44 protein-coding genes (2 of these 44 running past the window's edge) are annotated in these 57671 nt (G+C 74.7%); 18 read left to right on the top strand and 26 right to left on the bottom strand.

Features of this window, described 5'->3' with window-relative positions; genetic code table 11:
- The 13 genes from rosag_RS00780 to rosag_RS00720 form a co-directional block, all read right to left on the bottom strand.
- A protein-coding gene (locus rosag_RS00780) for an SDR family oxidoreductase (protein WP_284348086.1) crosses the window boundary here: on the bottom strand, positions 1–445 show its 5' portion. Its footprint begins 374 nt before the window's first position; only the first 445 of its 819 coding nucleotides appear in the window; the start codon lies at positions 443–445; the stop codon falls past the left edge of the window.
- A 5-nt stretch (positions 446–450) separates the two neighbouring features.
- Positions 451–3441 carry a glycoside hydrolase family 2 TIM barrel-domain containing protein gene (locus tag rosag_RS00775; protein ID WP_284348085.1) on the bottom strand — a complete coding sequence of 997 codons (2991 nt, stop codon included), beginning with the start codon at positions 3439–3441 and terminating at the stop codon, positions 451–453.
- A 169-nt stretch (positions 3442–3610) separates the two neighbouring features.
- Positions 3611–6274 carry a glycoside hydrolase family 2 TIM barrel-domain containing protein gene (locus rosag_RS00770; protein ID WP_284348084.1) on the bottom strand — a complete coding sequence of 888 codons (2664 nt, stop codon included), beginning with the start codon at positions 6272–6274 and terminating at the stop codon, positions 3611–3613.
- Positions 6275–6281: 7 nt separating this feature from the next.
- Positions 6282–8198, bottom strand: a complete 1917-nt coding sequence (locus rosag_RS00765) for a DUF4838 domain-containing protein (RefSeq protein ID WP_284348083.1) — start codon at positions 8196–8198, stop codon at positions 6282–6284.
- Positions 8199–8202: 4 nt separating this feature from the next.
- Positions 8203–9810: a RagB/SusD family nutrient uptake outer membrane protein gene (locus rosag_RS00760; RefSeq protein WP_284348082.1), complete on the bottom strand. Its 1608-nt coding sequence runs from the start codon at positions 9808–9810 to the stop codon at positions 8203–8205.
- Between the two features lie 28 nt (positions 9811–9838).
- Positions 9839–12820 (bottom strand): SusC/RagA family TonB-linked outer membrane protein, encoded by a 2982-nt coding sequence (locus tag rosag_RS00755; RefSeq protein WP_284348081.1) that lies wholly within the window; start codon positions 12818–12820, stop codon positions 9839–9841.
- Between the two features lie 82 nt (positions 12821–12902).
- Entirely contained in the window at positions 12903–15713 is a 2811-nt protein-coding gene (locus tag rosag_RS00750) for a hypothetical protein (protein WP_284348079.1), read from the bottom strand.
- Positions 15713–16447 (bottom strand): FadR/GntR family transcriptional regulator, encoded by a 735-nt coding sequence (locus tag rosag_RS00745; RefSeq protein ID WP_284348078.1) that lies wholly within the window; start codon positions 16445–16447, stop codon positions 15713–15715. Before rosag_RS00745 ends, rosag_RS00750 begins: the two co-directional genes overlap by 1 nt.
- Positions 16448–16645: 198 nt before the next feature.
- The gene (locus tag rosag_RS00740) at positions 16646–17005 is read right to left on the bottom strand and encodes a hypothetical protein (RefSeq protein ID WP_284348077.1); all 360 of its coding nucleotides are present in this window, start codon (positions 17003–17005) and stop codon (positions 16646–16648) included.
- A gap of 12 nt (positions 17006–17017) precedes the next feature.
- Positions 17018–17533 (bottom strand): hypothetical protein, encoded by a 516-nt coding sequence (locus rosag_RS00735; RefSeq protein ID WP_284348076.1) that lies wholly within the window; start codon positions 17531–17533, stop codon positions 17018–17020.
- A 34-nt stretch (positions 17534–17567) separates the two neighbouring features.
- Complete coding sequence (locus rosag_RS00730) at positions 17568–17969, bottom strand: hypothetical protein (RefSeq protein ID WP_284348075.1); 402 nt, start codon at positions 17967–17969, stop codon at positions 17568–17570.
- A gap of 31 nt (positions 17970–18000) precedes the next feature.
- The gene (locus rosag_RS00725; protein WP_284348074.1) at positions 18001–18672 is read right to left on the bottom strand and encodes a hypothetical protein; all 672 of its coding nucleotides are present in this window, start codon (positions 18670–18672) and stop codon (positions 18001–18003) included.
- A gap of 257 nt (positions 18673–18929) precedes the next feature.
- Complete coding sequence (locus tag rosag_RS00720; protein ID WP_284348073.1) at positions 18930–19925, bottom strand: threonine dehydratase; 996 nt, start codon at positions 19923–19925, stop codon at positions 18930–18932.
- Positions 19926–20217: 292 nt separating this feature from the next.
- Here rosag_RS00720 and rosag_RS00715 point away from each other — a divergent pair, with 292 nt between their 5' ends.
- Positions 20218–20667: a group III truncated hemoglobin gene (locus rosag_RS00715; protein WP_284348072.1), complete on the top strand. Its 450-nt coding sequence runs from the start codon at positions 20218–20220 to the stop codon at positions 20665–20667.
- 213 nt (positions 20668–20880) lie between these two features.
- Positions 20881–21165, top strand: a complete 285-nt coding sequence (locus rosag_RS00710) for a hypothetical protein (RefSeq protein WP_284348071.1) — start codon at positions 20881–20883, stop codon at positions 21163–21165.
- On the opposite strand, the gene rosag_RS00705 is transcribed toward rosag_RS00710, so the two are convergent.
- Positions 21136–21762, bottom strand: a complete 627-nt coding sequence (locus tag rosag_RS00705) for a prephenate dehydratase domain-containing protein (protein WP_284348070.1) — start codon at positions 21760–21762, stop codon at positions 21136–21138. The two genes, rosag_RS00710 and rosag_RS00705, sit on opposite strands and share 30 nt — an antisense overlap.
- A gap of 153 nt (positions 21763–21915) precedes the next feature.
- Here rosag_RS00705 and rosag_RS00700 point away from each other — a divergent pair, with 153 nt between their 5' ends.
- The 7 genes from rosag_RS00700 (at position 21916) to rosag_RS00670 (ending at position 29704) form a co-directional block, all read left to right on the top strand.
- On the top strand, positions 21916–22656 hold the full coding sequence (locus rosag_RS00700) for a c-type cytochrome (RefSeq protein WP_284348069.1): 741 nt from the start codon (positions 21916–21918) through the stop codon (positions 22654–22656).
- A gap of 282 nt (positions 22657–22938) precedes the next feature.
- Positions 22939–24003, top strand: coding sequence for a 3-deoxy-7-phosphoheptulonate synthase (aroF, locus tag rosag_RS00695; protein WP_284348068.1), 1065 nt, complete (start codon positions 22939–22941; stop codon positions 24001–24003).
- Positions 24000–24290: a chorismate mutase gene (locus tag rosag_RS00690; protein ID WP_284348067.1), complete on the top strand. Its 291-nt coding sequence runs from the start codon at positions 24000–24002 to the stop codon at positions 24288–24290. The genes aroF and rosag_RS00690 overlap by 4 nt, the downstream gene beginning before the upstream one ends.
- A gap of 381 nt (positions 24291–24671) precedes the next feature.
- Positions 24672–24992 carry a PadR family transcriptional regulator gene (locus tag rosag_RS00685; RefSeq protein ID WP_284348066.1) on the top strand — a complete coding sequence of 107 codons (321 nt, stop codon included), beginning with the start codon at positions 24672–24674 and terminating at the stop codon, positions 24990–24992.
- Positions 24992–27664 carry an ABC transporter permease gene (locus tag rosag_RS00680; RefSeq protein ID WP_284348065.1) on the top strand — a complete coding sequence of 891 codons (2673 nt, stop codon included), beginning with the start codon at positions 24992–24994 and terminating at the stop codon, positions 27662–27664. The genes rosag_RS00685 and rosag_RS00680 overlap by 1 nt, the downstream gene beginning before the upstream one ends.
- 459 nt (positions 27665–28123) lie before the next feature.
- Positions 28124–29191 carry a lysylphosphatidylglycerol synthase domain-containing protein gene (locus tag rosag_RS00675; RefSeq protein WP_284348064.1) on the top strand — a complete coding sequence of 356 codons (1068 nt, stop codon included), beginning with the start codon at positions 28124–28126 and terminating at the stop codon, positions 29189–29191.
- Between the two features lie 90 nt (positions 29192–29281).
- On the top strand, positions 29282–29704 hold the full coding sequence (locus rosag_RS00670) for an SCP2 sterol-binding domain-containing protein (RefSeq protein ID WP_284348063.1): 423 nt from the start codon (positions 29282–29284) through the stop codon (positions 29702–29704).
- Positions 29705–30091: 387 nt separating this feature from the next.
- Here rosag_RS00670 and rosag_RS00665 read toward each other — a convergent pair whose 3' ends face one another.
- From rosag_RS00665 to rosag_RS00655, 3 genes are read right to left on the bottom strand one after another with little or no spacing between them, the layout of a single operon-like run.
- Positions 30092–30616, bottom strand: a complete 525-nt coding sequence (locus tag rosag_RS00665) for a DinB family protein (protein WP_284348062.1) — start codon at positions 30614–30616, stop codon at positions 30092–30094.
- 31 nt (positions 30617–30647) lie between these two features.
- On the bottom strand, positions 30648–30872 hold the full coding sequence (locus rosag_RS00660) for a hypothetical protein (protein ID WP_284348061.1): 225 nt from the start codon (positions 30870–30872) through the stop codon (positions 30648–30650).
- A 31-nt stretch (positions 30873–30903) separates the two neighbouring features.
- Positions 30904–31509 carry a DUF1003 domain-containing protein gene (locus tag rosag_RS00655; RefSeq protein ID WP_284348060.1) on the bottom strand — a complete coding sequence of 202 codons (606 nt, stop codon included), beginning with the start codon at positions 31507–31509 and terminating at the stop codon, positions 30904–30906.
- Between the two features lie 114 nt (positions 31510–31623).
- Between rosag_RS00655 and rosag_RS00650 the strand changes: the two genes are divergently transcribed.
- The 3 genes from rosag_RS00650 to rosag_RS00640 are packed head-to-tail and all read left to right on the top strand — an operon-like array spanning position 31624 to position 34933.
- Complete coding sequence (locus rosag_RS00650) at positions 31624–32514, top strand: ferritin family protein (protein ID WP_284348059.1); 891 nt, start codon at positions 31624–31626, stop codon at positions 32512–32514.
- On the top strand, positions 32511–33206 hold the full coding sequence (locus tag rosag_RS00645; RefSeq protein ID WP_284348058.1) for a hypothetical protein: 696 nt from the start codon (positions 32511–32513) through the stop codon (positions 33204–33206). The genes rosag_RS00650 and rosag_RS00645 overlap by 4 nt, the downstream gene beginning before the upstream one ends.
- A 20-nt stretch (positions 33207–33226) precedes the next feature.
- On the top strand, positions 33227–34933 hold the full coding sequence (locus rosag_RS00640; protein WP_284348057.1) for a serine hydrolase domain-containing protein: 1707 nt from the start codon (positions 33227–33229) through the stop codon (positions 34931–34933).
- 109 nt (positions 34934–35042) lie between these two features.
- On the opposite strand, the gene rosag_RS00635 is transcribed toward rosag_RS00640, so the two are convergent.
- Positions 35043–35543 (bottom strand): four helix bundle protein, encoded by a 501-nt coding sequence (locus rosag_RS00635; RefSeq protein ID WP_284348055.1) that lies wholly within the window; start codon positions 35541–35543, stop codon positions 35043–35045.
- A 96-nt stretch (positions 35544–35639) separates the two neighbouring features.
- Between rosag_RS00635 and rosag_RS00630 the strand changes: the two genes are divergently transcribed.
- From rosag_RS00630 to rosag_RS00620, 3 genes are all read left to right on the top strand, one after another.
- On the top strand, positions 35640–35963 hold the full coding sequence (locus rosag_RS00630) for a TfoX/Sxy family protein (RefSeq protein WP_284348054.1): 324 nt from the start codon (positions 35640–35642) through the stop codon (positions 35961–35963).
- 172 nt (positions 35964–36135) lie between these two features.
- On the top strand, positions 36136–37638 hold the full coding sequence (locus rosag_RS00625; protein WP_284348053.1) for a hypothetical protein: 1503 nt from the start codon (positions 36136–36138) through the stop codon (positions 37636–37638).
- Between the two features lie 147 nt (positions 37639–37785).
- Positions 37786–40230, top strand: coding sequence for a carbohydrate binding family 9 domain-containing protein (locus rosag_RS00620; protein WP_284348052.1), 2445 nt, complete (start codon positions 37786–37788; stop codon positions 40228–40230).
- A gap of 339 nt (positions 40231–40569) precedes the next feature.
- On the opposite strand, the gene rosag_RS00615 is transcribed toward rosag_RS00620, so the two are convergent.
- Entirely contained in the window at positions 40570–41856 is a 1287-nt protein-coding gene (locus rosag_RS00615; protein WP_284348050.1) for a dicarboxylate/amino acid:cation symporter, read from the bottom strand.
- Positions 41857–41957: 101 nt separating this feature from the next.
- Between rosag_RS00615 and queD the strand changes: the two genes are divergently transcribed.
- Together queD and rosag_RS00605 are read left to right on the top strand one after the other, a co-directional pair.
- Entirely contained in the window at positions 41958–42317 is a 360-nt protein-coding gene (queD, locus tag rosag_RS00610) for a 6-carboxytetrahydropterin synthase QueD (protein WP_284348049.1), read from the top strand.
- A 72-nt stretch (positions 42318–42389) separates the two neighbouring features.
- Complete coding sequence (locus tag rosag_RS00605; protein ID WP_284348048.1) at positions 42390–43430, top strand: ATP-binding protein; 1041 nt, start codon at positions 42390–42392, stop codon at positions 43428–43430.
- A gap of 249 nt (positions 43431–43679) precedes the next feature.
- Here the strand turns inward: rosag_RS00605 and recD are convergent, their stop codons facing one another.
- From recD to rosag_RS00575, 6 genes are all read right to left on the bottom strand, one after another.
- On the bottom strand, positions 43680–45623 hold the full coding sequence (gene recD, locus rosag_RS00600) for an exodeoxyribonuclease V subunit alpha (protein ID WP_284348047.1): 1944 nt from the start codon (positions 45621–45623) through the stop codon (positions 43680–43682).
- Positions 45620–49543: an exodeoxyribonuclease V subunit beta gene (recB, locus tag rosag_RS00595; protein ID WP_284348046.1), complete on the bottom strand. Its 3924-nt coding sequence runs from the start codon at positions 49541–49543 to the stop codon at positions 45620–45622. Before recB ends, recD begins: the two co-directional genes overlap by 4 nt.
- The gene (locus tag rosag_RS00590; RefSeq protein WP_284348045.1) at positions 49540–52761 is read right to left on the bottom strand and encodes an exodeoxyribonuclease V subunit gamma; all 3222 of its coding nucleotides are present in this window, start codon (positions 52759–52761) and stop codon (positions 49540–49542) included. Before rosag_RS00590 ends, recB begins: the two co-directional genes overlap by 4 nt.
- Before the next feature lie 153 nt (positions 52762–52914).
- Entirely contained in the window at positions 52915–53709 is a 795-nt protein-coding gene (locus rosag_RS00585) for a PEP-CTERM sorting domain-containing protein (protein ID WP_284348044.1), read from the bottom strand.
- A gap of 252 nt (positions 53710–53961) precedes the next feature.
- Positions 53962–55428 (bottom strand): DNA recombination protein RmuC, encoded by a 1467-nt coding sequence (locus tag rosag_RS00580; protein ID WP_284348043.1) that lies wholly within the window; start codon positions 55426–55428, stop codon positions 53962–53964.
- A 39-nt stretch (positions 55429–55467) separates the two neighbouring features.
- Positions 55468–56388, bottom strand: coding sequence for a sensor domain-containing diguanylate cyclase (locus rosag_RS00575; protein WP_284348042.1), 921 nt, complete (start codon positions 56386–56388; stop codon positions 55468–55470).
- A 410-nt stretch (positions 56389–56798) separates the two neighbouring features.
- Between rosag_RS00575 and rosag_RS00570 the strand changes: the two genes are divergently transcribed.
- Positions 56799–57593 carry an MBL fold metallo-hydrolase gene (locus tag rosag_RS00570; RefSeq protein ID WP_284348041.1) on the top strand — a complete coding sequence of 265 codons (795 nt, stop codon included), beginning with the start codon at positions 56799–56801 and terminating at the stop codon, positions 57591–57593.
- A gap of 7 nt (positions 57594–57600) precedes the next feature.
- Here the strand turns inward: rosag_RS00570 and rosag_RS00565 are convergent, their stop codons facing one another.
- Positions 57601–57671 carry the end of a TolB-like translocation protein gene (locus rosag_RS00565; protein WP_284348040.1) on the bottom strand. 1507 nt of this gene lie beyond the right edge of the window, so the window shows 71 of its 1578 coding nt (coding positions 1508–1578); its start codon lies beyond the right edge, outside the window; the stop codon is at positions 57601–57603.

The raw sequence follows: 57671 nt of genomic DNA, 5'->3' as shown, positions 1-57671 counted from the left end.
CGATGCTCCCCTTGCCCTGCTCGGCCATCGCGGCGCCGAACATCAGCGACGGCGCGACGCTCCCGTGCAGGTTGAGCTTCACCACCTCGTCGAACGCGTCCATCGGCATCCCGAACGGCGGCACGCCGTCGGTGCGCGCGCGCGCGACGTTGCCGCCGGCGGCGTTGATCAGGATGTCCACGCGTCCCCACCGGCCCACGACCTCGTCGCGCGCGGCGCGCAGCGCGCCCTCGTCGAGCACGTCGGCGGCGAGCGCCATCGCTTCCGCGCCAGTCTCGCGCAGCGCGGCGGCGCGCTCCTCGCCGGCATCGCGGCGGCGGCCGAGCACCGCCACGCGGGCGCCGGCACGCGCGAGGCCCTCGGCCATCTGGCCCCCGAGGACGCCGGTGCCGCCGGTGACGACGGCGACGCGGCCGGTGAGGTCGAACGGATTCGCAGCGGGCATCGCGGTCATCGGAAGTCGGTCTCCAGCAGCACGAGGCGGCGATCGCCCCGGTAGGTGAGGGCGAGCGCGGTCGCGTTGGCCAGCGGCGTCTCGACGGTGATCGTCTGCCCGGCGGGCACGCTGACCTGCTGCCGCGCGCCGTTCAGCTTGATCTCCAGCGTCTTCGCGTCGGTGGCCTGGTTGTGCACGACCGTCGTCATCGTGCGGCGGCCGGCGGGCACGCGCAGCCACACGCGCCCCTCGCCGGTCGCTGGCGTGCCCTTCTCCAGCCGCACCGCGCCGCCGAGCGTGAACGTGAAGGGGCCGTATGGCCGGCGGCCGCGGCCGACGTACTGGATGGACGGGTTCGTGTTCCAGCCGCCGAACGCGCCCGCGAAGGCGAAACCGGTCGAGTCCACGCGGATCGTGCGTGCGCCCTTCATGCCGTCGGGGATCACGGGCACCGTGTGCAGCAACAGGCCGTTGTAGATGCCGGTGACGAGCCCGCGCTCGGACGCGTAGTCGCCCCACGTGATCTTGCGGTCGACGAGCGGGTGCGCCTCGTGCGCGTCCGCGGACGCCATGTAGCGCACCATGTTGCCGAGCAGGCGGTCGGCGGCCGGGTCGAGGCCGGCGCGATGCACGACGTCGAAGCCCGACACGAGCACCGAGCCGCGCCCGTCGAACAGCTCGGCCAGCGCGACGCCCTCGAGGCCGTGGTCGTAGTTGGCGAGCACCGCGACCCGGCCGAGGCGCGCCGGATCGGCGACGACGAAGCCGCGCGTCACCGGATAGACCTCGGGGAAGCCGGGCCTCGCGTCGTCCCAGCGCGTCCAGTCGGACCAGAGGAAGAGGCGATCGCGGTCGAGCCCCGCGAGCACCGGATGGTCGGGACGCTCGGGGTTGATCGACATCCCGTTCCGGAACGGGCGGCCGCCGGGATAGACGTCCGGATGGTCGAGCTGCTCCGTCTGCAGCGTGATGCGCGCGGGCAGCCACGACGCGTCGAAGCGGTCGGGCCGCTGCGGCAGCACCAGGACGCGTCCGCCCGCGGCCACGAAGGCGCGCAGCCGCGCCGTGTCGCGCGTCGCCGCGGCGCTCCACGCGCCGTCACCGATCACGAGCGCATCGCGCGCCGCGTCGAGCGCGCCGAGCGTGGCGGCCGCGCGGTGCGGCAGCCCGAGGCGCGTGAGGGCGCGGCCCGTGGCGCCGGCCGAGTCGTCGAGCAGCACGATGCGGCGCGCGGGCGCCGCGGCGGCCGGCCGCGCGAACGCGGGCTGCGCGACCCACAGCGACGTCTGGTTGCGCGACAGCGTGTCGGCGCCGCGCGTCAGCACGCCGGCCAGCGTGTAGCTCCCCGTCGCGAGGTCGGCCGGCAGCGCCACGGAGAGCGGCGTGCGCCCGGTGCCGAAGTAGCGCACGTCCGGCATCGCCGTCGTGCCCTGCTGCCGCACGCGGCCCGACGCGTCGGCGAGCGTCCAGCGCAGCGACAGCCCGGCCAGGTCCTCGCCCGACTCGGCGTCGTTCACGACGTGCGCGACCGGCGCGATCGTGCTGCCCGCATACACCTGCGGCGTCCACAGCTCCCAGCTCAGGAGCACCGGCTGGTAGGAGCGCGCGTACTGCGCCGCGACCGGCTTGGGGCGCATGCCGGCGAAGCTCGTGATGCCGTGCCAGTCGTGGAAGACGATGGTGAACGGCAGCAGCCCCGCGAGGTACGGGTTGCGCGCGCGCAGGCGGCGCGTGATCTCGATCCCCTGCCCCGCCACCCACGCCTGGTACGCCAGCGCGCGCGGCCCCTGCTCGGCGTCCGGCGCGTGGCCGGTCCAGTTCAGCTGCGACTCGGGCTGCTTCGTGTTGGACGCGAGGTTGTAGCGGCCGTCGGGGCCCGTGTAGTTGCCGACCGCCTCGGTGAGCGTGATCGGCTGCTTCGCGTCCGAGCGCCAACAGATCTTCGGATCGCGCAGCGTGTAGAAGCTGAGGGCCGAGTTGTAGTACCAGCCCCAGTAGCGGTGGATGTCGCACACCTCGCCGCCGCGGCCGAAGCCGTAGCCCGCGTTGCCGATGTAGAGGCGCGTGTCGTCCCACCTCGACAGCCGCGCGTGCATCTCGCCCAGGAAGGCGGCGACCTCCGCGTGGCCCGTCTTCAGGTAGCTGATCTCGGGCGCGGCCTGCTCGTTCGAGAGCGCGTAGACGACGACGCTCGGGTGGTTGGCCTGCGGCGCGATGACGCGGTCGCGGTACCACCGCTCGCTCTCGTCCAGCGACACCTGCGGCGGCTTCGTGGACGACGCGCCGTTGGGCGTGCCGTAGTGGCCCTGGAAGACGAGCATCCCGACCTCGTCGGCCGCGTCCATCCAGACCTGCGACGGCCGCGTGAAGCGCACGACGTTGACGCCGATGCCCTTCATGTAGCGCAGGTAGTCGCGCGCGAAGCGCGGGCTCTCGCTCAGCGAGTCCGGGAGGTTGCGCTCGGGCGGGTTGATCGCGTTGCCGCGCAGGAAGAGCGGCCGCCCGTTGAGGAAGAGCCGGCCCTCGTTCGCGCCGATGGTGCGGAAGCCGATGCGCGTCGTGTCCGCGAGCCGTCCGGCGCCGACGTCCACGGTCAACGTGTACAGCGTGGGCGACTGCGGGCTCCAGCGCGCGGGCGCCAGGCGCGGCGTGCGCGCGACCAGCTTCGCCACGCCGTCGGGGCCGACGCTCATGCGGCCCAGCTCACCCGACCAGAGCGGCGCGCCGCCGGCGACGGGCGTGATGGTCGCGCGCACCGGCGCGTTCGCCAGCGCCGCCGGCGAGACGCCGTCCTTCGACACGGCGATGGCACCCGTCGTCGCGGGCGACAGCGTCACCTCGATGCGCGCGCCCGCGGTGTCGGTGAAGGCGAGCACGCGGAACGGCGGCACGCGCACGGCGCGCGCGGCGGCGCTCGCGGGCGCCTCGTCGTCGGTCTGCGCGTGGAGCGCCGCCGGCGCGGCGGCCAGCAGGAACGCGAGGAGGGTGGGCCGTCGGAGAGTCATCCCGAGCGCAGCGAGGGATCTGGTGTGCGTCACGTGTGGTGCGTCATCGGTGGGCCGTCCCTGTCCGCCACGGAATCCACGCGTACCGCAGCCTGGATCCCTCCCCCTCGCTGCGCTCGGGGTCGGGATGACGACGGAGGACGCCCCGGTGTGAACTGACGCGGTCATGTCAGCGCCTGCGGACACGGATGCCATTGAGGACGGGCTGCCCCTGCAGCGCGCGGAAGGCGACGACGATCCCGCCGCCGTTCGTCGCGCTCGTGGTGACGGTCAGGGTGGTGGCCGGCGCGACGTTTCCGCGCGTCGTCAGGTCCAGCCGCTCGGCCACGGTCGCGCCGTTCACCGCGACGGAGAACACGCGCGCGCCCGAGCCGCCGCTCGCCGCCTCGGCGCCGCCCGCGGCCGCCGTGCCCGCGACGCCGCCGGTGCCCGCGAAGCGCAGCTCCACCTCGTAGTCGCCGTCGGGCACGTCCACGCGATAGCCCTGGAGGTTCGACTGGTACGTGGCGTACATCGGCGACTGCGCGGTGTTGGTGATGACCACCTCGCGCGCCATCAGCGCCCGCTGCCCACCCACGGAGCCGAAGCTCCCGGCGGCGTACGGCTGGTCGGCCAGCCACACCAGGCCGTCGGCGTCCGCGTACTGCGCGTTCGAGCCGACGTTCACCGCCAGCTCGCGGAACGGCGTCTTGGGGTCGCGCAGGTCGGCGGGCGTGCGGTCCATGCGGATCGTCATGCGGTCGACCGCCGTCTGCCCCTCGCCCGTCGCGCGCGCTTCGACGACGTTGTCGCCGTCCGCGAACGCGACGTCCCAGCTCGCCTTCCGCACGTCGTCCGGCGTCTTCGCACCCAGCGACTTCCCGTTCACGAACAGCTCCACGCTGCCGAGCGTGGTGTAGACGTCGATCGGCTGCGTGACGGTGGTCGCGCCCACGCCGCCGCGGTGCGACCAGTCGCGGCTCGCGACATAGACCATCGGCGCGGTCGTCCAGTTGGCCTGGTACAGGTAGTAGACGTCCTTCGGCTTCCGGTCGAACGTGTACAGCCCCTTCTTGTTCATGTGGGGCGTCGTCTCGCCGATGTGGGGCTGCGAGAAGTCGAACTGGTTCCACACCGCGGTGCCCGCGAGCCACGGCCGCGCGCGCGACTGCCGGATGTAGGACTCGTGGTACATCCGGTGCCACGTGCCCGAGTGGTCGAAGCGCTCGGGCGCGGTGCTGTTCAGCCGCAGCTCGCTCCCCGAGCCGTACTCGCTGAGGAGGATCGCCTGCTTCGGGCTGCGCACGTGCCGGCGGTCGAGCGTCGGGCCGTACTCCGCGAACGTCCCGCCGTACCAGCCGTTGTAGAGGTTGAGCCCCAGCACCATGGGGATCTCGGCCACGCCCGCCGTGTCGTACGACGCCGCGCCGTGGATCGCCATCGCGGTCGCGCGCGCGGGATCCTCGGCCCGCGCGAGGCGCTCCATGCCGCGCGCGAAGTCGCGCACCTGCCGCATGTAGGTCGTGTCGCTCTGCCGCGCGATGCGCGCGCCGGCCTCGCTCCACAGGAACACCTCGTTCATCGTCCCCCAGATGACGACGGACGGGTGGTTGTGGTGCTGGCGGATCATCTCGCGCAGCATGCGCTGGCTGTTGGCCGTGAACGCGTCGGAGACGGTGATCTGGTTGACCACCGGCACCTCCTCCCAGATCAGCAGCCCCAGGCGGTCCGCGGCGTCGAGCACCGCGGGGTCCTGCGGGTAGTGCGCGAGGCGCAGGAAGTTCGCGCCCATCGCCTTGATGATCTCGAGGTCGCGCACGTGCAGCTGGTTGCTCAGCGCGGAGCCCAGCCCCTGGTAGTCCTGGTGGCGGTTCGTGCCGCGGAGGAACGTCTTCCTGCCGTTCAGCGTGAAGCCGCTGTCGGCGTCGAAGCGGAACCAGCGGAAGCCGAGCGGGCTCGTGACGCGATCGATCACCCGATCGCCGTCGTGGACGTCGGTGCGGACCGAGTACAGGTACGGCGTGTCGGGCGACCAGAGGCGCGGCGCGCGCACGGCGGGCAGCGCCTGCGCGAACTCCGCCTGGCCGCGCGCGGGCACGCGCACCGTGGTCGTCGCCTCGCCCACCCGCGCGCCGGCCGAGTCGAGGATGGTCGAGACGACGCGCAGCGTGCGCGCCGCGCCGCCGTCGTTCGAGAGCGTGCCGCGCACGCGCGCCTCGCCCGCCTCACGCGACACGCGCGGCGTCGTGACATACACGCCCGGGCCGCCGTGGTCGCCGAGCGTGACGTGGGCCGAGTCGGTCGCGACGAGCCAGACGTCGCGGTAGATGCCCCCGTACAGCGCGAAGCCCACCGACAGCGGCGCGATCGCCGGCCGGTGGCTGTTGTCCACCTGCACGGCGATCAGCTGCTCGTTGCCGCCGCCCCACTGCAGGTGCCGCGTGACGTCCAGCGTGAAGGCCGTGTAGCCGCCCGCGTGCTCGCCGGCGTACGCGCCGTTGACGTAGACCTCCGCCGTCTGGTTCGCGCCCTCGAAGTGGAGGAAGACGCGCTTCCCCTTCAGCGAGTCGGGGAGCGTGAGGCGCTTGCGGTACCAGCCGATGCCGCGGCGGTAGCTCTCGACGTCGTCGAAGACGTCCTGCGCGTTCCAGGTGTGCGGCAGGTTCACCCGCTCCCACCCGGTGTCGTTCAGCCACCCCTTCTCGGCGAACTCGACGCCGTCGGCGCGGTAGCGCCAGCCGTCGTTGATGGTCATGCGCACGCGCGGGTCCGGCGTCTGGGCGACGGCCGGCAGCGCGGCGAGGGCGAGCAGCGCGAGCGAGCGGCGGGCGATGGCGGCGAGCGGCGTGTTCACGGCGATTCTACGGCGTGTCGGCGGCGGCCGTGGGCGCGGTGGCGTCCAGGCCGTAGTGGCGGAGGTAGCGCGCGCGGTCGGCGCGACCGTACATGAGGAAGGTGCCCGCGTCGGCGTTGGCAGTCAGCATCGCGACCAGCGCCTCGACCTGGGCGCGGCGCGCGTCGGCGGGCGCGTTCGTCAGCCGCAGCTCCTGCAGCGCGAGGTCGCGCCGCGCGAAGTCGAGCATGAGGGCGAGGCGGCGCAGCGCCGCGCCATCGGTGGCGTTCGCCCGGGCCGCGGCGTCGCGCACCGCGGCCAGCCGGCGCTCCACCAGCCGGCGCGCCTCGGTCACGCGCGCCAGCGGCTTCGGGGCCGAGTAGGGCACCGAGCCGTACGTGCGCACCACGTCCTCGAGCGTGCGGAGCGCCGCGGCGGCCGCGGTCGCGCCCGTGCCGAAGCGGGCGCGCGCGTGGTCGTCGATCAGCGCCTCGGCGTCCGCGTCGGGGTTCCAGGCGAGGCGGCCGAGGGCGACGTGATTGAGCTCGTAGGTGAACCAGTCGCCCGGCTCGACGTAGCTGGAGACCGACGTCATGCCGTGCCCCGCGTGCCAGCGCAGGTCGTGCGCGATGTAGCGCGGCAGCAGCACCGGCAGCGAGCGCCAGGCGTAGCGGCGGTAGTAGGCGTAGACGCCCAGGTTCCGCGGGCGCACCGCGCGCCACGCCGCGAGCGTGTCGACGTACTGGCGGTTGTTCGCGCCCGCCGCGTCGTCGATCGCGACGTCGAAGTTCTGGCCGATGGGGCAGAAGTCGACGAGAATCTCGGGGTCGAGCGCGACGGTCGGCGGCGACTTCAGGTTCGCGTAGGCGATGATCTGCACGCGCGTGCGCAGCCCTTCGGCGCGCAGTCGCCGCACCAGCGCGTTGGCCAGCCGCGCCTGCCGGTCGGCGGGCGAGCCCAGCGCCGCGTCGGCCGCGCACTCCGCCCAGCGCACGCCGTCGGGCGGCCAGAAGTCGAAGACGTCGATCTCGGAGCGGTCGCGCAGGTAGCGCACGACGCCGTCGAGGACGTGGCGCACCGCGCCCGAGTCGGACGTGTTGAACGCCAGCCGCTCCTCGCGCGACGGCCGGCACTGCGCGTCGCGCCCGAACCACTCGGGATGCGCCGCGAACAGCGCGCCGTCGCGCCGCGCGCTGAGGAAGTTCTGCCACCCATGGCCGCCGATCTCGACGCGCAGGTCGCGTCGGCGCAGCTCCGGCGTCAGCGCGTCGCGCCACCGGTCCCACGTCACGCGCCCCGAGCCGCCGAAGTCCTGCGGCGCCATGAGCGTGTTGAAGCGGAGCTTCGGCATCCACGCGACGATCGCGCGCAGGCTGGCCGAATCGTGCGACATCCCCTCCGACACGTCGACCTTGCGGATCGCGAAGCGTGGCCGCTCGGCCACCGTCGCGGGGCCCGTGTAGACGAGCGTCGCGCGCCGCGGCACCAGCTCGTGCGCGCCCTGGTGGAACGCCAGCGCCGGCGCCAGCCAGCGGCAGCCGAGGCGCTCCAGCAGGTCGTAGGCGGCGTAGAGCGCCGCGCGCGGGCTCGCGCCCGTGAGCACCAGCGAGTCGCCGCGCACCGCGATCGTGTAGCCGTCGCGCGCGGTGGCGGCCGTGTCCGCGGTCGGGACGACGCGCACGACGATCGGGTGCGCGCCCGCCGGCGCCGACGGCGCGACGCGGAACGTCGCGCCGCTGATGCGCCCCAGGTACGCCGCCAGCTCCGCGGCGGCGAGCGCCTCGGGCGCCGACCCGCCGGGCGGCGACACGACGACGTACGCCGTGGCGCCGCCGCGCGCGAGCGTCAGCGCGGCGGGCGGTCCCCCGCGCTGCGCGCGCGCCGCGGCGGGGACCAGGGCCGCGAGCGCCAGCGCGGCGCCCGCGGTGGTGCGAGTGAGGGTCACCCGCTCAGAAGCCCGGGTTCTGCGCCATCGGCTTCCCGCTGTTCGCGTCGATCACGTCCTGCGGGATCGGGAGCAGCGTGTCGCGCGCGATCATGACCGGCGCGGTGATCGGGTTGTAGCGCTTCACCCGGTCGAGCAGCGTGCCGGTGCGCAGCAGCGTGTAGCGGCGCTGCTCCTCGGTCACCAGCTCGCGCGACCGCTCGTCGAGGATGAAGTCGAGCGTCACCTGCGCCGGCGTGATGACCGACGCGCCCGCGCGGCGCCGCAGCGCGTTGATGGCGTCCGCCGCCGGCGCCAGCTTGCCCTGCTTGAACTGCGCCTCCGCCAGCAGCAGGTACGTCTCCGCGAGCCGGATGTAGGGCTGGTCGCCGTACTGCTCCGCCGACGCCGGGTCGATCGGGCTCGCGCCGTCCCACTTGCGCGTGCTCGGCCAGAGCGGGTCGTTGGCCTTCTCGGCGGCGACGACCGTCTTCACCGTGTCGCCGAGGCGGCGGCCGGCGGGCAGCGTCGCCGCGTTGTTCATCAGGTAGTAGCGGCGCACCGCGAACTCGCCGCCGCGCTGGTCGGCCGGCTCGTACAGGTTGAGCGCGTAGCGCGTCATCGCGAGGCGCCCGATGCCGCGGCCGCCGTTCTCCAGCGACACCGCGAGGCCGCGGTTGCTCTCGTAGCGCGTCACCCAGCTGCGGCGCATGATGTTCGTGCCGCCGCCCACCGTGTTGAACGCGTACTGCAGCACCCACAGCGCCTCGGTGTTGCCCTGCGAGCGGTTGACGTTGCCGTCCACGAACTGGTCCATGAACGGCACGCCCGGCTGCGTCGACCGCACGCCGTAGCGCGCGGTGATCAGCTTGTACTGCGGGTCGTTGATGACCGCCTGCGCCTTCTCCTCCGCCTGCGCGGGCTGGCCCAGCGCGAGGTACATCTCGGCCAGGTAGTGCTGCGCCACCGCCTTCGTCACCTTGCCCGGGTTGCTCGACGTCGTGGGCAGCTTCGACTCGGCGTACAGCAGGTCGGCGACGATGATGCGGCGCACCGAGTCGCGCGGGATGCGCTCCCAGTCCGTGCGGATCGCCTCGCCCGACGACTCCTCGAGCGTCACCGGGACCGCGCCCCACATGTAGCTCAGGTGCCGGTACGCCCAGGCGCGGATCAGGCGCGCCTCGGCCACCACGCGCTCCTTCTCGGCCGTCGTCATCGTCACCGCCGGGCCGTCGGCGCGGTTGATGATGGTGTTGGCGGCGTTGATGGTCTGGTACAGCCAGTTCCAGGTGCGGCGGATGTAGTCGTCCTGCGAGTTGTTGCGGACGCCGTACTCCGTGAACAGGCGCTCGGTGGGCGACAGGTACATGCCGTACCCGTTGTCGACGCCGATCACCATCCCGGTCTGGAAGATGTTGTTCGTCTGCCCGTCGTCCGAGCCCGCGCGCTCGCGCCGCACCTGGTAATAGAGCGCGTTGAGCCCGGCCTCGAAGCCGGCGAGGTCGGTGTAGAGGTTGTCGGCGACGATGATGTCGCGCGGCTTCTCGGTCAGGAACTCGTCGTCGCAGCCGGTGGCGCCGGCGGCGGCCAGCGCGACGAGGGCCAGGGCGACGGCGCGGAGGCGCGGGAGCATGGCGGGACGCTGGGAGAGGGGGGCGCGATCAGAAGCCGACATTGAGCCCCCCGGTGACGATGCGCTCGAGCGGGATGGAGCGCTGGTTCGACAGCTCGGGGTCGAGCCCCGTCCACTTGGTGCTCGTCCACAGGTTGCGGCCGTTCACGTAGACGCGGAGCGTGCGCGCGCCGATGCGGCCGGCGAGCGTCGTCGGCACGTCGTACTGCAGCGAGAGGTCGCGCAGGCGGACGAAGCTCGCGTCCTCGTAGAACGGCACGCTGAGCGGGTTGCTCGTGTTGCTGTTGGCCGGGTACGTGTTGATCGGGTTCGCGGCCGTCCAGTACTGGCGGTACACCGTGTTGCGGCGCACGTCCGAGAACACCTGGTTGGTGCCGAGCAGGATGTTCGAGCGCGTGACGCCCTGCACCGTGTTGAGGTAGGCGTTCAGCGACAGGCGCTTGTAGCGGAACGTGTTGGCGAGGCCCGCGATGTAGTCCGGCTGCAGGCTGCCGATGAAGGTGCGGTCGAGCGGGTCGATCTTCTTGTCGCCGTTCAGGTCCGCGATCTTCACGTCGCCCGGCTTGGCCGTCGGCTGGGCCGAGTTGGCGATGTCGTCGCCCGTCTGCCAGATGCCGGCGAACTGGTAGCCGTAGTTGACGTCGATCGGCCGGCCGATGAACCAGCCATTGACGATGTCGTCCTGCTTGTCGCCGTAGAGGTCGACGATCCTGTTGCGGTTGGCGGAGATGTTGAGCTCCGTCTGCCACTGGAAGCCGCCGCGGTCGATGTTGGTCGTCCCCAGCTGCAGCTCGATGCCCTTGTTGGCCGTGCGCCCGATGTTCTGCGTGATCGTCGTGATGCCGTGCACCGACGAGATCGCGCGGGCGAGCAGCAGGTCGCGCGTGCTGGCCGAGTAGGCGTCGATGGTCGCGCGCACGCGGTCGTTCCACAGGCCGAGATCCACGCCGACGTTGCGCGACGTCGTCGTCTCCCACTTCAGGTCCGGGTTGCCGAGCGTGGTCGGGATGTAGCCGGGCGCGGCGACGTCGCCGTTCAGGTACGAGCGGTCGTCCAGCTGCGACAGCGTGCGGTACGGGCGGATGGCCTGGTTGCCGTTCTGGCCGTACGACAGGCGCACCTTCAGCGTGTTCACCGTCTCCTTCCACGGGAAGAACGCCTCGTTGGCGGCGTTCCAGCCGAGCGCCGTGGAGGTGAAGACGCCGTACTTGTTGTTGCTGCCGAAGCCCGAGTAGCCGTCGCGGCGGACCGTGAAGGTCAGCAGGTAGCGGTCGTCGTAGCCGTAGTTGGCGCGCCCCATCTGCGACACGAGGTCGTAGTCGGTCACCGACACCGTCGGCACCGAGAGGAGCGGCACCGTCGAGCGGTAGCCGAGGACGTCGTTCGGGAAGCCCTGCCCGCGCACGCCGTTGACGTCGAGGTCACTGCCCTGGCGGCTGTAGAGCCCCGTGAAGTCGAGGTTGTGCGCGCCGAAGCCGCGCTGGTAGCGCAGGATGTTCTCCAGCGTCCAGTCGTTGCGCAGCGTGTTGGAGACCGTCGCCAGCCCCTGCACCGCGCGGCCCGTCTGCGTGTTGCGGCCCCAGTACGTGCCGGTCTTGCTGCTCGCCAGGTCGAGGCCCGCGTTGACGCGGAAGCTCAGCCCCTGGACGCGCGGCACCGTCAGCTGCAGGAAGTTGCTGGTGAAGAGCCGGCGCGTGAGGTCGTCGTCGACGGCGAGCAGCGGCTCCAGCGCGTTGTTCGTGACCGGATCCTCGGGCCACGGTACGACGGCGAGCGTGGTGCCGTCCGCCTCGTAGGGGCTGATGAGCGGGTTGGCGAAGAACGCGTTCTCGAAGCTCGCGCCGCGCCCGCTGCGGTCGATCTGCGACACCTGCGTGTTGGTCCCCACCGACAGCCACTTGGAGAGGCGCTGGTCGAGGTTCGCGCGCACCGTGGCGCGGTCCAGCAGGTCGTTGCGCGCCACGCCGTCGATCTTCAGCAGCGAGCCGCCCAGGTAGTACTTCGTGTCGTCGCTGCCGCCGCGCACGTTGAAGTCGTGCTGCTGCTGGCTGCCGCTGTGCGTGGCGAGGTCCACCCACGGCGTGTTCACGCCGGCCGCCAGGTTGCGCTGCTCGGTGGTGGTGAGCGCGGTGTTGCAGTTCTGGCCGTTGTTGATGCGCACGCACTTGAAGTCCGCGAACTCCTGCGCCGTCATCAGCCGCGGGATGTTCGCGTACTCGCTGCGGCCGGTGTAGCCGCTGTACGCGACCTGCGGCTTGCCGCTGGTGCCGCGCTTGGACGTGATGAGGATGACGCCGTTGGAGCCGCGCGCGCCGTAGATGGCCGTCGCCGACGCGTCCTTCAGCACCTCGATCGAGCCGATGTCGCTCGGGTTGATGTCGGTCAGCGACCCGTTGTACGGGATGCCGTCCACCACCACGAGCGGGTTCGTGCTGGCCGAGATCGAGTTGCGGCCGCGGATCTGGACGTTGACGTTCCCCTCCGCGCCGGCGCTGCTGGTCGTCACCTGCACGCCCGGCAGCGCGCCCTGGAGCGCCTGCTCGACGCTGGCGTTCGGCTTGTTCTCCAGCCGCTCGGGCGTGATGCTCGTGACCGAGCCCGTGATGTCGCTGCGGCGCTGCGTGCCGTAGCCGACGACGACGACCTCCGAGAGCGAGAGCGCGTTGCGGCGCAGCCGGAGCTCGACGTCGGTGCGGCCGGCGAGCGCGATGGTGTCCTGCGCGAAGCCGATGCGCGAGACCACCAGCGTGTACTGCGCGCTCGGGAGCCGCAGGCTGAACTCGCCGCGCTCGTTGGTCTGCGTGCCGATCACGGGGTTCGTGCCGCGCGCGACGACGTTCGCGCCGACGACGGGCTCGCCCGTCTCGGCCACGAGCACGCGGCCGCGCACGGCGACCTGGGTGGCCGCCTGCCCCGTGGGCTGCTGCGCGGCGAGTCGGGCGCCGATGGGTGCGGTGACGAGCAGCGGGGCGGCGAGCAGGGCGGCCGTCCGCCAGCGGGAGACACTCATGGGTGATCCCGGTCCTGTGTGTGGGAAGGAGTGGGGTGCTGCGGGGCTACGTGCTGCTGCGTGCTGCGTGCTGCGTGCGGCGTCAGGGCGGATCGGCTTCCGTCACGCCCGCCTTGTGGCCGAGGAGGTTGCCGGGCTCGCGTCCCGTGTGGCGCATCGCGGCGTCCTTCGCCTGCGGCCAGAAGCGGAGCACGAAGTCGGTGGCCGCCGCCTGCACCGCGGCCTTGTCGGCGCCGGTGAGCAGCAGCGTGCGGTCGCGCAGCGCGACGGTGCCGACCTTCGCCGCCGCGTCGGGCATCACGCCGACCTGCACCAGCGTCGCCCGCGCGCGCAGCGAGTCGGGCACGTCGGCCATCGCGGACACGCGCACCGGGCGGCCGGTCGCCGCCTGCAGCGTGCTCGCGACCAGGAACGCCATCTCGACCTCGAGCACCGACGCCTTGTCGACCCACGCGACGGTGACCGGGCGCGCCCAGTCGATGCGGCGCACGACGTCCGCGCCGCCCTCGTACGTCACGCGGTCGCCGAGCAGCGGCGCGGTGAACGTGGGCGCGCCGGGATTGCCGGCGACGCCCCAGCCGAGCGACGTGCGGGTGCCGTACGCGACGCGGACGAAATGGTGGTACGCGCCGGGCTTCGCGCCGGGCGCGAGCCGCAGCGCGAGGCGGCCCTCGTGCGTCGCGCCGGCGGCGAGCGTGACGCGCGCCGCGGACTGCAGCGTCGCCGTGACGCCGTCAAACGACTGCGGCGCGAGCGTCAGCGTGACCGCGCGGCCCGTGCGGTTCTCGACCGTGAACGTCGTCGTCGCGCGCCCGTTCGCGAACGTCGCCTCGCGCACCGTCACCGGCAGCACGCGCACCGGCGCGTCCGACGGGCCGTAGGCGCGGATCAGCCGCACCCACTCCTCGGCCTCGGGCTTGGGGCGGCGGTCCAGCGCCACCGCCTCGTAGTGCCGCCCGCCGTTCAGCGAGATGCTCGGGCTCACCGCCAGCATCTCGTGGAACTGGAACTGGTCCACCTGCGGGAGCGCGCGCGGCTTCAGGATCGCCTCGAAGATCTCCGCCACCTCGCGGTGCCGCCGCTCGGGCGACAGGCGCGTGATGTCCTTCCAGTTGAACTCCCCCAGCGTGGCCGGCAGCCCCAGGTCGCTCGCGTAGCCGCCCGTGCCCAGCGCGTGCGAGAGGAACGACTCCTTCCACGGCGCGCCGTGCTTGTACGCGTGCAGGCCGACCCGGTCGAACGGCGTGCCGAGCTGGCGCAGCCGCTCGAACTGGCCGTGGTTGCCGGCCGTCGTGAGGAACGCGTCCAGGGACGGCGCGCCGCGCTTCACCGCCTGGTAGAGCGACGACCACCGCTCCGCGCTGCCCGGCTTCACGCCGCCGATGAGGATCTCGTTCTCGATCTCGACGCCCACCAGCACGTCGCGGTAGCGCGCCGCGAGCGCGGTCACCCATGCCGCGGGACCTTCGGTGTCGATCAGGATGCGGAGGCCGAGCGCGCGCGCCTGCTGCGCGTACCAGTCGAGGAACGCGAGCGCCTCGGCGCGCGGCAGCTGCTGCAGCAGCTCCAGGTGGTGCAGCCGCACGACCTCGAAGCCCATCGCGCGGATGATGTGCAGGTCCGTGCGCATGCGCGGCACGTACGTGCGCCACCTCGCCCACTGCACCGGCGACACCGGCCACCACGTCTCGCGGTCGGTGCCCGGCGTGCGGTAGAAGTCGAGGTTCTCGACGAACGTCGAGTACGGGAAGTACGCCGTCCCGAACGTCACCGCGCGCACGCCGACGTCCACGGTCGCGGAGTCGCGCACCGGGCCGCGCGACGCGCGGTCGGCGGCGAGGCGATGGCCCGCGAAGCCGCGCAGCTGCGACTCCTCCCACTGCGCATCGGGATTCGCGGAGACCGCCAGCCGCCACGACAGCGTGAGCGCGTCGCCCGCGCGCATCGGCGCGTACGGCGTCACCGGCATGTAGCGCGACTTCGCCTGCTCGGCGTTGGGCCCGGCGATCTCGGAGACGAGGAACGCCGCGTCCTGCACGCGCCGCGTCCGCTCCCAGACGTAGAAGTGCGAGCCCTCGACCCACTCGCCCTTCGCGTTCTGGATCGTCGGCGTCGGCGTGAACCCGTTCACCGAGAGGAACGAGAGCGGACCCGCCGGCCAGCGCGCCCAATCCACGCCGCGCACGTACCAGAAGTCGCGGTCCCACGTGTCCGGCGAGTCGCTGCCGTCGAGGACGCGCCCGTTGAAGCGGAGGCGCGCCGCCGGCGCGGCCGTGAGCACGCCCGGCGTCGTCACGCGGCGCACGAGCGCGACGTACGCGGGACCCGCCGGCGCCTCGCGCTCGACGCGGGCGCGCGCGTCGACCCACCCGCCGCCGTACGGCGCGAGCGTCACCGTCACGCGATAGCCGTCCTGCCGCGTCTCCGCCGCGAAGCTCCCGTCCACCTGCGGCTTCCACGTGAGCGCCGTGGGGCGGAACGCGGCGACCGCGCTGTCCACGGTCGCGCTGCTTCCCGGCAGCACGACCAGCCCGAGGTCGAGCGTGCCCGCCGGCCGGCCGTCCCACGCCAGCGCGAGCGCGCCGCCCGCGGGCGTCACGCGCAGCGGTCCGAGGAGGAACGGATGCGGTCCGTCGGCGGGGAGCGCCGCGCGCGTGAGCCGCGCCGCGCCGCCGGCCGGCAGCGCCACGACCGCGCGCACCGCGCCACCGCGCACCTCGGCCGTCGCGCCGGCCCCGACGTAGTGGCCGTCGGGGAGCGCCACCGCCGCGTTCACCGGGCCGGCGTAGGGGAGCTCGTGGTTGTTGCGGACCGTCAGCGTCTGGGCGGCCGCGGCTGCGGGGAGCAGCGACGCGGCGGCGAGGAGGGGCGCGGTGCGGAGGTGGGCGCGCATCAGGCGACCGGGTGGGCGGCGGGGTCCCAGCGGCGCAGCACGTCGCGCACGCCGTCCAGGTGGGCGCGCATGCGCTCCGCGGCGAGCGCGGCGTCGCGGCGCTCCAGCGCCTCCAGGATCCCGAGGTGCTCGGCGTGGTCCTGCCCGCGCGAGCCGTGGATGTCGAGGATCACGCGCTGCTCCTCCTTGAACAGGCTCCCGAGGACCTCGAGGAGCTGGAACAGCACGCCGTTCCCCGAGGCCTGCGCGATCGCGCGGTGGAAGGCGAGGTTGGTCTGGTTGAGCAGGACCGCGTCGTCGAGCATGGCGCCCGCGCGCAGGAGCAGCGTCCGCAGCTGCACCAGGTCCTCCTCCGTCGCGTGCTCGGCCGCCAGCGACACCGACTGGACCTCGATCGGGATGCGGGCCTCGATCAGGTCGACGAGGAGCTTCTGCGAGAACGCGCCCCCGAAGCCGGGGTTCGAGATCAGCAGGGCGTCGGGGATCCGGCCGACGTAGACGCCGGAGCCGTGGCGGATGTCGACGACGCCGAGCGTCTCGAGCTTGCGGAGCCCCTCGCGGACCGAGGCGCCGGCGACGCCGAAGTGGCGGGCCATCTCCGCGATCGCCGGGAGGCGGTCGCCCGGCTGGTAGTCGCGGCGCTGGATCAGCTGCCGGATGCGCTGGGCGACGTCGTCGGCCAGGCTCTGGCGCAGGACCGGCTGGAGGGCGACGTCCATGGTCGGGACCGGCATGCGATCGAGTGAGCAAGTCATCAGATGACTTGGCGAGCGGCCAAGCTGATCCGGGGACCGGAGGCCGTCAAGGGGTTCGTACGGCGCGCGTACGAAAGCCACATGCGAGGCGCCCGCCCCGCCCACCGCGGCGCGAGGCCGGACGGTGCACGGGACGGGCGCGGCCGGCCGCCATCGGCGGCCGTGTCTACGAGCTTCTCAGCGTGCGGGCGGGCGCACGTCGGCCGGACGCGGCATCGCCGACGGATATGCCTCAGGCGGTGCGGTCGAGCCGGCCTTGAACTCCAGGAACAGGTCGCCGACGACGACCTCCGGCACCCGCACCTGGTCCGCCGGCACCTGCTGCCGGACCCATTCGGCCGCCCGGCGCGTGGTCTCCTCCGCCCCCTGGCGATCGTGGCAGACGCTGACCGTGATCAGCTGGTCGCCCGAGCGGATCGCCTGGTAGCTGACGAACCCGGCGACCGACCCGATGAGCTGGCGCACCTCGTCCTGCCGGCGCGCGAGCGTCGCGATCAGCCCCTCGGCTCCGGTGTAGCGGCGCACGATGGCGTACATGGCGCCTCCGGCTCAGGGACGCCGCGTGCCCTCCGTGCGCAGCTGCAGCACGGAGTCGGGCCCCGACGTCTTGTAGTGCGCGACCGTCCGGCCGACGATCCGGTCGCCCTGCATGCGCATCACGCTGTGCGTGGTCACCTGCACCCCGCGCCGCCGCACGCTCGCGTACGGCCCCGCCTCCGCGACGATGCTGTCGCCCGCGACCGAGACGATGCGCACCTTCACGGGCGCCCGGTCGGGGAAGGCCATCATCCAGCCGGTCGAGTCGGCGGTCGCGGTCATCACGTACGTCGTCGCCGTCGTGTCGCCGGACTCCGGCACGGCGCGCATGTCCCACCGGCCCGCGACGGCGCCGAGCGAGATGGGGGCCGCCGCGGCCGGGGTCGCCGGAGCCGGCGTCGCCATCGTCCCGGCGGCGGACTCCGGGGTCGCCGACACCGCCGCGGCGGTGTCGCTCGTGCTGCGGTCCTTCGAGCTGCAGCCGGCGAGCGCGGCCAGCGCCAGCAGGCTCGGGATGCGTCCTCGCATGGTCCCTCCGTGAGTGGCCCGTGTGTGGCCGACGTCAGGTCGGCAGGTACGCCGGCACGGTGCCGGCGTCCGCCAGCGTCGAGGTCAGCGCCTGCGCCTGCGCGCCCCAGTTCGCGTAGAGGCGCTGCAGGTCGTCGCCCAGGTAGGCGCCGTGCACGCCGAAGTGGTCGACGACGTGCAGGCTGCGGTTGCTGAGCCGCAGGAACTCGTCGCTCAGCCGGATGCGCTGCAGCTGCGCGGGATCGCCGCGCGCCAGCAGGAAGCCCGCGAGCGTGCCGCCGCTCGGCTCCAGCGCGACGGGCTCGAAGCTGTCGATCTCGCCGGCGCGCTGCAGCCGGCCGAAGTAGCCCAGCACCTCGTTGAACACCACGAGCGCGTGCTGCTCGCGCCCGCGCACCGCCTGCCCCCACACCACCACGAGTGCCCCGTTGGTCATCGCGCCTCCCGCGCTGACATGTCGGTCGCTCTCACTTCGGGGTCGGACGCATCACGCGCGCGGCGCCCGGCGCCGCGGGCAGCGGCACCATGAGGTGCGCGTAGGGCGTCCCCTTCCACATCACGAAGGGCCCGCCACCGCGTGGATCGGACGGCAGCGAGTCGAGCAGCGACCGGTCCGGCAACGCGAGCATCACGTGCGGGCCCGACACGACCCAGTCGTTGTCCGCGGTCTTCTGCGTCGCGAACGGATCGGTGTTGCTGACGCCCGCGTCGCCCTGGAGCATGTAGGCGACGCCGAGCTTGCGCACCGTGGGCGTCGAGCGGCTCGCCCACGCCTTCACGAGCTGCTGCCACTCCGGGTCCAGGCACATCGGGTCGCGGCCGGATGCCCCCGCGAACGTCTGCGGCGTCGTCGGGTGGCAGACCCACCCGTTGGTGCCGGCGCGCAGCTCGCGCATGCTGCCGCCCTCGGCCATCGGCCAGTCGATGATGGTCGCCTGCTCGGCGATGGACGCCGGGGCCGCGCTCATCGCGTCCTGGATCTTCTGCGTGGCGGTCCGCGCCGGCGCCGTGCGCGAGGCGGCGGGACGGGCCACGGGCTGCTGCGCGGGTTGCGGCGCGGGCTGCTGCGCGTCGAGCGCGCGCGGAAGCGCCAGGCAGACCGACAGCCCGGCGAGGTAGAGCCAAGCACGGCGCGTCATGCGCACCTCCTGTCTTCGGGGAGGCACGGCGGCGGCGCATGCGTCCGACGTCACCGCCGGCCGCTCAATCGCACGTGGTTCCTTACGAACGCCGACCGCGATGACGCGGCGGCGGGTGCGCCAGCAGATCGGGACTCGCGAAGCGCATCGCACTCGACTCCCTGGAGGAGAATGCGTACGCCCCCAGTATGCATCGCGGCGGCCACAGAGCAACGTGAGCCGTTCGCCGCGCGACGTCGGTCGCGCTCAGCGCATCTTCAGCTCGCCAGCACGCGCGCGTAGACCTCGGCGTCCACGTTGCCGCCGGTCAGCACGAGCGCGACGCGACGCCCGACGTCGCGCGCCGCCGCGCGCTCCTGCAGCAGCGCCGCGAGCGCCGCCGCGCCCGCGCCCTCGGCCACGTTGTGCGTGTCGGTGAACAGCGCGCGCATCGCGTGCGCCACCTCGTCGTCGGTCACCTCCAGCACGCGCGCGAGCCCGCGCCGCGCGCCGTCGCCGCGCAGCAGCGCGAGCGCCGCCGGCACGGGCGTGCGGCACGCCATCCCGTCCGCCAGCTGCGTGTGCACCGCGTGCGACTCCGCCACGCCGCTCGCCAGCGAGCGCGCGTACGCGGGCGCGTGCGCGCTCACGATGCCCACGACCTCCGTGCGCAGGCCGAGCGCGTCGCGCGCCGCGAGCACGCCGCAGGCGCCGGAGCCGAGGCCGATCGGGACGTAGACGGTGTCGAGGTCGGGGACGGCGCGGAACAGCTCCAGCGCGTACGTCCCGACGCCCGCGACCAGCACCGGATGGAAGCTCGGCAGCCGGTGCCAGCCGCGCTCGCGCGCCAGCGCATCCGCCGCCTCCGCGGACGCCTGGAAGTCGTCGCCCGCCTCGACCAGCTCGACGCCCTGCGCGCGCATGGCGGCGTTCTTCTCGCGGCTGTTGCCGTGCGGCACGACGACGAGCGCCGGGATCCCGTGCCGCGCCGCCGCGAGCCCGACGCTCTGCCCGTGGTTGCCGCGCGTCGCGGTGACGACGCCCGCCACGCGCGGCACCTGCCGCGCGAGCCAGTCGAAGTACGTGATGCCGCCGCGCACCTTGAACGCGCCCGCGGGCGTGTGGTTCTCGTGCTTGACCCACGTCGCGACGCCCGTGCGCGCCTCCAGCAGCGGCCAGCGGTACTGCGGCGTCGCGGGCATCGCCGCGTGCACGAGCGCGGACGCGGCTTCGAGCTCCGCGAGCGAGGGGAGCGTGTCGAGGCGGGCGGTCATGCGGGGAAGCTAGCTTCGCGCTGCGTGCTGCGTGTACGGCCGCTCGGGACGCTTCGGCGCGCCGGGGCCGTTCGGCCTTTGGAGGGATGCGGATGCTGCGGATGACTCGGATGCTGCGGATCGCTCCGCGTGGCGCACGGCGCGTCGCCGCCGCGCGGAGCGATCCGAATGATCCGTTCCGATCCGGAGCATCCGCATCCCTCCAGAAGGCACAGGGGCCAGCGCGTCGAGGCACGCCACGCAGCACGCAGCGCGCAGCACGCAGCATCGGTGTCCCGCTAGCTTCCACCTCGTGTCACAGTCCCTCCCGATCACCGTCGCCGACGCGCATGAAGCGAGCGTCGCCCGCGAGGACGCCGCGCGCCCCGACGTCGACGACGCCGCGCTGATCCCGCTCCTCACCGCGTTCTACGCGACCATCGAGGAGGACGCGCTGCTGCAGCCCTACTTCGCGCCGCTCGACATGGCCGCGCACCTCCCGCGCATCGCGGACTTCTGGTCGACGCTGCTCTTCCACTCGGGGCGCTACCAGGGCAACGCCTTCCGGCCGCACGCCGACATGCCCGGCCTCACGGCCGAGCACTTCGGGCGCTGGCTGGCGACGCTCGAGCGCGTCGTCGATGCGCGCCACAGCGGGCCCGCCGCCGAGCGGATGAAGGCCCTCGGCCACCGCGTCGCGTACAGCATGCAGCTACGGCTGGGGATCCCACCGGTGCTGCCGTTCCGGTCCAGCGGCGACTGACGCTCCGCCGTCTGTGTGCCCACGCAGGTGGTGTCACACCACGCAGACGGCCCCGACCGCAGGTGCGCTGAGCCCATCCGTGCAAGTGCGCTCATGACAAGCGCTTGGCAAGCCGACACTGAAGGGGACCCACGGTCGCCATCGTGCCATTCCCGTGGGTGCGCCGCGAACAGATTCCGAAGCGGCGTGATGGTCCCCCGCAGGAGGATGCCCGTGCCCGTACGACTCGTCGACGCCAGTGGAGTGGAGTGGGAGGTCTGGGAGCTCGCGCCCCGGCCGGTCCTCGCCGACGCCCCGCCGACGCCGCGCTTCGAGGCCGCCATGCACGACGGCGGCTCGTGGCTCTGCTTCGAGTCGGCCACGCAGCGCCGGCTGCTGTCGCGCTACCCCGCGCGCTGGCACGCCATGCTGCCGCACGAGCTGGAGGCGCTGTGCCAGGCGGCCCGCCCGGAGCGGCCGCCGATGGCGTCAGCCGCCCGCGCCGGGCGCGCCTGGTAGGATCTCACCCGAAGCTGCATCCGACGCGTCCGCGCGCTCCGCGCGGCGCGTCACCACCACGAACCGCGTCCAGTTGTCGGCCAGGTCCTGGACCTCGGCCGCCAGCACGACCAGCCCCCAGCGCTCCGCCGCCAGCCGCGACGCGAGCGCCCCCACCGCCGGATCGCCCGCGCGCGCGACGTCGCGCGCGGCGCCCGCGGTGTCCCACCACGGCTCGGCCACCAGATCGGGGTGCGCGCGCAGGAAGGCGCCGCACTGCGCGAGCGCGACGGGATGGCTGCGCACCACGCGCACCGTCGCCGTCGTCGCCCCCGGCAGCGCCAGCAGGCAGAGGGCGATCGGCTGCGTGACCTCGCCGACGACGCGCAGCAGCGTCGCCCGCTCGCCCAGCGCCGCGCGCGCCTCGGCCACCAGCCCGGCGATCCGGTTCTCGACCGGGAGCACGGCCGCATCCGCCTCGCCGTGCACCACGGCGTCCAGCACGGCCGCGAACGTCCCGCGCGGCTCGGGCTGCGCGTCGGCGCGCCAGCGCAGCACGGCCTCCTCGCCGAAGGCGCCGGGAGCACCCTGGAAGGCGACGCGGGGAGAGGAGGTCATGCGGGGATGATACTGCGAGCGGCTGCGTGCTGCGTGCTGCGTGAACGGCCCCGGGATGCCCCTCACGCAGCACGCAGCACGCAGCACGCAGCCCTTGCGATCCGCTGCGCCGTGACGCATTGCGTAGGACCCCACTCCCTCCATCGAAAACGCATGCGTCGACTCGTCGTCACCGCCCTCGCCATCTGCGGGCTCGCCACCGCCGCCATGGCCCAGCCGCCGCAGGCACCGGAGCAGAAGCCGAAGAACCTCAAGGTGCTCCCGGCGGACATGCCGATGCGCGCGGTGCGCGACACCATGGCGTCGTTCACGCGCGCGCTCGGGGTGCGGTGCACGTACTGCCACGTCGGCCGGGAGGGGGATCCACCGAACACGTACGACTTCGCGAGCGACGAGAAGGTCGAGAAGCTCAAGGCGCGCGAGATGCTGCGCATGGTCGCCGCCATCAACGGCGAGCACCTGTCGAAGGTCCCGCAGCGCAAGTCGATCGCGGTGTCGTGCATGACCTGCCACCGTGGGCTGGCCGAGCCGCGGCCGCTGCAGCAGGTGCTCCTCTCGGCGTACGAGGCGGGCGGCATCGACTCGGCGGAGGCGCGCTACCGCACGCTGCGCACGCAGTACCTCGGGCGCGCGGCGTACGACTTCGGCGAGACGACGCTGGCCGACGTGGCGGCGGCGCTGCGCGCGCAGAACAGGCTGCCCGATGCCGTGCGGCTCCACATGCTCAACACGCAGATGCTGCCGACGTCGGCGTTCGCGTTCCGGCAGGCGGCCGGCGCGCAGCTCGCCGCGGGCGACACCGCCGGCGCGCGCGCGAGCCTCGAGAAGGCGCTCGGCCTCAACGCCAACGACCAGCAGGCGCGGCGCATGCTCGACGCGCTGAAGCCCAAGTGAGCGTACGCGACCGCGCCGTCGTGCTTGACGCGACGCGCCTCCGGCCGTAGCCTGCCTTCCATGACGCCGCGCCTCGACGCCCGCCTCGCTCGATTTAGCTATCCGCGCCCCTCCAGGGTCCGCGGCCGAGCCGGCGTGCGCGCGTAGACGCGACGCGACCGTTCACTGCGCCGGGGCCCGTGGAGCTGCATCCACGGGCCCCGGCGCTTTTTCGCGCCCCGCGCCCGCCCCGCCGGCGCCGCGCGCTCCGGCACGGTCGCCCACCATCAGCCGGAGCCCGCCATGCTCGTCGTCACCACGCCCGACATCACTCCCGCGCAGCTCGACGCCATCCGCGAGCACGTCGAGGCCGCGGGGCTGCGCACCCACGTCATCCGCGGCGAGCAGCGCATCGTCGTCGGCTGCATCGGCGACGACGCCGCGCTCGTCGAGGACGGCCTGGCCGCGATGCCCGGCGTCGAGTCGGTGACGCCGGTGCTCAAGCCGTACAAGCTCGCCGCGCGCGAGTTCTCCGCCGGCCCCACGCACGTGCGACTGGGCAGCGCCGCGCGACCGGTGATCGTCGGCGGCGACGCGCTCACCGTCATCGCGGGCCCGTGCTCGGTGGAAGGCGAGGCGATGCTGCTCGAGACGGCGCATGCCGTGCGCGCCGCGGGTGCGGTCGCGCTGCGCGGCGGCGCCTTCAAGCCGCGCACGTCGCCGTACGCGTTCCAGGGGCTCGGCCGCGAGGCGCTGGTGATGCTGGCCGAGGCGCGCGCGCGCACGGGGCTGCCCGTCGTCACGGAGGTGATGGACCCGCGCCTCGTGGAGCTGGTCGCGGAGCACGCCGACGTGCTGCAGATCGGCGCGCGCAACATGCAGAACTTCGCGCTGCTCTCGGAGGTGGGGCGCGTGCAGCGTCCCGTGCTCCTCAAGCGCGGCCCCAGCGCGACGATCGCCGAGCTGCTGATGGCGGCGGAGTACGTGATGGCGCAGGGGAACCGCGACGTGATCCTGTGCGAGCGCGGCATCAAGGGCTGGGACCCGGCGACGCGCAACACCTTCGACGTCGCGGCGGTGCCGGTGCTGAAGGCGGAGACGCACCTGCCCGTGCTCGTCGATCCGAGCCACGCGGCGGGGCGCGCGGACCTCGTGCCCGCGCTCTCGTGCGCGGCGCTCGCCGCGGGCGCGGACGGCCTGATCATCGAGGTGCATCCCTCCCCTGCGGAGGCACGGAGCGACGGCCCGCAGTCGCTCGACCTGCCGGCGTTCGACGCGCTGATGGCGCGCCTGCGCCCGTTCGCCGCGGCGGCGGGGCGCACGCTGCCCGCCGCGGAGCTCGCGCAGGTCGCGGAGGTGGCCGCATGAGCACCGACGCGGGCGAGGCCCCGGCGGCCGCGCTCGCGCGGCTGCGGCAGGAGATCGAGGCGGTGGACGCACAGCTGGTGGCGCTGGTGGCCGCGCGCACGCGCCTCGCCGCCGACATCGGCGCGGCGAAGCGCGCGCTCGGCCGTCCCACGCTGGACCCGGTGCGCGAGGCGGCGGTCGTGCGCCGCGCGGCCGAGCTGGCGCGCGACGCCGGCCTCGCGGACGAGGAGGCCGTGCGGGCGATCTTCTGGCAGCTGATGGCGCTCGCGCGGCGCGCGCAGGAGTGACGAAGCCTGCGAACTGCTCCAGACAGGATGACAGGATGACCAGGAGGCTCCGTGTGGCGCGATGTCCATGCGCCGGTGCGGAGCCTCTTCGTCATCCTGTCATCCTGTCGGATGCCGCTCGCTGTTCAGGGGCCGGCGCGCCGGACCTGTCGGCCTCTCGGAGGGATGCGGATGCTCCGGATCACGACGGATGCTGCGGGTCGCTCCGCACCGGCGCATGGAGCGTCGCCTCCAAGGGGAGAGATCCGCCTGATCCGCTCCGATCCGGAGCATCCGCATCCCCCAAGAGATGAACGGGGTCGGGCGTGCTCGGCGCAGGCCACGCAGCCCGCTTCACGCGGCCTCGAAACCCTATCTGCGCGGCGCACGTAGTCCCCACCCATGCGCCCCATCGAGTTCGAGATCCTGCTGTCCCTCGCCGCGGGGACCCGGCACGGCTACGCGATCATCCAGGACATCGAGGCCCGCGGCGACGGGGCCGTCCAGGTCGAGACCGGGACGCTCTACCGGGCGCTCCAGCGGCTCGTCGAGCAGGGGCTGGTCTCGCCCACCGCGCCGCGCGCCGACGCGGACGACGACGAGCGGCGCCGCTACTACGCCATCACGGCCGACGGGCGTCGCGCCGCGTCGGCCGAGGCGGCCCGGATGGCCGCGCTGGTGGACCGCGCGCGCGCGACGCGGCTGATCCCCGGGAGCACCTGATGCCGTCCAACACGCCGCGCGCGCCCTGGTGGACGCGCGCCTACGACCTCGCCCTGCGCGCCTTTCCCGCCGACTTCCGCGCGCACTGGGGCGACGACATGCGCGTGACGTTCGCCGATCGCGTCGCGCATGCGCGCGCCGCCACCGGCCGCACGCCATGGCCCCTCCTCGCCCGCGAGCTCGCCGACGTCTGCATGACCGGCTGCCGCGAGCGCCTCCGTCCCTCCGCTCCGAGAGCGCGCATGCTGCACGCGCAGGACGTCCGCTACGCCTTCCGCCTGCTCGCGCGGGCGCCGGGCTTCACGCTCCTCACGCTGCTGGTCCTCGCGGGCGGGCTGGGGTTGAGCACCTTCACCTTCTCCTTCCTGCACACGGCGATGCTGCGACCGCTCCCGCTGAGCGAGGGCGAGCGCGTCGTGCGCATCGATCCGCAGGTCGCCGGCCGGCAGCAGGCGATCGACGCGGTGGACGTGGCGGCACTGCGCGACGCGTCGAGCGGTACACTGCGCACCATTCGGGAGACCGGCGCGTACGCGGGCCGCGAGGTCGTGCTGGGCCGCGACGAGGGACGGCGCATCGTCGGCGCGACGGTGGCCGAGCCGGCGCTGTTCACGGTGGCGCGCACGCCGGCGCTGTACGGCCGCGCGATGGTGGCCGCGGACGCCGACGCGGGCGCGGAGCCGGTGATCGTGCTCTCGCACCGCCTGTGGACGGCGGCGTTCGGCGCCGACCGCGCGATCGTCGGCCAGCACGTGCCGGTCGACGGCGTGAGCACGCGCGTGATCGGCGTGATGCCCGAGCGCTTCGGCTTCCCGGTCGCGTCCGAGGCGTGGGTGCCGATGCCCGCGAGCACGCTGGCGACGACGCAGCCCGGCCTGCAGTCGGTGCGCCTCGTCGGCCGTCTGGCGCCGGGCGCCACGCACGATGCGGCGGCCGCCGAGGTGGGGCTGCGCCTGCGGCGCGCGATCGCGGCGCGCGACACGTCGGTGCGCGGCGAGACGGTCGCCGCGCTGGTGGAGTCGTTCCCCGCCGCGCAGTTCGGCGAGGACCGCGCGCTGATCTTCACGGCGCTCAACGGCGTCGCGGCGATGATCCTGCTGCTCGCGCTCGTGAACGTCACCAACCTGCTGATCGCGCGCGCCAACGAGCGCATTCGCGAGACGGCCGTGCGCCTCGCCCTCGGCGCCTCCACCGGGCGGCTGGCGATGCAGGGGATGTGGGAGACGGTGATCCTCTGCGTCGGCGGCGGCATCCTCGGCACCGCGGGCGCGGCGTGGGGCCTAGCGGCGATCACGCGCTGGACGCGCGCCAACATGGAGGAGAACCTCGCCTTCTGGTGGGTGTGGCGGATGGACCACGTCACGCTGCTCTGCGCCGGCGCGTTCGTCACGCTCGCGATCGCGGTGCTCGGCGGCGTCGTGTCGCTGCGCACCACGCGCACCAACGTCCGCGAGGTGATGCAGGACGGCAGCGCGCGCTCCGGCTCGCGGCGCGACGGGCGGCTGTCGCGCATCCTCGTGGGCCTGCAGGTGACGACGGTGACGGTGCTGATGTTCGCCGGCGTGATGGCGGGCGTGATGGCGCAGCGCGTCGTGACGCTGGACGCGGGCTTCGACACCGCGCGCCTGCTGCAGGGCGGCATCGCGCCGCCGGTGGCGCGCTACGGCACGCCCGCGCAGCGTGCGGCGGTCTACCGCGACGTGCACGCGCGCCTCACGGAGCAGCCGGCGCTCGACGGCGTGCTGCTGCGGCGCACGCTGGCCGAGCAGCCCTCCGAGGCGGGACGCTTCACCTTCCGGGACGCGCGCGCGAACGGTGTGGCGCCGAGCGCGTTCGTGGTCGCGGCGCTGGGCGACTTCGCCACCATCGGCGTGAAGGTCGTGGAGGGGCGCGCGCTCGTCGCGAGCGACGATGCGGAGCATGCGCCGGTCGCGGTCATCAGCCGCGCGCTCGCCGCGAAGCACTGGCGCGGGCGCTCGCCGGTCGGCGACCAGCTGCGGCTCCTGGGCACGGGCGACACGACGCGCTTCCTGACGATCGTCGGCGTCGCGAGCGACGTCCCGTACGGCAACCCGCTGTCGCGCGACCGCAGCGCCGAGGCGGTGTACGTGCCGCTGCAGCAGACGGACGCGGAGTACGCGCCGTTCCTCGCGCGCTACCGCGAGAGCGAGGTGGCGGGCCGCCAGGCGCTGCTGCAGGCCTTCGCGCAGGTGGATCCGCTGCTGGTGCCGGACACGGTGCAGCCGTTCGCCGAGGTGCTGGCGCGGCTCGGCATGATCGCGACGGCGACGTCGAAGCTGTTCGCCGCCTGCTTCGCGTTCGCGCTGCTGCTCGCGCTGGCGGGGACGTACGGGCTGATGTCGCGCGCGATCGGGCTCCGCACGCGCGAGATCGGCGTGCGGCGCGCGCTCGGCGCATCGGAGGGGAGCGTCGCGCGGCTGCTGCTGCGGCAGGGCGGCCGGCAGCTGGGCGTGGGGACGCTGGCCGCGGCGCCGATCCTGGCGGCGATCGGAGCGGGCTTCATGTACGCCTTCCCGATCAGCGGCTGGCTGACGCTGACGGCGGGCGCGGTGGTCTCGGCGTCGGTGCTGTCGCTGGTGCTGGCGGCGACCTCGGTGCCGATCCGGGCGGTGCTGCGGGTGACGCCGCGGATGGCGCTGTGGCGGGAGTGAAGGCGGCGGGCCGCGCGCGGCGTGCCGCGTGCTGCGTGCTGCGTGCCCTTCGAACCACCGACGGGATGACACGATGACCAGGAGGCCCCCTGTGGCGCATCGTTCCATGCGCCAGCGCGGAAGCTCTTCGTCATCCTGTCATCCTGTCCGATGTCGTTCAGGGCCCGGTGCGCCAGCGCCTGTGGCCTGTTGGAGGGATGCGGATGCTCCGGACGGAGACGGATGCTGCGGATCGCTCCGCGCGGCGGCGAGGTCCCGTGCGCTCCGAGGAGCGATCCGGACGATCCGTTCCGATCCGGAGCATCCGTATCCTCCCCAAATGCCAACGGTCCGGCGCACCGAGGCGCCCCGAGGCCGGCCACGCAGCTCGCCGCACGCGGCCGGGGCTCTCCCGCCCCACCGGCCGCCCCTTCGCTAGTTTCCCTGGCCCACCCCCAGCCGCCCCCGCCCCGCCGTTCGTTGTCGCCGCTCCGCTGGCTCGTCACCGCCCTCTCGTTCGCCGCCACCATCGGCGCCTCCGTCTACGTCGTCTGGAGCAGCTGGCCCAGCGACGGCGCGAGCGTCGCGCTGCCGTGGCTCGCGCACCTGCTGGGCGGCGGGGCGTTCGTGCTGGAGACGCTGTCGCGCGCCTGGAAGATCCAGCTCAGCGCGCGCGCGCTGCACCTGCCGCTGCGCTTCGGGACCGCGCTGCGCGTCGTCCTGGGCGGCGACTTCGGGGCGGCGATCACGCCGGCGCGCTCGGGCGCGGAGCCGGCGCGCTACCTGGTGCTGACCGAGGCGCGCGTGCCGGCCGCCGGCCGGCTCCTGATCCTGTTCGCGGAGCTGTTCCTCGAGATCCTCTCGCTGGCCGTCGTCGCGATCGCGCTCGCGCTGCTGTTCCGCGGCGGCGGCCGCGCGCTGACGGGGATCCAGGGGCTCGTGGGCGGCTACGCGGCGTTCGTGATCGGGATCGGCGTGGCGGGGATGGCGCTGGCGCGCCGCAACGCCAACGGCCCGCCGCCGCGCTGGGCCGCCGCGGTGGGCCTGCACGCGGGCCGCTGGCGCACGATCCAGCGCTCGCTGCGGCAGCTGCGCACGAGCGTGGCCGGCGTGCGCGAGGCGCGCCTGGGGATGATGACGCTCGCGCTCGTGGCGTCGATCGCGCACGTGGTCGCCCGCGTGCTCGTGCTGCCGGGCCTCGTCTTCGGCGCCGTGCTGGCCGGCCAGGCGACGATGCAGGTGACGCGCGCCACCGCCGCGCCGCTCGTGCTCTGGCCGCTCGCGCTGCAGTACGGCGGCGTGGTCGCGCCCGCGCCGGGCGGCGGCGGCTTCATCGAGGCGGCGTTCGGCGCGACGCTCAGGAACGCGATCCCGCCGGTGCTGTTCGGCGCGTCGCTGATCTGGTGGCGCGTCTACACGTTCTACGCCTACGTGCTGCTCGGCGGCCTCGCCGCGGGACGCACGGTGCTCCACGCGCTGCGCCGCCGCCGCGATCCGTCGCACGCGGCGTCGCGCGAGTCGGAGGAAGCCGCCGCGCACGTCGCCTGAGCACCGGTGCTCCGCCGTTCCGTTCCACGCACCATCGTCTCCCGCGGTTCCGTTGTCCGCGGTTTCGTTCTCCGCACCATCGATCCCGACATGCACCGCCCCTTCTCCCAGCCCTGGGCCGACGCGTTCCGCGACGCGATCAACGCCGACGCCGACTACCGTGCCGCCGCCAGCGGCTGGACGTGGCCCGTCGCGCTGCTGCTCGATCCCGCGGACCCCGCGCTCGGCTATCCCGAGCCGGTCGCCGTGCAGGTCGCGCTCGACCGCGGCACGGCGAGCGACGCCCGCGCCCTCGCCGGCGACCAGGCCGACGCCGCCATCGTCCTCGGCGCCGACTACGCGACGTGGAAGCAGGTCGTGCGCGGCGCGCTGGAGCCCGTGAACGCCGTCGTGTCGGGGCGCATCCGCCTCGTGCGCGGCTCGCTCATGACGCTGATGATGCACGTCAACGCCGCGAAGGCGCTGGTGGCGTGCGCGGCGCGCGTGCCGACGGCGTTTCCGGACGAGGCCTGAACCACGGGTGCGGGCTGCGGATCCTCTGGCTCCATGCCGTCGGCCGCCGCCATCGCGCCCGGGCTGTTGGCCTTTGGAGAGGATGCGGATGCTGCGGATCACGACGGATGCTGCGGATCGCCCCGCGCGGCGGTGACGCTCCATGCGCGACACGGGGCGATCCGAATGATCCGTTCAGATCCGAAGCATCCGCATCCTTCCCAAGCGGCACATGGGGTCCGGCGCGCTCGCCCCGGAACGACATCGGACAGGATGACCGGATGACGAGGAGGCTCCGCACCGGCGCTCGGAGCAGCGCGCCACGCGGAGCCTCCTCGTCATCCTGTAATCCTGTCCACTCGTGCCGTTGGTCGTTCGGACCCGCGGCCCGCAGTCCGCAGCGCTCGACTACTGCTCGTCCGCCGACGGCCCGTAGATGCTCGGCACCGGCACGTCGAGCAGGCGCAGGTAGACGGCCAGCTGCCCGCGGTGATGCGCGATGTGGCTGAGGCCCAGCGAGCGCAGGAGCGTGCCCTTCGGGCCCTGCAGCAGCACGTGGTCGCCCGAGCGCAGCGTCCACGACTTCGCCAGCGCGTCCCAGTCGGCGCCGTCGACGACCGCCTGCATCTGCGCGGCGCGCTCGTCGAACACGCCGAGCACCTGCTCCGTGGTCTCGAACGGGACCGGCACGTACTCGCCCTTCGCGAAGTCCAGCTGGTCGGTCTTGAGGATCGCCATCGCGAACGCCGGCAGCTCCGCGAGGTGCGCCGCGAGGCGGCCGAGCGACATCGACTTGGCGTGCGGCTTCCAGTCGGCCTTGTCGGCCGGGACGCGCTCGAGCAGGCGGCGCGTCGTGCGCAGCTCGTTCGCGAGGTCGGCGAACATCAGCTGCGAGGGCGTGGTCGCGGGCGTCGGCGCGGCGGTCGTGGTCATCGGAGAGGTCGAGGCGGGAGGTTCGGACGCGTCAGCGCGGCGCCTCGGGCGTCTGCCCGGCGCGACACGCCACGCACAGGATCGGGCGCTTGAACTCGTGCACCATGCGGCGCCACCACGAGCCGTGCAGGTGGCGCGCGCAGAGGATGCGGCGGCAGCGCTCGCAGGTGCCGCCCGTCATGAGGTCGAGGCGGGCGCCGCAGGCGTCGCACTCCGTCCCCAGGTCGGTGCGGCGGAGGAATCCATGCTTGAACACGCGCGCAATCTACACGCGCCCGGCGCGCCGGTCAGTCGTCGCGGCCGGCGGCCCGCTCCTCCGAGTCCTCCATCCGCGTCAGCACGACCTCGGGGCGGATGTCGCGCGCCAGCTCGTCGAGGGCGGGATCCTGCGCCTGCGCGACGCCCATGCGCCGCGCCATCTCGCGCACGAGGGTAATGAGCTGCGTCACCTCGTGCTCGGCCAGCAGCGAGATCTGGAGATCGAGGTCCGCCCGCTTGTCCGCCTGCGCCTGCATCCGGTTCTGCGAGATCAGCACGAAGGTCGAGAGGAAGATCGCCTCGACCGAGGCCGCCATCGCCAGCACGGTGAAGCTGCGGTCGAACGCCGGGATCGCGGGGATCCAGCCGACGTTGACGACGATCCACGCGCCGAACAGGACCAGGTGGATGTAGACGAACGTCAGGCTGCCGGTGAAGCGCGTGATCGCGTCCGCGGCGCGCACCTGGCTCCCGCGCCGGGCGTCGTCGGCGCGGCGGCGCTCGAGCAGCGCGGTGATGTTGCGCTCGACGACCGCGGCGACGTTGGGCGGCTCGACGCGGTCGTGCGCGCGGCGCTCGGGAGGCGGCGCGCCGTCGGGGCGGCCGGGCTCCCGCGGAGGCGTGGGGGGCGGCACGCCGGTCGGGCGGCGCAAAGGACACGCCCCGGACGCCCGGAGCCCCGGAAACCCGCACGGCCCGGATTCGTGAGGTGGCTGGCGCCCGCGCGCGCCGGCGCGGATGTTCGGGCCATGCCGCTCACCGCCCCACAGGCCCGCTCCCGCTACTTCGCGCTCTACCGCGGCGCGGCGCGCCTGGCGTGGGACCCGGCCGCGATCGACCTGTCGCGCGACCGCGCCGACTGGCGGCGCATCCGCGGCGAGCATGCGGCCGAGCGCTACCCGGAGCAGATCGCCCGGCTGTGCGCGCTGTTCCACGAGGGCGAGGAGAGCGTCACGCGCACGCTCGCGCCGTACGCGTCCGCGGTGGCGCGCGCGGGGCTGGGCGTGGACCTCGAGCTGCATCTCGCCGCGCAGCTGTACGAGGAGGCCCGCCACTTCGAGTTCTTCACGCGCTACTTCGCCGAGGTGCTCGACGGCGAGGGCCCGACGGGCGAGGACGCGATGGCGGGCGCGCCGCGGGCCGTGCTGGTGGACGACCTGCAGGCGATCAGCGAGCGGCTGCGGCGCGAGGACGATCCCGCACGCCTCGGCGACCTGCTCACCGAGGGCGTGACGCACTACATGGGAGTCGTCGAGGCGATGCTGGCACGCACGGGATACGAGGGCGCGCACGCGGCGCTGACGGCGCGCGGGTGGCTGCCCGGCCTGCAGGAGGGGTTCCGCCTCATCCGCCGCGACGAGGGACGGCACGTCGCGTTCGGCATGCTCTGCGTGCGCGACCTCGTGGCCGCCGATCCGCGGCGCGCGGCGATCGTGCACGCGACGTTCGCGCGCCACCTCCCGAACGTGCTCGCGACCGTGCAGGGCTTCGCGGAGTACGAGCACCTGCTGGTGGACCTCGGCGCGCTGACGGCGTTCGCGATGCGCGCGTGCCGCCAGTTCCTCGCCGCCGCGGGGCTCGGCGATCCGTCGGACGCGGCCGCGTTCGAGCGGGAGCTGGACGCGGCGGTGCAGGCGTGAGGCGCGTGCGGGCGGCCGCACGACTGGCCGGAATCGCCGCACTGCTCGCCCTCACCGACACCGCGCATGCGCAGCCCGCGCGTGCCGACGCGTCGACCGACGGCTTCTGCTGGCGCGGGCGCCCGCTGCCGCGCTGCCGCGCGTTCGCGCTGTTCGAGCTCGGCTACTTCGAGGCGCTGGCGACCACGCGGCTGCGCGAGCCGTCGCCCTTTCCCGGCGCCGCCGACCGCGACGAGCCCTCCTTCGGCCGGCAGCTGAGCTGGAGCGTCGGCGCGATGCGCAACCTCGGCGCGGGGACGGCCGTCGGCGGCGCGGTGATCGGCGGCGCGGCGCTGAACCAGGGCCCGTTCGTCGCGGGCACGGTGCGCTGGCGGCGCTGGACGGGTGCGTCCACGAGCCTCGAGCTGGCCGGCGGTCCGGGCGCCGCGCAGGTGGCGATGCCGTTCGTCGCGTCGTCGACCGGCTACCAGGGCGACGTCTGGCGCCCCGCGGCGGTCGCGGAGGCGCGCGCCAACCTCGCGGACCTGGCGGCCGTCTCGGTCCGTGGAGTCGTCGTGCCGCGCGCCGGCGGCCGCACGCACGGCGCCGTGTTCGTCGGCGCATCCACCGGCTCCACCGCCGCCGTCATCGGCACCGCGGGACTCGGCATCCTCTTCGGCCTCGCGATCGCCGCGCTCGGGAACGCCTACTGACTCTCTCCCGCGTCATCACCATGCGTGCACTCACCTCCCGCCCGTCCCGCGCCGCGACGGCGCTCGTCCTCACGACGCTGGCGACCGCCGCGCCGGCGGCCGCGCAGTCGGCGATCCCCGACTCGCTCGTGCGCCGCGTGGACGCGGTGTTCGCGGCGTACGGTCCCACGACGCCCGGCTGCGCGGTCGCGGTGCGCCGCGACGGCGCGGTGGTGCTGGAGCGCGCGTACGGCTCCGCGGACCTCGAGCACGACGTGCCCTTCACGCCCGCGACGGTCAGCGAGGCGGGCTCCGTCACGAAGCAGGTCGTCGCGCTCGCGACGCGGCTGCTGGAGCAGGACGGCAGGCTGTCGCTCGACGACGACGTGCGCCGCTGGGTGCCGGAGCTGCCCGACCTCGGCGCGCGCATCACGCTGCGCCACCTCATCCAGCACACGAGCGGGCTGCGCGACCAGTGGGCGCTGATCGACCTGATGCACCCGCGCGCGCAGCAGGTGGTGCAGACGGGGAGCGAGGTCGTGGACATCCTGACGCGGCAGCGCGCGCTCAACTTCGCGCCGGGCACGCAGTGGCTGTACAGCAACAGCGGCTACGCGCTGCTCGCGCTGGTGATCGAGCGCGCGAGCGGCCAGCCGCTGCCGCGCTTCGCCACCGATCGCATCTTCAGGCCGCTCGGCATGTCGCGCACGCAGTTCCGCGACGACCACACGCGGCTGGTGAAGGGGCGCGCGATCGCGTACGCGGGCACCCCGCAGCGCGGCTTCCGGCTGGAGATGCCGGAGTACGGCGTGGTGGGCAGCGGCGGGATGCTGACGACGGTCGGGGACCTGATGCGCCTGGAGGCGAACTACGAGAGCGGCACGGTGGGCGGCCGCGCGCTCGTGCAGGCGATGAGCGACAGCGCGCGCCTCGTGGACGGCCGGCGCATCCCGTACGCGTACGGCCTCACGAACGGCACGCATCGCGGCGTGCGCACGATCGCGCACGGCGGCGCGACGGCGGGCTACCGCGCGTACCTGCTGCGCGCGCCCGAGCACCGCGCGGCGGTGACGCTGCTCTGCAACGTCGCGACCGCGGACGCCGAGGGGCTGGCGCTGCGCACGGCCGACGCGGCGCTGCCGGCGGTGTTCCGCGCCGACGCGCCCGCGCGCCCCACGACGGCGCGCGGCGTCGCGCGCGCGGCCTCGACCCGCGGCCTCTCGCCCGCGCGCGCCGCGGCGCTGGCGGGGCTGTGGCGCGACTCGACGACGGGCGAGGTGCTCGCGCTCGCGGCCACGCCGGACGGTCAGCTCGTGCTCGGCGGGCCGCTCGCCACGGCGGGCGACACGCTCGCGCCGGTCGGCGACGGCCGCTTCACCGCGCGCCGCGGCGAGGTGCGGCTGACGCCGGACGGCGCGCCGCGCCTCACGCTCGACGCGCGCGACGGCAACCGCCTCACCTTCACGCCGTCGGTGGCGTGGCGCCCCGACGCCGCCGCGCTGGGCGCGCTGGCCGGCCGCTACGCGAGCCCGGAGGTGGGCGTGACGTACGCGCTCGCGCTGCGCGGCGACACGCTCGTCCTGCGGCGTCCGCGCTTCGCCGACGCGGCGCTGCGGCCGCTGGTGGCGGATGCGTTCGCGGCGGGCGCGCTGCGGATCGAGATCGTGCGCGACGGCGCGGGCCAGCCGTCGGCGCTGCTCGTCACCAACGGACGCGCGCGGCGGGTGCGGTTCGAGAAAGTCGAGTAGCGGAGGACGGTGAGGCGGAGGACGATGAAGCGGAGGACGGAAAGGCGTGAAACGAACAAGCGGACCCGTTAGCTCGAAGCTGCAAGCCTGACGGGTCCGCCTTTCCGTTTCACGCTTCATCGTTACTCGCCGTTCCGTCCTCCGCCGTTCCGTCCTCCGCTTCGGCACTCTCGGTCTTTTCTCGTGTCGCGCGACGGAACGCGCTCAGCAGGCGCGTCGTGTTGTGCACGCGTCGGATGCACGGCTGCAGCAGCTCGGCCGGCGTGCAATCGTCCGTGCTCGCCTCGATCAGGAGCGTCTCGACCTCCTGCAGCGACGACCACGATTCGGTGTAGAACTTCGCGCGGTCACGCACCGTGCGCCGGCCCCACCCTTCGGCGAGGTTGGCGTGTACCGAGCGCGCGGCACGCCGCAGCTGGTCGGCGAGGTCCCAGTGACGCGACTGGCGGAGGTTCGCGCAGAGTGGACGCACGTCTACGACCAGCTTGATCGCCTCCTGCCAGACCCGCAGGTCGCGGAAGCTGACCGCGGGTTGCGAAGGACGTCGAGCGGGCTGCATGCTCCGCAAGCTGACGCCGTTCGCATGCAACGCGTGACCGTACGAACGCATCGCGTACCCGCGGACCGCGCCGCTCCATCGTCTCACGCTCCATCGTCCTCCGCCCTATCGTTCTCCGCCGTTCCGTCCTCCGCTCCTCCGACGATCGTGTCCTACGACCAAGGCCTGGTAGTTCGCGTCGCCTCCGCCCTCGACTCCCTCGGCGCCCGCGGCGTCCGCCAGAAGAACGTCTTCGGCGGCCGCGGCTTTCTCGTCGGCAAGACGACGTTCGTCATCGTCTGGGGCGAGGGCGTGCTCGTGAAGGTCCCGGCCGCGGAGTACGAGGCCGCGCGCGCGGCGCCCGGCGTCACCCCCTTCCAGCCCGACGGCACGCGGCCGATGGGCACCTGGCTCGTCGTGTCGGCCGAATCGGTGGCGGACGACCCGGAGCTGCAGGAGTGGGTGGCGCGCGGACTGCGCACGGTACGCTGACGCACCACGACTCCACGCCACCGTATCGCGCCTCACCGTCTTCCGCCGTTCCGTCTTCCGCCTCACCGGCCTCCGCAACATCGCGCCCTCCCGCGCGTCTATGTTGTGACCGACGGCGTCGTGCACGGCGCCCGCGACTCCCGTCCCACGTTCCCGCACTGCCCCGCCCGCGATGTCCAGCGTTCCCCGCCCCTCCGCGCTCCGTGTCGGCGCCACGTCGCACGCGACGCCGGCGTCGTCCCCGTCCGCGCAGGCGCGCGGGCGCGACGACGGGCGCGGGTCGCCGGGCGAGCCGTCGCGCGCGCCCGACGTGCGCTGGACCCCGGCCGGTGAGGGAGACGAGCGCGCCGCGCTCGCGCGTGGCGGCTACGGCGCGCGCGCGGGCAATCCGGGCGGCGTGGGCGGTGCTGGCGGCGCCGGCAGCGCGGGCGGCGTGAGCGACGCCTGGAGCGACCACATCGAGGCGCTCGGCCGCTGGTGCCGCAGCGACTGGCCGCTGTCGTCCACCGGGCGCTCGGCTGCGGCGTCGCTGGCGCTGGCGATGGGCGTGCGACTCGGCGCCCCCGGGAGCGGCAACGGACGCGGCGCGCTCGGCGAGGTCGTGCGGCTGCTGCTCGCCGCCGCCCAGGCCGACGTCGCGGCGCTGCGGGCGGCCCTCGCCGACCACCGCACGCCGGCGGCGCGCGCGCTGCTCGCCAACGTCGTCGGCGCGCCGTGGCTCCTCGCGACCGCGCGGCTGCGCGGTGACACCGTCCTCGGCACCGAGCTGCGCGCGTGCGCCTCGCGCGAGGAGGCCGCCGCGCTGCTGACGACGCTCGCCGGCGACGCCGCGGCCGGCGGGCCGCTGCCGGCGCTGCGCGCGCTCGTGACCGGCTGGGTGCGCGGCCCGCGGCGCGACGCGCCGCTGCTGGGCGACGACGCGCGCGAGGTGCCCGTCGCCACGAGCGACGAGACGCAGCTGCTCGTCCTGCCGCTGCTGGCGCTCGACGGCGCCGTCCCCACCGAGCCGCCCGCCGCGGTCCTCACCGCCATGCTCGGCGCCGCCACCCCGCGCGTCGCGTCGCCCTTCCTCGACGACGCCAATCCGCTCGCGATCGGAACGCCGGTCAGGCACGAGGAGGCGGAGGACGAGACGGCGGAGGACGAGGAAGCGGAAGACGAAGGAGCGGAGAACGCCGACGCGGAGGACGCCGAGGCGTACGACGACGCGCCGGACGAGGACGGGGCCGAGGAGCGCGACGCGCGCACGGTGGTGGTCACTCCGCCCGAGCCCGCGGAGCCCGAGCCCGTGGAGGCCGAGGTGATGGCGGCCGCGCTGGCGCGCCTGAAGGCGCGGGCGCACGCCGTCGAGCGCGTGGACGCCAGCGTCGCGAGCGACGACGGCGTGGTCGAGCACATCGCGGACGTCGTCCCCTGGCTCTCCGAGGCGACCGTGGCCGAGGTGCGCGCGCTGGCCCGCGACGGCTGGGCGGGCGAGGAGGCGATCGAGGTCGCGCGCGTGCTCTCGGCCGACGATCCCGAGATCAACGAGGTGGTGCGTCACGCGCGCCGCACCGAGAGCGAGCTGGTGGTCGAGATCGACGGACGCGCGGCGAGCGCCTGGCTGCGCGCGAACCGCCCGGACATCGCCGACCGCCTCGACGAGCTGCTCGAGGACGACGAGGAGGACGAGTAGGCGCCAGCAGGACGCGAAGGGCGCGAAGGGCGCGAAGGGCGCGAAGGACGCGCACACGGTTCTGACGGAGTTCGAACCCTGCCGGCGGCGCGACCGCGTCAGATTGCTCCGCGGTCCGCCGCCGTCCCCGTCCTCGCCTCCCTCCGCATGTCGCTCGTCCCCGCGCTGCTCGCGGCCGCCCTGCTGGGCGCCGCGCCCGATTCCGCCGTCCGCCGCGCCGCGAGCGCGCAGCCCGCGCCCCCGAAGGTCGAGGGCGTGCACCACGGCCGCCGCGGGGAGCTGGACGTCGCACCGCCACGCATCGAGGCGGACGTCGCGATCGACGGCGTGCTGAACGAGGCCGCGTGGTCGCGCGCGGCGCGGCTCACGGGCTTCTCGCGCTTCCAGCCCACCGACGGCGAGCCGGCGACCGACTCGACCGAGGTGCTGGTGTGGTACTCGCCGACGGCGATCCACTTCGGCGTGCGCGCGTTCGCGCCGGCGGGCACGGTGAACGCGACGCTCGCGGACCGCGACCGCATCACCGGCGACGACCACGTCACGATCCTGCTCTCGACCTTCGACGACGCGCGCCAGGCGGTCGCGTTCGCGGTGAACCCCCTCGGCGTGCAGATGGACGGGACGCTGGTCGAGACCGGGAACATCAGCACGGGCGGCATGGGCAACAGCGGCGGCGCGCAGGCGCGCGAAGGGATCGACCTGTCCGCCGACTTCGTCTTCCAGTCGAAGGGGCGCGTGACGCCCGAGGGCTACGAGGTCGAGGTGCGCATCCCCTTCAAGTCGCTGCGCTACCAGCCGCGCGACGTGCAGCGCTGGGGGATCAACGTGCTGCGGCGCGTGACGCGCCTGGGCGCGGAGGACTCGTGGGCGCCGGCGCGGCGCGGGCGCGCGTCGTTCCTCGCGCAGGGCGGGCGGCTCACGGGGCTCACGGACCTGCGGCGCGGCCTCGTGCTCGACCTCACGCCGGTGGTGACGCAGCGCAGCGAGGGGCGCCCGGTGAGCGGCGCGCCGGGCGGCGCGTGGGACTACCGCGTGCGCCGGCCCGACGTCGGCGGCAACGTGCGCTGGGGCGTGACGAACAACCTCACGCTCAACGGCACGGTGCACCCCGACTTCTCGCAGGTCGAGGCGGACGCCGCGCAGGTGCAGTTCGATCCGCGCTCCGCGCTCTTCTTCGCCGAGCGGCGCCCGTTCTTCCTCGACGGCATCGAGCAGTTCAGCGTGCCGAACGGGATCATCTACACGCGGCGCATCGTGCAGCCCGCGGCGGCGGTGAAGCTCACGGGCAAGGTCGCGGGCACCGACGTCGCGGTGCTGTCGGCGGTCGACGATCCGGGCGTTCCGCACGGCCAGCCTGGGCGCCACCCGCTCTACAACATCGTGCGCGTGCAGCGCGACCTGGGCGCGCAGTCGCGCGTGGGCGCGGTGATCACGGACCGCGAGGCGGACGGCGGCGGCTTCAACCGCGTCGCGGGCCTCGACACGCGCGTCGTGTTCGGCAAGGTGTACGCGGTGCAGGGGCAGCTGGTCGCCAGCACGACGCGCCCCGACGCTCCGGACGTCGAGGGCGTGCAGGAGGTGCGCACCGGCCCGCTCTGGCAGGCGACCTTCCAGCGCAACGGCCGGCGCTTCGGCTTCCGCTACTCGACGTCGGGGATCCACCCGGACTTCGTCGCGGGCTCGGGCTTCATCTCGCGCGGCAACATCGCGCGCGCCGCGGCGTCGCACCGCGTGACGTTCTTCAACGCGCCCACGAGCCCGATCGTCAGCTACGGCGGCGACGTGGTGCTCGACGGGACGTGGAAGTACGACGACTTCACGGCCGGCCGCGAGGCGCTGGAGAAGAAGCTGCACCTCAACGGCAACGCGCAGCTGCGCGGCGGCTGGTCGGCCGGCGGCTCGGTGCTGATCGAGGAGTTCCGCTACGACCCGGACCTGTACGCGCGCTACTACATCCCGCAGCCGCGCGCCGGAAACCCGGCGGTGATGGACACGGTGCCGTACGTCGGCACGCCGTCGCTGCCGAACCTGGACTACGTGCTCACGCTCAACACGCCGCAGTTCCGGAAGTTCTCGGGCAACGCGTTCGTGATCTGGGGCCAGGACGAGAACTTCTACGAGTGGGCGTCGAGCGACATCCTGTTCGTGACGCTGAACGGCACGATCCGCCCGACGGAGCGGATGCGCATCGACGCGGCCTACCAGATCCAGCGCTTCGCGCGCGTGCGCGACGGCAGCGTGGTCGGCCAGGCGCAGATCCCGCGGCTGAAGCTCGAGTACCAGATCGCGCGCCCGGTGTTCGTGCGCTTCGTCGGCCAGTACGTCGCGTTCGAGCGCGACAGCCTGCGCGACGAGGGGCGCACGCAGGCGCCGGTGTTCTTCCGCACGGCGAACGGCTACGTGCGCGCGGGCGCGCAGCGCAGCAACACCTTCCGCGGCGACGTGCTGTTCAGCTACCAGCCGAACCCGGGCACGGTGTTCTTCGCCGGCTACGGCTCGTCGGCGAGCGAGCCGGATCCGCTGCGCTTCGGGCAGCTGCGGCGGACGACGGACGGGTTCTTCCTCAAGTGGAGCTATCTCTTCAGGGTCTGACGCGCGGGTGAGCTCCGACGCGCGGGGAGCTGCGGGCCGCGGGCTGCGGATTCCTCGAGCTGCGTGCTGCGCGCTGCGTGAACGATCTCGGGATGCATCGGCGCGCTGCGGAGACGGTGCCTATTGGGGAGGACGCGGATGCTCCGGATCAGAACGGATCATGCGGATCGCTCCGTGTGGCGCATGGGACGTCGCCGCCGTGCGGGGCGATCCGAAGCATCCGCCATCATCCGGAGCATCCGCATCCCTCCAATGGCCGATAGGGAGCCGGCACGCCGACGCGTCCCGAGCGGCAGTGCACGCAGCAAGGAGCCGTAGTTCGGATCCGCAGTCCGCAGCTCACGCCACGCGGACGTCCGCCGGCTCGACGATCTCGACATCATCCGCGAGCACCGTCGCCACGGTCATGTCCCCCGTCACGTTGACGACGGTGTTGAACACGTCCGGGATCGCGTCGGCGGCGATCAGCAGCCCGATCCCGTCCAGCGGCAGCCCCGCGCTCAGCATCACCGGCGCGGTGACGACGAACAGCCCGCCGCTCGGGATGCCCGGGTTGCTGAAGCTCATCGCGATGCAGACGATCGTCATCGTCGCGATCTGCGCCGCCGATAGCTCCACGCCGTAGAGGTGCGCGAGGAAGAGCGGGCCCACGAGGTCCGCGATCGGCGTGTTGAGCTTGAACGTCGACACCGCGAGCGGCAGCACGAAGCCCGTGATCGCCGGGCGGTCGCCGAGGTGCCGCCGCGCGCCGTCGACCAGCGCGGGGAGCGACGCCAGCGAGGAGCGCGTGCTCACCGCCACCATCTGCGCCGGCGCGGCCGCGCGTGCGAACCGCGCGATCGGGATGCGCCCGAAGAGCGCCGCGACCGGGTAGCACGCGAGCGCGGTCACCGTCACGAGCCCGCACAGCACGAGCACGTACCAGCCCACCGCCCCGGCCGCGCCGACGCCGAGCTGCGCGCCCATGTCGGCCGCGAGCGCGAACACGCCGATCGGCGTCACGCGCAGCACCCAGCCCACGAGCACCAGCATCGCCTCGCGCACGGCGGTGAAGAAGCGCACGACCGGATCGCGCCCTGCAGCGGGCAGGCGCGTCACCGCCGCCGCGAACAGCACGACGAAGACGATCAGCGGCAGCATCGCGGCGTCGGCCGCGGCGGCGACGGGGTTGGTCGGCACGAGCCCGACGACGAAGCCGCGCAGCGTCGGGAGCTGCGGCGCGGCGCCCGTGCTGCCGGCCGCGGCGTCGGCGGCGGACGCGCGCAGCGACGCGGCGGCCGCGGGGTCGATCGCGTAGAGCTCCATCAGCGGCGGCGCCGCGAGCGCGGCCAGCAGCGCGGCGCCCACCAGCAGCGCGAGGAACCAGCCGACCGCCTTCGCGCCCAGCCGTCCCACCGCGCGCACGTCCGCGACGCCGGCGACGCTCGTCACCAGCAGCGCCACGACCAGCGGCACGAGCGTCATCCGGATCGCGCTCACCCACAGCGCGCCCAGCGGCTCGACGACGCGCACGAGCGTGCGGAGGAGCGGCGCGTCGGTCGCGGCCGCCGCGGCGCCGAGCGCGAGGCCCGCGGCGAGGGCCACCAGCGCGAGCACGGTCGGGGAGCGGCGGGACGGGGTCGGCATCGGCATGGCGCGGGAGGATCGGCGGGCGCACGCGGTTCTGCAAGGCGCCGCGTCACGTCGGCGGTTGCGTGCGGCGCCCGGTCCGGCCACCATCCGGCATGATGGAGATCTGGCGAGAGTTCACCTTCGAGGCGGCGCACCGGCTGCCCCACGTCCCCGACGGCCACAAGTGCGCGCGGCTGCACGGGCACTCGTTCCGCGTCGAGCTCCACGTGCGCGGGCCGCTCGACCCGACGCTCGGCTGGGTGATGGACTTCGCGGACCTCAAGGCGGCGTGGAAGCCGCTCGACGACGCGCTCGACCACCGCTACCTGAACGAGATCCCGGGCCTCGAGAACCCGACCAGCGAGGTGCTCGCGCGCTGGCTGTGGGCGCGGCTCGCGCCGGTGGTGCCGGGGCTGTCGGAGATCGTGGTGCGCGAGACCTGCACGTCGGGCTGCCGCTACCGCGGCGAGGGCTGAGGCGGACGCGAGCGCGCCGACGGATCGGGCCGTCGCGCCCCCCGAGGTCCGCGACGTGCACGCCCAGGCGGCATGCCGTCGTCCCCGCTCCTCCGCTTCTTCACCGGCCGGCGCGGCCGTCAGGCGGTCGACACCATCACGCCGGAGCGCACCTTCGCCGACGTGATCCTGCCGCCGGCGACGCAGCGCACGCTGGAGCAGGCGCTGGCGCAGGTGCGCAACCACGCCCTGATCTTCGAGCGCTGGGGCCTCGGCGAGCGGCACGCGACGGGCCTCGGCCTCGCGTTCAACTTCGCCGGCCCACCGGGCACCGGGAAGACGATCTGCGCCGAGGCGATCGCGCACGCGCTCGGGAAGCAGCTGCTGGTGGTGAACTACTCGGTCGTCGAGTCGATGTGGGCCGGCGAGACGGCGAAGAACGTCGCCGCGGTCTTCCGCACGGCGATCGAGGACGACGCGGTGCTCTTCTTCGACGAGGCGGACGCGATCGCGGCGCGGCGCACGGCCGGCGCGCGGCAGGCGATGGAGCGCGAGGCGAACACGGTCGTCAACGTGCTGCTGCGTGAGCTGGAGGCGTTCAACGGCGTGGTGGTGTTCGCGACCAACCTCGCCGCGAACTTCGACCCGGCGTTCGAGCGCCGCATCCGCACGCACGTGCTGTTCGAGATGCCGGGCGTCGCGGAGCGCGAGCGCATCTGGCAGGTGCAGCTGCACCCGCTGCACACGCCGCTGTCGGCGGACGTGGACTTCGCGGCGCTGGCGGAGCGCTATCCGGCGAGCGGCGGCGACATCAAGAACGCGGTCCTGAAGGCGGCGGCCGCGGCGGCCGCGGAGCCGGGCGTCGACGTCGGCAAGCGGATCCACCAGCGCCACTTCGTGCAGGGGATCGAGGACGTGATGGCCGCGAAGTCGGTGATGCGGCAGTCGATCTTCGCCGACGAGGATGCGGCGGTCGCGGCCGGGCCGAACGTCGCCGTCCCCGACGCGCGCACCGCGCTCGCGCTGCAGGCGGTGGAGGCGCGCTCGCAGCATGCCGCGCTCCTCGGCATCGCGCTCGGCGCCGCGGGGCTGCTGGCGGGGCTCGCGGGGCTGGTGGTGGCGGCGCTCAGATAGAGCCGCTGCGTGCCGCGTGCCGCGCATCCGGCTGCCCGGGACGCGTCGGTCCGCCGGACCCCTCCGCCTGTTGGGGAGGACGCGGATGCTCCGGATCGGAACGGATCATTCGGATCGCTCCTCCAAGTGCGTGAAGCGTCGCCGCCATGTGGAGCGATCCGCAGCATCCGTCTCCATCCGGAGCATCCGCATCCCTCCATCAGGCAACAGGGCCGGCGCGACGGTGCCAGCGACGCAGCACGCAGCACCTCACCCCCAGAGCGCCTCCCGCAGCCCGCTCGCCCGCTGCACGCGCTCCGCGATGCCGGCACGCAGCACCTCGGCGCTCCCGACGACCGTCACCTTCGACTTCGCGCGCGTGACGCCCGTGTAGAGCAGCTCGCGCGTCAGCACCGGCGACGGGCGCGGCGGCAGCACGAGCACCACCTCGTCGAACTCCGAGCCCTGCGACTTGTGCACGGTCATCGCGAAGACCGTCTCGTGCGCCGGGAGCCGTGCGGGCGCCAGCGCGCGCACGCCGCCGTCCGACGCGCGGAACCACGCGCGCAGGCCTGAGGCGCCGTCGCGCAGCACGACGCCGACGTCGCCGTTGTACAGCTCCAGCGCGTGGTCGTTCTCGGTCACCATCACCGGCTGGCCGTGCCACCACCGCGCGCCGGCCGCGTCGCGCGGCAGCGTGCCCTCGCGCGCCAGCGCCTCCACGATCGCGCCGTTGAGCCCCGCCACGCCGACCGTGCCCGCCCGATGCGCCGCGAGCACGCGGAACCGGTCGAGCGCGGCCAGCGCGGCCGCCGGACCGTCGAGCATCACGCTCTGGCGGTAGGCCGGCAGCGCCAGCCGGCGCACGGGCGCGAGCGCCGCGCGGTCCACGCCGCCGTCCGACGGCTCCCACACGACCTGGCCCGTGGCGTCGTGCTCCAGCACCGCGAGCGCGCGCGCCGCGTCGCCGTCGTTGATCGCGCGCGCCAGCGCGCCGATCCCGCCGTCGTCGTGGAAGCGGCGGCTCACGCGCAGCCGCACGACCGCGTCCGCCACCGCTGGGAGCTTGCCGGCCGCCGGCGTGCCCGCCGCCGCGCCCACACGCGCCAGCTGTGCGCCGAACGTCGCGCTGCACGGCACGTCACCGTCGCCGCACACGTCGGCGAGGATCGTCCCCGCCTCCACGCTCGCCAGCTGGTCGCGGTCGCCGAGCAGCACCAGCCGCGCGTGCGACGGCACCGCGTCGAGCAGCTTCGCCATCAGCGCCAGGTCCACCATCGAGCTCTCGTCCACCACCACCACGTCGTACGGCAGCGGGTGCGTGGCGTCGTGACGGAAGCGCGTGGGCGTGCGCGGCTGCCAGCCCAGCAGGCGGTGCAGCGTCGTCGCCTCCGCGGGGACGTGCGTCGACACGTCCGGAGGCAGCGCGAGGCGCGCGCGGCCCGACACCACCGACTCGGCCAGGCGCGCGGCGGCCTTGCCCGTGGGCGCGGCGAGCGCGATGCGCGGCGGCGTCTCGCCGCGCGCGAGCGCCTGCTCCACCAGCAGCGCGAGCACCGCGAGCACCGTCGTCGTCTTGCCCGTGCCCGGCCCGCCGGTGATCACCGCCAGCGCCCGCAGCACCGCCACCGCGGCGGCCGTGCGCTGCAGGTCGGGCGCCGATCCTTCGGTCGCCGGGAAGAGCCGCGCGAGCCCGTCGCGCAGCAGCCGCTCGTCGACGTCGGCGCGCAGCACGCCGGCGCGCGCGCGCAGCGCCGCCTGCAGCCGCCGCTGGTAGGCCCAGTAGCGCGCGAGGTACAGGCGATGGCCGTCGAGCACGAGCGGGCACGTCGTCCCCGCCTCCGCGTTGGCTGCCGCCACGACCACCGCGCTGTTCGCGAGCGCGTCGCGCCACGCGGCCGCGTCGGGCCACGGCGTCGCGGCCTCCGCCCGCTCCATGCGCACCAGCCGCTCGGGCGCGTCCAGCTCCGCGCACACGTGCCCCGCGCCCGGCGCGCGGCTGGCGACCGCGAGGCCCAGCAGCACGAGCGGATCGTGCACGCCGGCGAGGCGCGCGACGGTGCGCGCGAAGTGCACGTCCACGTCGCGCAGCACGCCGTGCGCGCGCAGCTCGTCCAGCCCCGGCACGGCGTCGCGGTCGCCCGTGCGGCGGTCCAGCGCGCCGACGTCCAGCGGCTGCGCCACCGACGAGAAGAGGTCGGCCTCGACGCTCATGCGCCCTCCCGCAGCACGCGGTCCAGTGCCTCGATGCGCGCGCGCGGCGGCCGGTCGACGAACACGCCCGTGCCGTCGCCCATGCCGCGCAGGAAGACGTAGCACGCGCCGCCCACGTCGCGGTCCCAGTCGTAGTCGCGCACGCGCAGCGTCAGCCAGCGGTGCAGCGCGACGGCGTACAGGTGGTACTGGAGCACGTAGTGCGCGTCCGCCATCTCCTGCGCCATCCGCTCCGCGGCGTAGTCCGCGCGCCGCGCGCCCAGCCGGTTCGACTTGTAGTCGAGCAGCCACCACTTCCCCGCGTGGCGCGCCACGAGGTCGATCGCGCCGGTGAGGAACCCACGGAGCGGGCGGAAGCCGAGCGCGGCGACACGGTCGGCGTAGCGCGCCATCGCGTCGCCGGTGAGCGCGCCGCCCGGATGGTCGCGGAACGCGCGCGCGAGCGCCGCCGGCGAGATGGCGGCGTCGTTCGCATCGCACGCCGGGAGCTCGAAGCGCAGCTCGGTCAGGCGCTGCGCCATCGGCACGTCGCGCAGGCGCAGCGTCGCGCCGCCGTCCACCGCCAGCGGCGCGTCCAGCACGCCGCGCAGCGCGCCGGTCACCGGCGCCGTCCAGCGCGCCGCGTCGAAGCCGTACGCGTGCAGCCGGTCGTCGATCATCGGCGGCAGCGTCTCGGGCGCGGCGGGATCGTGGCGCTCCAGCACCTCGTGGAAGAAGAGACCGGCCTGCGCGCTCGCCGGGAAGCCGGCCAGCGGCACGTCGCCCTCGTCGTCGGGCGCGGAGCGGCGCGCGTCGTCCAGCGCCTCGGGCACCTCCGCGTCGTCCTCGGCGTCGCGGTGCGCGTGCGCGCCGCGCGTGAGCGCCGTGAAGCTGCCCATGCGCCAGCCGTCGTCCAGCGGCGCGGTGCGCGTCCACGCGCGCGCGGCCAGCGCCGGGCGCGCCGCATCGGGCGCGCGCCAGCGCACGGGCGTCGCGCGCACGTCCTCCTCGTCCACCGCGATCAGCGCCGGCGTCGCGGCGGCGAGCGCCTCCAGCCGGTCGCGCAGCGCGTCGTCGTCCCGCGTCTTCAGCTGCAGGTCGAGCAGCGCCGCGCGCGGCGAGCGCGCGCCGTCCGCCAGCGCGGCGTCGTCGCCGTGCAGCAGCCACGCCAGCGGCGAGGTGTCGAAGCTCGTCGCCGCGCCCCACCAGAGCGTGACCTGGTGCCGCGCGCGCGTCATCGCGACGTAGGCGAGGCGGAGCGACTCCGCGAAGCGCGCGTCGTCCACCTGCGCCGCCGCGGGCGACTGCGGCCCGCCGCGCAGGTCGATCGCGCGCGGCGTCGCGGCGCCGGGCACGCGCACGTGCGGGAACGCGAGGTCGTTGCGGTGCGAGAGCGTGCCGTCCCACAGGTACGGGCACCACACCGCGCCGTACTCCAGCCCCTTGCTGGAGTGCACCGTCACCACCTGCGCGGCCTCGTCGTCGCTCTCCAGTCGCAGCTGGCGCGCGGCGTCGTCGCGCCCGGAGTCCGCGTTCGCGACCTGCTCGCGCAGCCACGCCAGCGTCGCGCCGGGCGCCAGCGCGCGCTCGGTGGCCGCGGCGTGCAGCAGCTCGCCGAGGTGCAGCAGGTTGGTGAGCCGCCGCTCGCCGTCCACCAGCGCCAGCAGGCGCGCGGGCAGCGCCAGCTCGTCGCACAGCGCGCGCACGAGGCGCATCACGCCGGGCGCGCCGGCACCGGACGCGCCGCTCGCGCGCATCGCGCCGTCGCCGCGCCACGCCGCGCGCCACGCGCGCAGCCGCTCGGCCCACGTGTCCCAGCGTGCATCGTCGGCATCGAGCGCGGCCAGCAGGTCGCCCGGACCCAACGGCGCGCCGCCGTTCGCCAGCTCGGCCGCCGCCGCGAGTCCCAGGAGATCCGTCGCCAGCGCCGCGCGCGCGAGCGACGGCGACGCGGGCTCCAGCACCGCGGCCAGCACGGCGATCAGCTCGATCGCCTCGCGCGACGCGAACACGCTCTCCGCGCCGTGGATCACCGCTGGCACGCCTGCGCGCCGCAGCGCGGCCTGGACGTCGCGCGCCTGCTGGTGCGAGCGCACGAGCACCGCGACGTCGGCCGGCCGCACGGCGCGCGGTCGGTCGTGGCCGCCCACACGCTCGAGGATCGTCGCGCCGCTGCCGAGGAAGCGCGCGACGTCGCTCGCGACCAGCGTCGGGAGACGCGGCGTGAGGCGCTCCTTCGTGATCAGCGTGCTCGTGCCCGTGGGCGCGAGGTCGCCCTCGCGCGCCAGGAAGCGCACGCGCAGCGGCGCGCCCGCGCCCTGCAGCCGCGGCGCGCCGTGTCGCGCGCGCACGCCGCGCCACGCGATGGCCGGCTCCGCGAACGGCGCGGGGTGCGCGCCCCACAGCGCGTGCAGCGCGTCCACCAGCGCGCCCTCCGTGCGCCAGTTCGCGTCGAGCGCCCAGCGCGTGCCCGCCGCGCCGCGCGCCGCCAGGTACGCCTCCACGTCCGCGCCGCGGAAGGCGTAGATCGACTGCTTCGGATCACCGATGAGCACCAGCCGATGTCCCGACGTCGCGAACGCGCGGCGGAAGATCTCCCACTGCACGTCGTCGGTGTCCTGGAACTCGTCGATCAGCGCGGCGCGGAAGCTCTCGCGCAGCGCGGTGGCCAGCGGCTCGCCCGCGGCGTCCGCGTCGCGGCGCAGCGCGTCGCGCACCAGCCGCAGCAGGTCGTCGAAGCCGTGCTGCCGCGCCGCGCGCTTGCGCCGCGCCAGCTCCGCGCGCGCGAAGTCCACGCAGTCGTGCTGCAGCCGCAGCGCCTCGATCAGCGCGGCGCCCTGCAGGCGCGCGTCCGCATCCAGCAGCGCGTCGATGCGCGCGCACAGCGGATGGACGGGCGCCTGCGCCTCCTTCCCCTTGTTGCACGCCTCGCGCAGCCCCGACGCGCCGAAGTAGCGCAGCTCCTTCTCCGGCAGCGGATCGGTCGCCGGGCTGGCGGACGCCCACGTCGCGATGGTGCGCGCGCGCGTGTCCAGCGAGTCCGCCTTCCACTTCACGCCACTGAGGATCTTCGCCGTGCGCGCCTCGTCGATGAGGCGGAACACGTCGCCGGTGTCCTCCTCGCTCCAGCGGCCGGCGATGTCGGTGGCGAGCCGCGTGCGCTCCTCCAGCAGCGTCTCGAACGCGCCGCCGTCCATGTCGTCGAGCGCGGGCACGCAGCACGACTCCGGGTGCCGCACCGCGCGGCGCGCCAGCGCCTGCAGCATCGGCAGCCCGACCTTCGCGCGCCCCACCAGCGCCTCCACCAGCGCGACCGGGCGTCGCGCGGTCTCGCGCGCCCAGAAGTCGCGCACCACCGCCTCCAGCAGCTCCGCCTCGTCGGTCAGCAGCTCGGCGTCCAGCTCCCCGCCGCACTCGAACGCGCGCTCGCGCAGCACGCGGTGGCAGAAGCCGTGGATGGTCGTGATCGGCGCGTCGTCGAAGCGGCCGAGCGCCGTGCGCAGCGCCGTCACCGCGTCGCCGAGCGCGGAGCCGGCGATGGCGCGCGTCACCAGCGTGCGCGCGACCTCGTCGTGCGCGGCGATCGCGTCGCCCGGCGGGATCGCGCCCGCCGCCAGCGCCCGCTCGGCCAGCGTCAGCGCGTCGCGCAGCCGGCGGCGCACGCGGTCGCGCAGCTCCGCGGTCGCGGCCTCGGTGAACGTCACCACCAGGATCTCGTCGATGCCGAGCCGCTCCTCGACGACCAGGCGCAGCACGAGCGACGCGATGCTGTACGTCTTCCCGGTGCCGGCGCTCGCCTCCAGCATCGTCACGCCCGCCGGCAGCGGCTCCGCGCGCGTCGGATCGAAGCGCGGGACGTCGTCGGCCGCGGGCGCGGGCGGCGCGTACGCCGTGGCTTCCGCCGCCGCGGCCGCGAACAGGTCCAGCGGCTCGGCGCTCACGACGCGGCCTCCGGCGCGCGCGCGCCGAGGCACGCGAGCACGGGCTCCCACACCGCGCGCGACAGCTCGCCGAAGCGCGCGCCGTCGCCGAACGGCTGCTCGCCGAGCAGGCGCTCGGTCCACGCGTCGCGCCGGTCGTTCCACGCGGCGATGGCCTTCGCGAGCCCCTCGCGGTGCGCGTCCTCTGGCGTGCGCTTCGGCGTGAACGCCTCGACGTAGGCGAGCGACGCATCGGGGAGCAGCGGCAGCGGACGGCGCATCGCCTCGTCGTACAGCGCGAGCAGCGCGCCGAGCCGCGCCTCGGCATCGGACACGGGCGCGAACGCGAGGCGTCCGTCGGTCGGCGTGCGCTTCGGCAGGCCCACCAGCGTGCTCGCGGGCGCGCCCGGCCCTTCGGCGAGGTGCAGCGCGAGGTGCCGCACCCAGAACGACAGCAGCTGCTTCGCGCGCAGCGCGCCCGCGTGCACCTCGAACAGCCCGCCGTCGAACAGCGGGCCCACGCGTCCCACCAGCCGCCAGCCGCCGATCGTGCGGTCGACGTCCACGCCGTCCGTGCGCACCGCGCGCTTTCGCGCATCGGCCAGCCGCGTCACCGTGCGCGCCTCCGCCACCGCCGCGCCGAACGCGACGTGGCCCAGCGGTCCGTGCGGCAGCCGGCCCGCCGCGCGCTGCAGCGCGAGCGACGGCGCGGGATCCTCGTCGTCCAGCAGCCGCGCGAGCACGTCGCTGCGCAGCGTCCAGCGATCGAGCCCGTCGAGGTCGAGCGGGTCGTCGATCTCCAGCGCCTCCGGCGCGCCGAGCCAGACGCCGAGCCGGCCCGACACCACCGCGCGCGCGGGCGCGGCGAGGAATGCGGCCAGTGCGTCGACCGTCACCACGCGCTCCGCGGGCGCCGGCAGCGCGCGCGTGAGGAACGCGGGCGCGTCGCCGCGCGGCGCGCGCAGCGCGAGCGCGCCGGCCAGGTGCGTCGCGTCGTGGCTGCGCGGCGCCTCGCCATCGCCGCCGAACGCGCCCGGCCCGAACGGCTGCATCGGGTGCGCGCGCTCGACGACGGTGCGCGCGTGCAGCGGCGTGCCGTCCGCGTCGCGCGCGTCGCAGGTGCAGCGCGCGTCCAGCGCATCCAGCAGCTCGCCGACCGGCACGGCGGGCGGCACGGGCTCGTTCGTGTCGAGCGTGCGGCCCGTGTACGTGACGATCAGCCGCTCGCCCGCGGCGAGGATCGCCTCCAGCAGGCGCTGGCGGTCCTCGGCGTTCGCGTCGGCGGCGCCGGGCACGCGCTCGCGCGCCAGCAGGTCGAAGCCCGCGCCGCCGCGCGCGCGCGGCCACGCGCCGTCGTCCAGCCCCACCAGCGCGATCACGCGCGCGGGCACCACGCGCCCCGGCGCGAGCCGCGCGAGCGTGACGCTGCCCGCGCTCCCCTCGCCGCCCGCGGGCTCGTCGAAGCGCGCGGCGAGCAGCAGGCGCACCGCCGCCGGCTCCACCGGCCGGTCGCAGCCCGTGCCCTCCTCCACCAGCGCGTCGAGCGCATCGCGCCACGCGCGGCGCGCGAGCACGTGATCGGGACCGTCGTCCACGAGCGCGTCCACCACCTGTGCGCGCAGCACGTCGCGCCACTCGCGCAGCGTGCGCGCGCCGCGCACCGCGCGCACCGCGTCGAAGGTCCGCGCGCACGCCTCGGCGAAGCGGCCGAGCCGCTCGGCCTCGCTCCCCTCGACGGCGTCGACCGGGAGCGCGCCCTCCCACAGCGTGCGCCCGTCGCCCGGAAGGCCCCAGCCGAGCAGCAGCCGCTCGAGGCCGAAGCGCCAGGTGTGCTCCTCGTCGTTGGGCTGGTCGTGCGATGCCGCGCGGTCGTCACCGTCCATCCCCCAGCGCACGCCGCTCTCGCGCACCCAGCGGCGCAGCACGTCCTCGGCCCCCGCGTCCAGGCCGAAGCGCGCCGCGACGGCCGGCAGCGTCACCAGGTCGAGCACCTCCACGACGTTCACGCGCGACGCCGCGAGGGCGAGCACGCGCAGCGCGACGTCGGCCGCCGCGTTGCCGCGGCGCGCGGGACGATCGAGCACGCGCAGCGGTAGCGGCGCCGCGCCGCCCGTCGCCGCGAACGCCGCCTCGATCAGCGGCGCGACGAGCGCGACGTCCGGCGTCAGCACGAGCACGTCGCGCGGCCGCAGCGTCGGGTCGGCGTCGAGCAGCGCGAGCAGCTCGTCGCGCAGCACCTCCGCCTGCCGCATGGGACCATGGCACGCGTGCACGCGCCACGACGCGTCGTCGCTCGCGAGCGGCACCGGCGCGTCGGACGCGGCGCCCAGCAGCTCGGCGCGCAGCACGTCGAGCGCGGAGCGCGGCGCGATCGCCAGCGCAGCGTGCGCGACGTGCGCGACGTGCGTGGGCGTGATGTCCAGCTCCGCGCACGCGCGCTCGATCAGCGCGTCGAGATCGTCGCCCAGCCGGCCGAGCGAGGTGCGCAGCGACGGCGACGTGGACGCGGTGCGCGGCGGCAGCGCCACCAGCGCGTGCACGTCCACGCCCGCGGCCGCGAGCGCGACCATCGTGCGCACGTGCAGCATCGGCGTGCCGGGCTGCGCGACCCAGACGATGCGTTCGGGCAACGCAGCCCGCCCGCCGGATCGCAGGCGCGCCTCCGCCGCGGCGGCGAGCGCCGCCGGGTGCGTGGGCGCGTCGCCCGCGTGCAGCGCGCGCCAGAGCGTGGACTGCCACCCGTCGTCCGCGCCCGCGTCCCAGCGCCGCACGCGCGCGGGGTCGCAGCTGGCGTAGCGATGGAAGCACTCGCCCAGCCGGCGCGCGAAGGTGAGGGCGCGCGCATCCACGACGCGCGGGTCGGCGGCTCCGCCGTCGCGGTGCAGGTAGCGCCGCACGTCCACGAAGACCTTCGCGAACGCCGGGTCGTCCAGCAGCGCGGGCAGCGTCGCGAGCAGGCGCCAGGTGAGCCGCTCCGCGCGCCAGCCGCGGACCGTGGCGCGCGTGACGCCCAGCGTCGACTCCAGCACCTCCTCGAGGACCGTGGAGGGCGACGGGAAGCGGACGTGCGCGCAGACGCCCAGCCGCTCGGCCAGCCGCGCGGCGAGCCAGCGCTCCAGCGGGCGCGAGCCCACCACCACCCACTCGGGCGCCAGCGGGTCCGCGACCGGGGCGCGGAGGACGTCGGCCAGCACGTCGGCCAACGGCTCGAGGCGGGCGCTGCGGTGGACTACGAGCATCGAGCCCATTCTAACGCCCGGGGCCGACGGTCGCTGCCCGGGCCGGCGCCGGGGTCGCTGGCGGACGCGCGAAGCCCCCCGGACGATGGGCTGTCCGGGGGGCTTCCGACGCCAGCGCCGCTCGGACGGCGTGGCGGTCCTGCCTTCGGCCGATCAGGCCTGCGTGCGACGACGGCGGGCGAACCCGACGAGGCCCACGAGACCGGTCGCCATGAGCGCGTACGTCGACGGCTCCGGCACCACCGACCCGGTGCCGCCGCCGTTGATGCCGCCCGGCGTGGAGACGCCGCAGTTCGCGTCGCCCGACGAGAAGCACTTGTCCGACGTCTCGGTGGCGCCGTTGATGAGCGCGAGGTTCTGCGCCCGGACGCCCACCTGGATCGCCGAGAGGAGGTTGTTGAGCCCCGTCCCGGTGATGTTGAACTGGAACTGACCGTACTCGTTCGGGCACGTCTCGTAGCGCGTGTTGCCCGTCAGGTTGTCGCCGAACCCGCACGGCCGGAACCCGTTGTTCCCGAAGTCGACCCCGACCGGCAGCGTCGTCGTGCCCGCGCCGCTCTGGAGGTCGCCGGGCGCGCCGTTCGTCGCGAAGTTCGTGAGCGGGAGCGTCTGCCCGGCCCCCGGCCCCACGAGCGTCGGCGAGCTGGCGATGAGCGTGCCGCCCGTGAGCGTCACGTTCGCGCCGGTCTCGAAGATCCCGAACCCGCTGAGGAACGAGTCCGCGCTCGGCGTCGAGCCGACGTTGCGGATCCCGACCGTCAGCACGCCCGACGTGTTGTCCGCGCTCAGCCCCGACAGTGCGAAGCCGAAGTTCGCGCAGAACTGCTGCGGCGTGTTGCAGACCTGCAGGAAGTTCGTGAACTGCGCCTGCGACGTCGCCGGCGCCGCGATCGCGACCGCGGCCGCCAGCGCCGCGCTGGCGCGCGCGATCCTACCGATGCCCCTCATGCTCCTCCCTCCCCAACGCATGTCCATGACTCCGGGCGATCCGATCCGTCGGATGCGACCGCGAGCCGATGATCCACGCCCCGCTCCTCATCGGCCGGGCTCGACCAGCGCCGCGTAGCGTTGGGGGAGAGCGCGACTCCGGGCGAACGGACGACGCCGAGGGGCGGCGTGGTCGTGGTGCGGTGCGCAAGTCGCAGGCCTCGGACGTCGAATCCGGCGTGACGGCCGTCACACCATCGTCATGGTTCGACGCTACGGTCGGGCCGTGCCGACGTCCTCGGGCTGCAGCACGCGGATCGCGATGCCGGCCTCGTCCGCGTGCGCCGTGGCGTGCGCGACCGTATCGCGCACGTCCTCGGCCGACAGCGTGCGCAGCACGCGCGCGACCGGCGCCGGCTCGGGCAGCTCGGCCGCCGACGTCGCGCCGAGGTCGCGGAAGCGCCGCGCCTGCGGCAGCACCATGCGCTCCAGCGAGCCGACCGCGCCGTTGTACGCGTCGTTCGCCCGCTCCAGCCCGCGGCGCAGATCATTGAAGTGTCCCGCGAAGACGCGCACGCGCTCGTACAGCTCGCGGCCGAGCGCGCTGATCGCCTCCGCGTTGCGCGCCACGCGCTCCTGCTGCCAGCCGTACGCCACCGCACGCAGCAGCGCGATCAGCGTCGTCGGGCTGGCGGCGAGCACGCGCTGCTCCACGCCGTGCTCGATCAGCGCGGGATCGTGCTGCAGCGCCGCGCCGAACACGCTCTCGCCGGGCAGGAACATCACCACGAACTCCGGCGTCTCCGCGAACTGCCCCCAGTACGCCTTGGCCGAGAGCTTCGCGACGTGGTCGCGCACCTGCCGCGCGTGGTCGCGCAGCCGGCGCTCGCGCGTCGCGTCGTCGGGCGCCTCGGCCGCCGCGAGGTAGGCGTCGAGCGGCGCCTTCGCGTCCACCACCACGAGCTTCCCGCCCGGCAGCCGCACGAGCAGGTCGGGGCGCAGGCGGCCGTCGTCCACGCTGGCCTGCTCGACGAAGTCGCAGTGCTCGATCATGCCCGCCATCTCGCACACGCGGCGCAGCTGGATCTCGCCCCAGCGCCCGCGCCCGTGCGGCGTGCGCAGCGCGTCCACCAGCGCCTTCGTGCGGCCGCTCAGCTCGCGCTGTCCGTCGAGCATGTGCCCGAGCTGCGTGCGCAGCGCCGCCTCCGCGTCGGCGCGCGCGACGGCGACCTGCTGCAGCGTGCCGTCGACCTTCGTCAGCGCGTCGCGGATGGGCGCCACGAGCGCGTCCACCGCGCGCTCGCGCTCGCGCAGCGCCTCCGCCGACTGCTGCTGCGCCTCGCCGAGCGACGCGCGCGCCAGCTGGAGGAACTGCTCGCCGCTGTTGCGCAGCGCGTCGGCGCTGAGCGCCGCGAACGCCTCGCGCAGCCGCGCCTCCGCCTCCGCGCGCTCGCCCTCGCGCGCCGCGCCCGCGCGCCGCTCGGCCGCCAGCTCCGCGGCCAGCGCCGCCGCGCGCTCGCGCGCCTGCGATGCCTCGCCCGCGTGCGCGGCCAGCTCGCGCGTCAGCCGCTCGGCGTCGCGCAGCAGCGCGACGCGCTCGGCGTCCTGGCGTGCGCGGTCGACCGCCGTGCGCGCGAGCGCGGCGCGCGCGCCCAGGCGCCACGCGACGGCAGCGCCCACGGCCAGGCCGAGCGCCGCTCCCGCGGTGGCGGCGAGCAGCGCGGCGGGAACGTCAGCCACGCGAGCGAACGACTGCGGACGCTGGTGCGATGCGCGCGATCAGCGCGTGCCCGAGCCGAAGCCCTGCCAGCCGCCGGCGCCCACGGGCTCCTCGCCCGCGCGCCGGTGCTCGTGCGCATCGCGCTCGCGCGTGGGCACGGGGACGCGCTGCGCCGCGGCGCGCGCGACGAGCGCGGGGAGCGACTCGCCGCGGTCGCGCGCCGCCCAGCCGAGCGACAGCGGGCCGGGCGCGCTGCGCAGCGCGAGCAGCTGCACGCGGCGGCCGACGCGCTCCACCTGCTCCGCCGACGCACCGCCGAGCACCACGAGGAACTCGTCGTCGCCGAGGCGGATGACCTCCTCGTTGGCGCGCACCTGGCGCATGAGGAAGCGCGCGACGAGCTGCCGCATGACGTCGCGGTCCTCGGCCGGGATGTCCTCGCCCTCGAGCCGCGCGATCAGCACGCCGACGGGCGTCACCGGGTCGCGGCCCAGCCGCTCGCCGAGCGCGTTGAGGTGCGTGCGGTCGAGGGAGCCGGTGAGCGCGTCGCGGCCCGCCTCGCCGCTCGTGGAGAGGCTCGCACCGCCCTGCGACGCGCCCATGATGCCGGATGCGGCGACGAGCATCCCCTGCAGCCGCACCGCGCCGTCGGGCCCGCGCACGGCGGTGACCGTCTCGACGGCGTGGGTGGCGCGGCCGGCGCCGCGGAGCGTGAGCAGCACGGTGCGCGCGGGCGCGTCGGGGGCGAGCGCCTGGAGCGCGGCGCGGCGCGCCGACGGGTCGGCGATCCAGTCGTCGAGCGGCCGTCCGCGCAGCGCGCCGTCGTCCGAGACGCCGAGCAGCGCGGCCAGGCCGGGCGTCGCGTCGATCAGCCGCCCGTCGGCGTCGCTGACGTGGAAGGCCGCGCCCAGGCGGTCGACCATCGCCGCGAGCGTCGTCGGATCGTCGAGCGCCCCGGGGGCGCGCACGGGCTGCGTCATCGGACCTCCGGACGCGAGGGCGTCCACGAATGCGGCGTCGCCGGGGCCGCTGGGACGGCGCGGCGCCGGGTCGGGGGAACATGACCACGGGACACGCGGGGCGCAAACCGGAGGGCGGCTGCGTGCGGCTCGGCGCCCGACGTCGCGCCCTACCTGCACGAACTTCGCAGGGGATTCGGATGCCGGACGCGCTGGACCATTCGCCTTTGGAGAGGGATGCGGATGCTCCGGATGCAGCGGATGTCACGCATCGCTCCTCGTGGTGCACGGTGCCTCGCCGCCACGTGGAGCGATCCGTGAGATCCGTTCAGATCCGGAGCATCCGCATCCCCCCAAACAGGCCAACAGGTCCGGCGTGAAGGAGCGGGCCACGCAGCACGCAGCACGCAGCCTTCCTCGATCCCACCCGCATGCCGGACGTCGCCCCATCGATCACCCTCTGGATGCTCGGCAGCGGCAGCCAGGGGAACGCGGCCGCGATCGCGTGCGGCGAGCGGCTGCTCCTGCTGGACGCGGGCGTGGACCTGCCGGTGCTGCTGGAGCGGATGCGCGCAGCCGACCTGCATCCGTGGTTCGTGGACGAGGTGCTGCTCTCGCATGGCCACCGCGACCACGTCGTGGGCGCCGCGGCGGGCGTGAAGGCGTACGGCTGGCGCGTGTGGGCGACGCTGGGGACGGTGTGGCGCTGGCGCGCGCTCCGCGGCGTGGACGTCGCGCCGTTCGAGACGGGCGCGAGCTTCGACGCGGGCCCCTTCCGCGTGCACTCCGCCGCCACGCCGCACGACGTCGACGACTCGGCCGCCTTCGTGGTGGAGGTCGCGGGCGTGCGCGTGGGCTACTGCACGGACCTCGGCCACGCGCCGGACGCGGTGCTCGCGCTCCTGCAGGGCGTCGACGCGCTGGTGCTGGAGTCCAACTACGACGAGGAGATGCTGCGCCGCGGCCCGTACCCGCCCGACCTGCAGGCGCGCGTCGGCGGGCCGACGGGACACCTGGGCAACGCGCAGGCCGGCGAGGTGGCGCGCGCGGTGGCGCACGCGGGCCTGCAGCACCTCGTGCTCGGGCATCTCAGCCGGCACAACAACACGCCCGAGCTGGCGCGCGCGGCGATGCGGCGCGCGCTGGCAGGGACGGCGTTCCGCGGCGCGCTGCACGTCGCGCCGCCGGACGGCGTGCTCGGGCCGCTGGTGGTGCGGGCGCCCTGACGCCTGCTCAGTCGTGACGCCAGTCCGGCTGGCCGTACGAGATCACGTGGCCGTTCTGCGGACGCCGCCAGTAGCTGT

It is taken from the genome of Roseisolibacter agri (genome assembly GCF_030159095.1).
In the GTDB taxonomy this organism is placed as follows: domain Bacteria; phylum Gemmatimonadota; class Gemmatimonadetes; order Gemmatimonadales; family Gemmatimonadaceae; genus Roseisolibacter; species Roseisolibacter agri.
This window is presented reverse-complemented; position numbering and strand designations above follow the sequence as displayed.

Excerpts from the sequence above, each read along its gene's own strand:
- rosag_RS00775 (WP_284348085.1), bottom strand. The coding sequence starts at position 3,441 with ATGACTCTCCGACGGCCCACCCTCCTCGCGTTCCTGCTGGCCGCCGCG.
- rosag_RS00760 (WP_284348082.1), bottom strand. The coding sequence starts at position 9,810 with ATGCTCCCGCGCCTCCGCGCCGTCGCCCTGGCCCTCGTCGCGCTGGCC.
- rosag_RS00755 (WP_284348081.1), bottom strand. The coding sequence starts at position 12,820 with ATGAGTGTCTCCCGCTGGCGGACGGCCGCCCTGCTCGCCGCCCCGCTG.
- rosag_RS00750 (WP_284348079.1), bottom strand. The coding sequence starts at position 15,713 with ATGCGCGCCCACCTCCGCACCGCGCCCCTCCTCGCCGCCGCGTCGCTG.
- rosag_RS00745 (WP_284348078.1), bottom strand. The coding sequence starts at position 16,447 with ATGCCGGTCCCGACCATGGACGTCGCCCTCCAGCCGGTCCTGCGCCAG.
- rosag_RS00740 (WP_284348077.1), bottom strand. The coding sequence starts at position 17,005 with ATGTACGCCATCGTGCGCCGCTACACCGGAGCCGAGGGGCTGATCGCG.
- rosag_RS00735 (WP_284348076.1), bottom strand. The coding sequence starts at position 17,533 with ATGCGAGGACGCATCCCGAGCCTGCTGGCGCTGGCCGCGCTCGCCGGC.
- rosag_RS00730 (WP_284348075.1), bottom strand. The coding sequence starts at position 17,969 with ATGACCAACGGGGCACTCGTGGTGGTGTGGGGGCAGGCGGTGCGCGGG.
- rosag_RS00725 (WP_284348074.1), bottom strand. The coding sequence starts at position 18,672 with ATGACGCGCCGTGCTTGGCTCTACCTCGCCGGGCTGTCGGTCTGCCTG.
- rosag_RS00720 (WP_284348073.1), bottom strand. The coding sequence starts at position 19,925 with ATGACCGCCCGCCTCGACACGCTCCCCTCGCTCGCGGAGCTCGAAGCC.
- rosag_RS00705 (WP_284348070.1), bottom strand. The coding sequence starts at position 21,762 with ATGACCTCCTCTCCCCGCGTCGCCTTCCAGGGTGCTCCCGGCGCCTTC.
- rosag_RS00700 (WP_284348069.1), top strand. The coding sequence starts at position 21,916 with ATGCGTCGACTCGTCGTCACCGCCCTCGCCATCTGCGGGCTCGCCACC.
- aroF (WP_284348068.1), top strand. The coding sequence starts at position 22,939 with ATGCTCGTCGTCACCACGCCCGACATCACTCCCGCGCAGCTCGACGCC.
- rosag_RS00690 (WP_284348067.1), top strand. The coding sequence starts at position 24,000 with ATGAGCACCGACGCGGGCGAGGCCCCGGCGGCCGCGCTCGCGCGGCTG.
- rosag_RS00685 (WP_284348066.1), top strand. The coding sequence starts at position 24,672 with ATGCGCCCCATCGAGTTCGAGATCCTGCTGTCCCTCGCCGCGGGGACC.
- rosag_RS00680 (WP_284348065.1), top strand. The coding sequence starts at position 24,992 with ATGCCGTCCAACACGCCGCGCGCGCCCTGGTGGACGCGCGCCTACGAC.
- rosag_RS00670 (WP_284348063.1), top strand. The coding sequence starts at position 29,282 with ATGCACCGCCCCTTCTCCCAGCCCTGGGCCGACGCGTTCCGCGACGCG.
- rosag_RS00665 (WP_284348062.1), bottom strand. The coding sequence starts at position 30,616 with ATGACCACGACCGCCGCGCCGACGCCCGCGACCACGCCCTCGCAGCTG.
- rosag_RS00650 (WP_284348059.1), top strand. The coding sequence starts at position 31,624 with ATGCCGCTCACCGCCCCACAGGCCCGCTCCCGCTACTTCGCGCTCTAC.
- rosag_RS00640 (WP_284348057.1), top strand. The coding sequence starts at position 33,227 with ATGCGTGCACTCACCTCCCGCCCGTCCCGCGCCGCGACGGCGCTCGTC.
- rosag_RS00635 (WP_284348055.1), bottom strand. The coding sequence starts at position 35,543 with ATGCGTTCGTACGGTCACGCGTTGCATGCGAACGGCGTCAGCTTGCGG.
- rosag_RS00625 (WP_284348053.1), top strand. The coding sequence starts at position 36,136 with ATGTCCAGCGTTCCCCGCCCCTCCGCGCTCCGTGTCGGCGCCACGTCG.
- rosag_RS00620 (WP_284348052.1), top strand. The coding sequence starts at position 37,786 with ATGTCGCTCGTCCCCGCGCTGCTCGCGGCCGCCCTGCTGGGCGCCGCG.
- rosag_RS00615 (WP_284348050.1), bottom strand. The coding sequence starts at position 41,856 with ATGCCGACCCCGTCCCGCCGCTCCCCGACCGTGCTCGCGCTGGTGGCC.
- queD (WP_284348049.1), top strand. The coding sequence starts at position 41,958 with ATGGAGATCTGGCGAGAGTTCACCTTCGAGGCGGCGCACCGGCTGCCC.
- rosag_RS00605 (WP_284348048.1), top strand. The coding sequence starts at position 42,390 with ATGCCGTCGTCCCCGCTCCTCCGCTTCTTCACCGGCCGGCGCGGCCGT.
- recD (WP_284348047.1), bottom strand. The coding sequence starts at position 45,623 with ATGAGCGTCGAGGCCGACCTCTTCTCGTCGGTGGCGCAGCCGCTGGAC.
- rosag_RS00590 (WP_284348045.1), bottom strand. The coding sequence starts at position 52,761 with ATGCTCGTAGTCCACCGCAGCGCCCGCCTCGAGCCGTTGGCCGACGTG.
- rosag_RS00585 (WP_284348044.1), bottom strand. The coding sequence starts at position 53,709 with ATGAGGGGCATCGGTAGGATCGCGCGCGCCAGCGCGGCGCTGGCGGCC.
- rosag_RS00575 (WP_284348042.1), bottom strand. The coding sequence starts at position 56,388 with ATGACGCAGCCCGTGCGCGCCCCCGGGGCGCTCGACGATCCGACGACG.
- rosag_RS00570 (WP_284348041.1), top strand. The coding sequence starts at position 56,799 with ATGCCGGACGTCGCCCCATCGATCACCCTCTGGATGCTCGGCAGCGGC.